Consider the following 56,513-nt stretch of genomic DNA (forward strand, 5'->3'; position numbering starts at 1 on the left):
CGATGATCAGCCAGGCGCCGTCAAGGGTGGACAAGAATGGTTTCCGGAGCGATGGGCGGCAGGGGCGCCATGGCCTGGCTCCGGCATTGTTATAAAAAAGATCGGTTTTTCCATGAATCTGAATCAAATCACGGTCGCCCAGAAGCTGTGGGCCCTGGTGCTGGGACTGCTGGTGAGCATGCTGGTGGTCAACGGCGGCATCCTGGTCTATCTGCACGGGGTCAACGAGAAGATCAACACCGATGTGATGACCGCGCAAAGCGGCGCCACGCTGGCGCGCGAGTGGCGGCATCTGACGCAGATGAGCGTGGAGCGCTCCATCGTCGCGGCCATGTCGCCCGACGAGACGCTGGCCGCGCAGCAGCGCGCGTTGATGAGCAAGGGCATAGAGCGCATCAACGTGCTGCAAAAGCAGGTGGGCGACCTGCAGCTGGGCACGCAGTCCAAGCAGGCGCTGGACGCCGTGGCGGCCGAGCGCCGCGAGACGCTCAAGGCCAACTCGGCGGCCCAGGAGGCGCGCAAGGCCAGCGATTTCGCCACCACGTTCGACATCGTTGAAAAGCAGCTGCGCCCGGCGGCCGAGCGCTACAACAGCGCGCAGGAAGCCTTCGTGCAGCAACTGGAGCGCCAAAGCGAGCTGGCGCGCGAGGAAGGCGTGGCCCATCGGCGCCAGGCGTACTGGATCGGTGCGCTGGCCAGTGCGGTCATCGTGGCCCTGGGCCTGTTCACGGGGGTGGCCATCATGCGGTCGATCACGCGGCCGCTGGACCAGGCCGTGGCCCTGGCCGACGGCATTGCCGCAGGCGACCTCACGGGCTCGGTGCAAAGCAACCGGGGCGATGAGCTGGGCCATCTGCTGGGCGCACTCAACGGCATGGCGCAGCGGCTGCGCGGCGTGGTGGGCGAAGTGCGCTCTGGCGTGGAGTCCGTGTCCACGGCCTCCAACCAGATCGCCAGCGGCAACCAGGACCTGTCCTCGCGCACCGAGCAGACAGCGGCCAACCTGGAGGAGACTGCGGCCAGCATGGAAGAGCTGACGGCCACCGTCACCCAGTCGGCCGACACGGCGCGCCAGGCCAACCAGCTGGCGGCCACGGCCGCACAGGCGGCCGAGCAGGGCGGTGCCGTGGTGGCCCAGGTGGTTACCAGCATGCAGCAGATCACGGACAGCAGCCGCAAGATCGCCGACATCATCGGCGTGATCGACGGCATTGCCTTCCAGACCAATATCCTGGCGCTGAACGCCGCCGTGGAAGCGGCCCGCGCTGGCGAGCAGGGCCGGGGCTTTGCCGTGGTGGCGGGCGAGGTGCGCTCACTGGCCCAGCGCAGCGCCGAGGCGGCCAAGGAAATCAAGCTGCTGATCACCACCAGCGTGGACAACGTGCAGTCGGGCTCCAAGCAGGTGGAGCAGGCGGGGCGTTCCATGGAGGAAATCGTCTCCAGCGTGCGCCGCGTCAGCGACCTCATCGGCGAGATCACGGCCTCGTCCACCGAGCAGCGCGACGGCATCGGCCAGGTCAACCAGGCCGTGACCCAGCTCGACCAGATGACCCAGCAGAACGCGGCCCTGGTCGAGGAATCCAGCGCGGCTGCGCTGGCCATGCAGGACCAGGCGCGGCGCCTGTCCGAGGTGGTGGCGGTGTTCAAGCTGGGGCAGGAGGGCAGCGCACTGGCGCCGGCCAGGGCACACGTGCCGGCCACCGCAGCGGCACGCCGGCCGGCATCTATCGGTGCAACCGGTGCAACTGCTGCGGTGCGCCCTGCGCCTGCGGCACCCGTACGTCCAGCGCCCGCCGTGCGCAATGCACCGGCGCCCCAGAAGATCCAGCAGCCCGTGGCGAAAGCCCCCGCCAGGACAGCAGCCAAGGCCGGGGCGGACGACGACTGGGAGACCTTCTGAGCGGGAGGAGCGGGGATGCAGGCCGGCGTGCAAGTCAGCGCCGGCCTGCAGGCCTTCGTCAGTTGCGCGGCTTGCCGTAGTCGGGCGAGCGCGGGCCTGGCAGCAGTCCGCGCTGCGCCATGGGCGACAGCAGGCGCTGGTTGGCGATGGAGGCGATCTGCACGCTGCGGTCGTTCATGGTGTCCAGGATCTGGTTGAGCAGTGCCGTCACCAGGATGCCGACCAGTCCGCCGCCTGAGCTTTGTCCTTCGGCGCTGGAGGCCGTGGCACTGCCATCCCACAGCTGGGTGCCGGTGCGCAGGTCCACCAGCCTGGCCTCCAGCGTGACCACGGAGGCGCTGCTGATCACCGCATAGCTGGTGCCGTAATTGCGGATGTTCAGGTACAGGGCCGCATCGGCGCCAAAGATTTCACGGAGCTTGGCCACGGGCAGTTCCTGGGCGTCGTCGGCGCTGACGATGCCGTTCTGGCGGAACATTTCCTCGGTGACAGCCACGGGCAGAACGTAGTAGCCGGCCTCGGCCAGCGGCAGCGTGATCTGGGACAGCACGCCCGCCGGTGCATTCACTTCCGGGGACTGGTTCAGCGCAGGCATGACCAGGATGGAGGCAGGCTTGGATGCCCGCAGCGCCGAATAGTCATAGGGCGCGGTGGTGGCGCACCCGGTCAGCGCCACGGTCATGGCAAGAGCCAGGGTCTTGATGTGATCGGTCAGGCGCATGTCAATTCTTGCGGGCCGTGAAGGTTTGCAGCAGCGTGTCCATGAAGGTGGCGGACTCTGGGAAATGCTGTTTTTCCTCGGCCAGTTGCTCCACCGTCTTTTCGTTGTTGCCGGTCCGGGAATAGAGCATGGCCATATGGGCGCGGTAGCCGGGCGGCAGTGCCTTTCCCTCGGCCTGTACCTTCAGGCGGGCTTCTTCCAGCTTGAGCAATTGGTCCTCGGCGCCGGTACTGCCGTCATCCTTGAGGTATTGGTAGACCTGGGGCTGGTAGTCATTCCAGGCATACAGCGGCTGGCGCGGCGCGGCGCAGCCGGCCAACGTGGCGCAGATGGCCAGCGCGGCCAGGGCCGTTGCCGAATGGACGGGGCGCTTCATTGCGCGGGCTTCCATGCGCCGCTGTCAATGCCGGCCGCCAGCTTGTCCACGGCTTCGCGGATGGCCAGATCCAGTACCTTGCCGTTGAGCGTGGAGTCATAGCCGGCCGTGCTGCCGAATCCCACGATTTCGCGGTTCGACAGGCTGTATTCGCCGGCACCCTGCACCGAATAGACGACTTCGGAGGTCTGCACCCGGACGATGTTCAGGCTGACCTTGGCATAGGCCACCTGCTCCTTGCCACGGCCGAGCACGCCGAAGAACTGGCGGTCCCCGACCACCTTGCGGCCGAACTCGCTCACGTCGCCGGTCACGACGTAGGTGGCGCCCTTGATCGCTTGCTCCTGCTTGTTGAAGCCCGCTTCCTGGCGGGTCTCGGACATGTTGTCGCGGTCCAGCACGCTGAATCGGCCGCTTTGCTGCAGGTGGGTTACCAAGATGGTTCTGGCCTGGCCACCGAGGCGATCGACGCCGTCCGAGAAAATGCCGCGCTGAAAGCTGGAGCGGTTGTCGAATTTGCCCACGGAAATGGGGCTGCGCGGGCCTTGATAGGCGCTGGATGCAGAGGCGGGCTTGGCTGTTTCAAGCGTGCGCGATTGCTCGGTGGTGGAGCAGCCGGAAAGGCCGGCGGCCAGGGTAATGGCAATGGCCGTGCAAGGCCACAGGCGAGAGGTCATGAGTATTTCCCCGGTTTTCTTGGAATGAATTTGCAATAATTTGTTGCAAAAACCGGGGATATTAACCGAGGGGCACCGTGAATGGCGCCCCGGGTCTCTAGGACGCGTCCGAATGCACTCCCTCGATCAGGAATTGCACCTTGCGCTCTCCGCGCCATTCATTGATGTCCATGCGAAAGGCAATGCAGGCCGATGGCGGCAGCGGGTCGGTATGGCCGAACCAGATTCCGTCCACGGTTTCGCCCTGATGGCGCAATTGCAGTTTCAGGTGCTTTTCACCGACCAGGCGCTGTGACAGCACTTCCAGCTGTTCGCTGAAGGTGGGCGGGGCAAAGCCCTGGCCCCAGACCGCGAGATTGAGCTGCTCGACCATTTCGGGCTTGCGGAAATCCGGGTCCAGCGGTCCGTCGGTCTCTATGCGGCGCGTCAGCGTGGCCGCGTCCAGCCATTCCTGTGCTACCTGGGCCAGGGCCTTCTCGAACACCGCGAAACCGGCCTCGGCAATGGTGCAGCCGGCCGCCATGGCGTGGCCGCCAAAGCGCAGCAGCAGGCCCGGGTGGCGCTTGGATACCAGGTCCAGCGCGTCGCGCAGGTGAAAGCCGGGAATGGAGCGGCCCGAGCCCTTGAGTTCATGCTCGTGCCCCGGCGCGCCGCTGGCGGCGAAGACGAAGCTGGGCCGGTGCATGCGGTCCTTGATGCGCGAGGCCACGATGCCGACCACGCCCTCGTGGAAGTCGGGGTCGAACACGCTGATGGCGGCCGGCGGCGTCATGCCGTCCTCGCACAGGCCTTCGGCCATGAGCAGGGCCTGCTCGCGCATGCCGCCTTCCAGTTCGCGGCGTTCGCGGTTGATGGCGTCCAGCATCTGCGCCAGGTTGGCGGCGCGGCCCGCATCGTCCGTGGTCAGGCACTCGATGCCGATGGTCATGTCGGACAGCCGGCCTGCGGCATTGATGCGCGGGCCCAGGGCAAAGCCGAAGTCGAACGTGGTGGCCGCAAAGGCCTTGCGGCCAGCGGCTTCGAACAGGGCCAGTAGGCCCGGCTGCATCTGGCCCCGGCGGATCTGCTTCAGGCCCAGGGCGACCAGCCGGCGGTTGTTGGCGTCCAGCCGGACCACGTCGGCCACCGTGCCCAGGGCGACCAGGGGCAGCAGGGCCTCCAGCCGGGGCTGGCTGGCCTTGTCGAAGCGGCCGCGCGCGCGCAGCTCGGCACGCAGGGCCAGCAGCACGTAGAACATCACGCCGACACCGGCCATGGACTTGCTCTCGAAGCTGCAGCCGGGCTGGTTGGGGTTGACGATGGCATCGGCCAGCGGCAGGTGGTTGCCGGGCAGGTGGTGGTCGGTGACTACCACCTGCAGGCCCAGGGCCTTGGCCTCGGCCACGCCTTCGACGCTGGCAATGCCGTTGTCCACGGTGACCATCACCTCGGCGCCGGTTTCCTTGACGCGGCGTGCGATGGGCGGCGTCAGGCCGTAGCCGTCCACCACGCGGTCGGGCACCAGGTAGCTGACCTCGGTCGCGCCCAGCATGCGCAGGCCGCGCCAGCCTACGGCGCAGGCGGTGGCGCCGTCGCAGTCGTAGTCGGCCACGATGCACAGGCGCAGGCCGCGCTCTATGGCATCGGCCAGCAGCCGCACGGCGGCCTCCATGCCCAGCAGGCCCGAGGGGGCCAGCAGGCGCGCAGGCGTGTCGTCCAGTTCGTCGGCGGAACACACGCCGCGTGCGGCGTAGAGCTGGGCCAGCAGAGGGTGGACGCCGGCCTGGCGCAGTGCCGAGGCCTGCTGCGCAGGGATCTCGCGGGGGATGATTTTCATGGGCAATGTGTCAGAGCATGCGGCCCAGGTCGGGCAGGGCGCGGGGGCCGAAAAGGCCCGTCAGCCTGTCCAGCCAGCGCGGCGGGCGGCTGCTCCATGCGATGGCATGGCGTTCGCCGCACAGCGTCAGCGTGAGTGGGTGGCCTGCGCGCACGCGCTCCAGCAGGCGGGCGATGAGCCCGGCGTCCAGCGCCTTCCACGCCTCGCGCCACGCAGCGGGGTTGCCCTGCAGGGCTGCGGAGTGAAGGTCGTCCAGGCATTGCACGGCGGCCTTGGCGCCGGTGGCCGTGCCGGGCTGCAGGCGCCCGGCGCCGTGGACCCAGAAGGCGTTGATGGGCACCTGGCCGCGCGCGGCGCGGGCGTCGTTGAAGACATGGGTGTAGAGCAGCATCTGCACCTCGCTTTGCAGGCGGTGCAGGGCGCGTGCCTGCTGCGCGTCGGGCAGCCAGGGCCGCACGTCGCGGCCGATGACGCGGTCCATGGAGGCCGTGGCCAGGTCATCGAACAGCGCACCGCGCGCCAGCCAGCGCTGCGGCTGCTGGTACTCCAGCACGATGCCGTCGTCAGCGAACCAGGGCGCCAGCAGGGCCAGCAGCTGGCGGGATTCCTCATCGCTGAGGGGTGTGGTGGCGGGATCGCTCTGGTGCACCTGGTCTGCGCCTATGTGCCAGTGGCAGGGCGTGACATAGGCGCAGGCCTGCGCTGTCTCACCGGCCTGCCAGGCGGCCCAGGCAATCAGGCCCGGCGCATCGGGCAGGCCCAGCGAGCGCGCCAGGGCGCGTTCGTGGGGGGGAGAAAAATCCATCTCCGTGCCGGTCTGTGCGGGCGCGGGCTGCATCAACGCCAGCAGGGATTGGAGATGGGGCAACTCCAGTCCGCCCCAGACGGCCGCGACGGCAGCGTCATCCGCTGCATCCGAGGACGGACCGCCGGCATAGGGAATGATCCATTCGGTCGTTTCCTCCAGCGGGGCTTGGGTGGAGGACACCAGGGGCGCGGTCAAAAGCATGGCCGCTATTGTCGGGCATGGGGTGCCGCAGTGCCGGCGCCTTCGTTTTTCCCCTTGGAGCGCGGTTCAGCGCTGGGGCATGTCCCGGGCCGAAGAGACCAGGCTGACCGTGGCGTCCTCGGGGATGGGCGGCATGCCCTGGTTCCAGTCTTCCCAGGCGCTGCGCATGGCGGCCAGACGCTCGGGCGCGCGCACTGCCTGGTTGGCGCGCTCGCGCTCGTCGGCCGCAAGGTCGAACAGGTAGTCGATGCCGTCCACGCGCAGGTACTTCCAGTCGCCATCGCGCAGCGCGCGCTGGCCCCGGTGCTTCATGCGCCAGTGCAGGGTGCGCGGGAATTCGGCATCTTCGGCGCGCAGCACGGGCAGCAGCGAGATGCCGTCCAGCGCATGGCCCTCTGGCGCCTGCACGCCGGCGGCATCCAGCACCGTGGCCGACCAGTCCATGCTCATGCAGTGCTGGGGGCTGCTGCGGCCCGGTGCGATGACGGCCGGCCAGTGCGCAATCCAGGGCACGCGTATGCCGCCCTCGGTCAGGTCCATCTTGCCGCCGACCAGGGGCCAGTTGTCGGAGAAGCGTTCGCCGCCGTTGTCGCTGGTGAAGACGATGAGGGTGTTGTCCAGCTGCCCGTTGGCGCGCAGCGCCTCGACGATCCAGCCTATGCCTTCGTCCATGTGGTGGATCATGCGGCGGTACTGGTGGATGTTGCCGCCGTCCAGGTGGGCAATGCCTGCGCCCAGCGCCTCGGCCGTGCTGCGGTCATCGCGCGTTTCCCAGGGCCAGTGCGGCGCCGTGTAGTGCAGGCTCAGGAAGAAGGGCGCATCGCCTTGGGCCATGCGGTGGACGAAGTCCACGCTGCGCTGCGACAGCAGGTCGGTCAGGTAGCCCTCGTCATGGTGCTCCTCCTCGCCCACCCACAGGTCGTGCTGGCCCGAGCTGCTCAGGTGGGTGAAGTAGTCCACGCCGCCCGACATGGGGCCGAAGTATTCCTCGTAGCCCGAGCGCAGCGGGCCGAAGTGCGGCGGGTAGCCCAGGTGCCATTTGCCGATCAGCGCCGTGCGGTAGCCCGCATCCCTGAGCATGGAGGCGACGGTGGGCATGTCCGGCGGCAGGCCCAGCTTCTCGCCCAGCGGCGTGCCGCGTGTCTTGCTGTTGATGGGCTCCTCGGCCGCACCGCGCAGGCGGTACTGGTAGCGCGCCGTGGCCAGGGCAAAGCGCGTGGGAGAGCACACGGGCGAGTTGGCATAGCCCTGGGTGAGCCTGAGGCCGCCGGCGGCCAGGCGGTCAAGCACCGGGGACACCGCTCCGAAGTCGGCCGCGCGACCGCCGTAGCAGCCGAGGTCGGCATAGCCGAGGTCGTCGGCCACGATGAAGAGGATATTGGGACGGGACATGGACATGCGCTCTGTGCAGGGTCGTGGACGGGAAGCGGCGGCGCTCATTCCATCTTCATTCCGGTGGACTGGATCACGGTCCGGTAGCGGTCGGCTAGCGCCTGTATGCGTTCGGCGGCGGCCGGGCCGGTCAGGCCTTCGTAGTACAGGTCGTTGGCGCGCATGCGCTCGCGCAGGGCCGGATCCTTCATGGCCTTTTCCAGCGCGGACTGGATTCTTGCGACCAGGGGCTCGGGCGTGGCGGCAGGCACCCACAGGGCGAAGAGCACTTCCTGCTCCAGGTCCTTGTGGCCCAGTTCGCCCACGGTGGGCACGCCGGGCACCAGCGGGTTGCGCTGGCGCGTGGTCACGGCCAGCGGCACGACCTTGCCGGCCGCCACCTGGCCCAGCATGGCCGAGGAGCTGATGATGCCGCCGTCCACCTCGCCCGCCAGCACGGCCGTGCTGGCCGGGGCGTTGCCCTTGTAGGGCACGTGGCTGACCTTGGCGCCCGTGGCATGGGTGAGGATGGCCGAGGCCAGGTGGCCCGGCGTGCCGTAGCCGGCCGAGCCCAGCGTCAGGCCGCTTCTCTTGCCCTGGGCGATGAACTGGTCCAGGGTCCTGAGGCCGGTGCGGGGATTCACGGCCACCATCATTCCCTGCGAGGCGATCATCATCACGGGACGCAGGTCCGTGCCCTTGAACGGCATGCTCTTGTAGATGAAGGGATTGACGGTGAAGGTCGTGTCGATGCCGACCAGCAGCGTGTAGCCGTCGCCGGGCGCCTTGGCCGCGTTGTCGGTGCCGATGTTGCCGCCCGCGCCGGGCCGGTTGTCCACGACGAAGGGCTGTTTGAGTTCACGCTGCAGTACCTCGCCCAGGCTGCGCGCCAGGATGTCGGCAGCGCCGGCGGGCGCGAAGGCGACGACGATGCGCACGGGTTTGGCGGGCCAGGCCGCGGCATCGGCGGCCGCATCGGCCCGGGCGCCAGCGCCGGAGCCCAGGCCCAGCAGAAGGGCCAGGCCGGCCCGCAGCAGCGGGCTGCGCAAGGCATGGGTGGCTTGGAACAGGGAAAACATGGTGGTGAACTTTCTGCGCTGCGGGGGCGCCGGGCTTTGCGAGAATCCCCAGGCCGGCTCCGGACGGTGGCTCCCGTTGTCTCCTTTCCGGACGGGGCCACTGTAGAAGTCCCCGCAGCAATTGATCTAATCAACTGTTCCCCGTGAATACCCGTCCCGCTCCCACCTCCATCCAGCAGATGCTGCTGTTTCGCATCAACCGCTACTTCGGTGCAGCGGGCGGCGTGGCCATGCGCATGTGCGAGGCGCATTTCGGCATCACGCGCCGCGAGTGGGGCGTGATGGCCACGGTGGCTGCCAACGAGGGCCTGCTGTCGTCGGAGCTGGCCGAACGCGCGCAGCTGGACCGCGCACGCACCTCGCGCGCCCTCAGCGGGCTGGAGGAAAAGGGCTGGGTGCAGCGCAGCCCCATGCCCGGCGACCGCCGCCGCGTGGCCGTGTCGCTGACCGCCGAGGGGCGGCGCATGTACGGCCTGATCCTGCCGCGCATGGCCCAGATCCATCTGGACCTGGTGTCCGTGCTCAGCGACGAGGAGCTCGCACAATTCGATACCTTGCTGGCCAGGCTGCAGCGCCATGCGCTGACGCTGGAAGCAGAGGGCCGCTACGACGCCCTGCCGCGTGTGGACCGCGGACGGCACCGGCGCTGACACGCCGACGGCAAAGCCTGCCGCCATGCAGGGCCTGTGGGCGATGACACAATGCATGCCCATGCAATTTCCCTACGAACTGGCCGTCGGCTGGCGCTACACCCGGGCGGGGCGTGCCACGCGCCGCAACGGCTTCATCTCGTTCATCTCCGGCGTCTCCATGCTGGGCATCGCCCTCGGTGTGGCGGCGCTGATCATCGTGCTCAGCGTGATGAACGGCTTCCAGAAGGAAGTGCGCGACCGCATGCTCAGCGTGGTCTCGCACATCGAGATCTTCGCGCCCCAGGGTGCGGCGCTGCCCGATCTGGAGCGCACCATGCGCGAGGCGCGCGCCAACCCCGACGTGCTGGGCGCTGCCCCGTTCGTCGCGGCCCAGGCGCTGCTGGCGCGTGGCGAGGACATGAAGGGCACCCTGGTGCGCGGCATCGATCCGGCGCGCGAGGGCGAGGTCACCGATGTGGCCGCCACCAATGCCGAGGTGCTCAAGCGCCTGTTGCCCGGTGAATTCAACGTGGTGCTGGGCGTGGAGCTGGCGCGCTCGCTGGGCGTGCGCCAGGGCGACATGGTCACGCTGATCGCCCCGGGCGGCCAGGTCACGCCGGCCGGCGTGGTGCCGCGCCTCAAGCAGATGCATGTGGTCGGCACCTTCGACTCCGGCCACTACGAATACGACTCGGCCCTGGTGATGATGCATTACGAGGACGCGCAGCGCCTGTTCCGCCTGGAAGGGCCGACTGGCATCCGCCTGAAGCTCAAGGACCTGCACGAGGCGCCGCGCGTGGCCATGGAACTGGCCCACACCATCACCGACCGCCTGCTGATCCGCGACTGGACCCAGCAGAACCGCACCTGGTTCGCGGCCGTGCAGCTGGAAAAACGCATGATGTTCATCATCCTCACGCTCATCGTCGCCGTGGCCGCGTTCAACCTGGTGTCCACGCTGGTGATGACGGTGACCGACAAGCGCGCCGACATCGCCATCCTGCGCACGCTGGGCGCCTCGCCGTCCAGCATCATGGGCATCTTCATGGTGCAGGGCGCCATGGTGGGCGTCATCGGCACCTTCGCGGGCCTGCTGCTGGGCCTGGGCATCGCCTTCAACATCGATGTCATCGTGCCGGCCATCGAGCGCCTGCTGCACGCCAACTTCCTGCCCAAGGACATCTACCTGATCAGCAAGATGCCCAGCGATCCGCAGTACAGCGACATCATGCCCATCGCCGTGATCTCCCTGGTCCTGGCCTTTGTCGCCACCATCTATCCCAGCTGGCGCGCCAGCCGCGTGAACCCCGCCGAGGCGCTGCGCTATGAATGAAGTGAATGTGATGCCCGGTTTCGAAGTGTCCCAGCAGGGCGCCGTGGTCCTGGATGCGCGCGGCCTGACCAAGCGCTTCGCCGAAGGACGGCTCAACGTGCAGGTGCTGGCAGGTGTCGACCTGCAGGTGCGTGCGGGCGAGACGCTGGCCATTGTCGGCGCCTCGGGCTCGGGCAAGAGCACGCTGCTGCACCTGCTGGGCGGGCTGGACGCCCCCACCAGCGGCAGTGTCACCCTCAAGGGCGAGCCCCTGCATGAACTCAGCGCCCAGAAGCAGGGCGCGCTGCGCAACCGGCACCTGGGCTTCATCTACCAGTTCCACCATCTGCTGCCCGAATTCAGCGCCCAGGACAACGTGGCCATGCCGCTGCGCATACGCCGCGACGACAGGGCCGAGTGCATGGAGCGCGCCGCACGCATGCTGGCGGCCGTGGGCCTGGGCGAACGCATGCTGCACCGTCCGGCCGAACTGTCGGGGGGCGAGCGCCAGCGCGTGGCCATTGCCCGTGCCCTGGTCACCCAGCCGGCCTGCGTGCTGGCCGACGAGCCCACCGGCAACCTGGACCGCAGCACGGCCGACACCGTGTTCCGCCTGATGCTGGAGCTGGCGCGCAGCCATGGCACGGCCTTCGTCATGGTCACCCACGATGAGCAGCTGGCGGCGCGCTGCGACCGCATGGTGCGCCTGGTGCAGGGCCAACTGGCCTGACCGGCAGGCCTGAGTCTGGCCTCAGGCCATGCGCAGCAAGGTGCCCGGCAGGCGCTGGGCACCAACGGGCAGCACGGCCGCTGCCGGGGCCGACTTGATCTGCGGCGCAGCGGGAACGATGGATGCCGGCAGCGGCTTGCGCTGCACCTGTTCCCTGGATGCATCCGCGACGGCCGCGCTCTGTGCCGTCAGGTCGGCCGTCACCTCGCGCAGGCGTGCCGACTGGGCCATGGATGCCTGCACCACATCGCCCATGATGGCCGTGACCTGGTGGGAGGAGTCCACGATCTCCTGCATGGTGCCGCCGGCCTGGCGCACCTGATTGGCGCCCAGTGCCACCTGCTCCACCGAGGTGTGGATGAGCTGCTTGATTTCCTTGGCGGCGGCGGCGCTGTTCTGTGCCAGTGCCCGTACCTCGCCCGCCACCACGGCAAAGCCCCGGCCCTGCTCGCCTGCGCGGGCCGCCTCCACGGCAGCGTTGAGCGCGAGGATATTGGTCTGGAAGGCGATGCCGTCCATCACGCCGATGATGTCGCTGATCTTGCGCGAGCTGGCGCTGATGGACTCCATGGTGCCCATCACCTCGTGCACCGTGCGTCCGCCCTGCTCGGCCACCAGGCAGGCCTGGCGTGCCAGTTCGTTGGCCTGGCCTGCGTGCTCGGCGCTTTCGCTCAGGCCCTGCATGGCCTCGCCCAGGGTCTGCGCGGCCGTGAAGCGGCGCGTGATATCGCGGGCGTACTTGACCACCTTGAACGGCCGGCCATCGGCGTCGAGGATGGGGTTGTAGCTGGCCTCGATCCAGACCTGGCGGCCGTGCTTGCCGATGCGCAGGTACTGGCCCGCATCGTGCTGGCCGCTGGCCAGCTTGCGCCAGAACTGCGCATATTCGGGGCTGTGGCGTTCATGGGGCTGGACGAACATGCTGTGGTGCCGCCCGACGACCTCATCCAGCGTGTAGCCCATGGCCTGCAGGAACAGGCGGTTGGCATGCAGGATGTTGCCCTGCAGGTCGAACTCGATGATGGCCTGCACCTTGGAGATGGCGGCCAGCTGGCCTTCGGCGTCGGCGTTGCGGCGCTGCTGCTCGGTGATGTCGGTGGCGTACTTCACCACCTTGAAGGGCCTGCCATGGCGATCGAAGATGGGGTTGTAGCTGGCCTGCAGCCAGACATCGCGCCCGTCCTTGGCAATGCGGCGGTAGCGTCCCGCGTCGTGGATGCCGCTGCCCAGGCGCTGCCAGAACGCGGCGTACTCGGGCGAATCGCTCATCTGGTGGTCCACGAACATGCGGTGGTGCTGGCCGATGACCTCGCCTTCCTCATAGCCCATGGTGTCCAGGAAGTTCTGGTTGGCGGCCAGCACATGGCCTTGCAGATCGAACTCGATCACGGCCTGGGACTTGTGGATGGCTGCCAACTGCCCATCCAGTTCCGCCTGGCGGCGTGCGCCACCCAGGTCCAGGATCCGACTCCATGCTGAGCGCTTCATGGGAAATTCCTCTCTCCAAAGAATGCCTGCCGGTGTTGCGAGAGCTCGACGCGGGGATGTAAATGTTTCTTTATGTATTTATATGGACCGCCAAGTGTTTCGGGTATTGATTTTGTCAAACGGAGCCAGCTCGCAATAAGCCCAGGGTTTGCCCTTGGTTTTCGCATTGCCTGCCTCTGGCGGGCCGGGTGCAGGCCGGTGGCATGATGCGGCCATGCCCGCCTGGATAGACACCCATTGCCACCTTGACGCCCCTGAATTCGATGCCGACCGCGATGCCGTGCGCGCGCAGGCGGCCGAGGCAGGCGTTGCGCATCTGGTGATTCCGGCCGTGGCGCGCGAGCACTGGGACGCGGTGGTGGCGCTGGCGCGGCGCCATGGCGATAGCTATGCGCTGGGCATCCATCCGCTGTACACGCCCAATGCCCGCGAGCAGGACATTGCCGCATTGCGCGAGACGCTGGCGCGGTTGCGCGGCGATGCGCAACTGGTGGCCGTGGGCGAGATCGGCCTGGACTTCTTCGTGCCCGGGCTGGATGCGGACCGGCAGATCTGGTTCTACGAGCAGCAGATCGCGCTGGCGCGCGAGTTCGACCTGCCCGTCATCCTGCATGTGCGCAAATCCAGCGACCGGCTGCTCAAGACCCTGCGCGCGCGGCCTGTGGCGGGCGGCATTGCCCATGCCTTCAACGGCAGCGTGCAGCAGGCCCAGGCCTTCATCGACCTGGGCTTCAAGCTGGGCTTTGGCGGGGCCTTGACCTATGACCGGGCGCTCAAGCTGCGCGAGCTGGCAGCCGCCCTGCCGCTGGATGCGCTGGTGCTGGAAACCGATGCCCCCGACATTCCGCCGCACTGGCTCTACACCACGGCCGGGCAGCGTGCCCAGGGCCAGGCCCAGGGCCGCAACACGCCGGCCGAGCTGGCACGCATTGCGGACGTGATTGCGCAGTTGCGCGGCATCACGCCCCAGGCCCTGGCCGAGGCCACGGGCCGCAACGCGCGTGCCGCGCTGCGAGGCCTGCCCGCCATGGCCTGAACCAGGCTTGAGCGGAACCTGAACCTGAGCGGTCTTGCCGCCCGCTGCCAGCAGCCCGGCGACCGCTGGGCGACAATGCCGGCCATGTCCTTGACCGTTCCCGACCTGCCGCCCCCCGGCGCCCCGCGCTGGCAGGGCCTGGCGCCGGTGGCCGATGCGCGGACCCGGGCCCTGGTGCTGGGCAGCTTTCCGGGCCTGCGATCGCTGCAATTGCAGCAGTACTATGCCCATCCGCAAAACCAGTTCTGGCCCTTGCTCCAGGCCCTGTGGCCCGGGCATCCGCAGCCCGGCCGCGACGACTATGCGGGCCGCTGCGAATGGCTGCTGGCCCGCGGCCTGGGCCTGTGGGACGTGTATGCCAGCTGCGAGCGCGAAGGCAGCCTGGACAGCGCCATCCGCGCGGCCGAGGTGAATGATTTCGTGGCGCTGCGCACGCATTGCCCCCGACTGGCGCTGGCCCTGCACAACGGTGGCGAGAGCTACAAGCACGCCGGCCGCACGCAGGCCCTGGGCCTGGCCGCCGTGAAGCTGCCATCGACCAGCCCGGCCAACGCGAGCTGGAGTTTCGCGCGCAAGGTACAGGCCTGGCGCGAGGCGCTGGCTGCCCATCAATTGCTCTGATTTTTTGACTGTTCCCGACGTGATACGCAAGACCCGCGGCGCCGCCAAGGCAGCCCCATCCTCTTCCTCCAGCGCCACCACCGCCGCAGACGCCGAGCTGCCCGAAGTCAGCGTCTCCGACGATGGCGATGTGCGCCACCTGCACCTGGGCACGCCCTGGATCCAGGGCTCCATGCGCATACGCGAGCCGTTCGAGATCGAGCTCGAATACGTGCAGCGCATGATGGGCTGGCTGCTGTTCATGGAGCCCGCCAGCGTGGCCGGCCGCCATGCCATGCAGCTGGGCCTGGGCGCCGCGGCCATCACCAAGTTCTGCCACAAGAAGCTGCGCATGCGCACCACGGCCATCGAGCTGAACCCGCAGGTGCTGGCCGTGTGCCGCAGCTGGTTCAAGCTGCCGCCCGACAGCGACACGCTGCGCGTGGTGCTGGCCGATGCGGCCCAGGAAATCCGCAAGAGCCAGTGGCTGGGCACGGTCGATGCGCTGGCCGTTGATCTCTACGACCACGATGCGGCCGCGCCCGTGCTGGACAGCGCCGAGTTCTATGCCGACTGCCGCAATCTGCTGACCGAGGACGGCATCATGACCGTCAACCTGTTCGGCCGCACCTCCAGCTACGAGCGCAGCCTGGCGCGCATGGCCGAAGCCTTTGGCGAAGAGGCCATGTGGGCCTTCCGCCCCACGCGCGAGGGCAACACCGTGGTGCTGGCCCAGCGCACGCCGCGCGCGCTCGACCCCGCCGCGCTGCAGGCTGCCAGCGCCCAGGTGCAGGCCCGCTGGGACCTGCCCACGACGCGCTGGCCCAAGATCTTCGTGCGGCCCTGGTAGAACGGCCCTGGTAGAGCGGGGCTGGCCGGGCAGGGCGGCCGGCAGGCTTACCATAGGGCGCAGTTCAGCTTCCGGCCCAACGCCATGTCCGATCCGACCTCCACCACGCAGCCCAAACCCGCCGTTGTTCCAAGCAATCCTTCGGGGCCCCTGGACTGGCGCAGGCTGGTGCAGTGGCTGCTGGCCGATGGCGTGATCACGGCCGAAGAGGCCCAGCGCACCGTGGCGCGCTGCTCGCAGGCCGAGAGCACCCAGCACCCGCTGGTCCGGCTGGCCAACGTGGGCATGGCCCGCGCCGGCGACGGGCGCGCGCTGGACATCGAGGAGCTGACCCAGTACCTGGCAACCCGCAGCGGCATGGCCTACCTGCGCATCGACCCGCTGCGCGTGGATGCGGGCCGCGTCGGCGAAATCATGAGCGCCAGCTATGCCGAGCGCCACAAGGTGCTGCCCGTGCAGGTATCGCCGCAGGAAGTGGTGGTGGCCACGGCCGAGCCCTTCATCGACGACTGGGTGGCCGAGGTCGAGCGCCAGGCGCGCCGCAAGGTGCGTCGCGTGCTGGCCAGTCCGCTGGACCTCAAGCGCTACACGGGCGAATTCTTTGCGCTGGCCAAATCGGTGCGCGCAGCCGAGAAGGCGGGCGGCGCAGCCAGCGCGGCCAGCTTCGAGCAACTGGTGGAGCTGGGCAACAGCAGCAAGCAGCTCGACGCCAATGACCAGGGCGTGGTGCGCGTGGTGGACTGGCTGTGGCAATACGCCTTCGACCAGCGCGCCAGCGACATCCACATGGAGCCCCGGCGCGAGCAGGGCGTGATCCGTTTTCGCATCGACGGCGTGCTCCACCCGGTCTACCAGGTGCCCATGGGCGTGCTCAATGCCATGGTCTCGCGCGTGAAGCTGCTGGGGCGCATGGACGTGGTGGAAAAGCGCCGCCCGCAGGATGGCCGCATCAAGACCCGCAACCCGCGCGGTGACGAGGTGGAAATGCGCCTGTCCACGCTGCCCACGGCCTTTGGCGAGAAGCTGGTGATGCGGATCTTCGATCCCGACAACACGGTCAAGGACCTGGATGCACTGGGCTTCACCAGCCATGACGCCCAGCGCTGGAACGAGCTGGTGCGCCGCCCGCACGGCATCATCCTCGTGACCGGGCCCACGGGCTCGGGCAAGACCACCACGCTGTACTCCACGCTCAAGCGGGTGGCCACGGAGGCGGTCAATGTCAGCACCGTGGAAGACCCGATCGAAATGATCGAGCCCAGCTTCAACCAGACCCAGGTGCAGCCTCAGCTGGACTTCGGCTTCACCGAGGGACTGCGCTCGCTGATGCGCCAGGACCCGGACATCATCATGGTGGGCGAAATCCGCGACCTGGCCACCGCCGAAATGGCCGTGCAGGCCGCGCTGACCGGCCACCTGGTGTTCTCCACGCTGCACACCAACGATGCGCCCAGCGCCGTGAGCCGGCTGATGGAGCTGGGCGTGCCGCCCTACCTGATCAATGCCACGCTGCTCGGTGTGCTGGCCCAGCGCCTGGTGCGCACGCTGTGCCCGCAGTGCAAGCAGCGCGACGAGGAGACCTCGGCCGCCACGCTGGCCGAGGCCGTGCGGCCCTGGAAACTGTCAGGCAGCTACCAGCCCTACAAGCCCGTGGGCTGCGTGGAGTGCCGCATGACGGGCTTTCGCGGGCGCATGGGCCTGTACGAGCTGCTGACCGTGAGCGAGGCGCTCAAGCAGCAGGTCCACACCTCGCCTTCCATGGATGCGCTGCGCCGCCAGGCCGTGCAGGACGGCATGCGCCCGCTGCGCCTGGCAGGTGCCCTGCGCGTGGCCGAAGGCGTGACCACGCTGGACGAGGTCATGGCCAGCACGCCCTTGCTGGGATGACGGGCAGTCGATTGGTGGGTTGGAGCGTGAGTGCCTGCTCTTGCGCAGGCCTTTGACATGGATGGATCGGGTGCCCCCTGCTGGCACCCTTTTTCATTCATGCGGGTAGGACATGAGGGTATGCCCTTTGTAGGTGGAATCCACATCCAGACACAGTTTTTCTGAACGCAAAATCGCCGGGTCGTGATTCCGTAAGGAGACATTCTCGTGAAAATCAAGAGTCAGAAAGACTTTTTTTCGGGCGTGATGTTTTTGGTTATCGGCCTCGCTTTTGCGATCGGCGCTACCAACTACACCGTCGGCACCGGTGCCCGCATGGGCCCGGGCTATTTCCCGCTGATCCTGGGTGTGCTGATGTCCATTCTGGGCACGGCCATCTGCTTCACCGGCCTGACCAAGGGTCCTTCGGGCGGTGACAAGATCGGCAAGTGGGCGTGGAAGCAAGTGTTCTTCGTCCTGGCTGCGAACTTCGCGTTCGGCGTACTGCTGGTCGGCGTTCCCAATCTGGGCATTCCCCAGTTCGGTCTGATCGTCGCCATCTACGCGCTGGTGTTCATCGCCAGCCTGGGCGGTCATAGCTTCAAGTTCAAGGAAGTGGCAATTCTGTCCACCGTCCTTGCTGTGGGCAGCTATGTGGCCTTCGTGTGGGCACTGAATCTTCAGTTCCCCGTCTGGCCCAGCTTCATCACCGGTTAAGCAGGAGCATCGTCCGTGGAACTTTTTCAGAACCTGGCGACCGGCTTCGGCGTCGCCTTCACTTTCCAGAACCTGATCTACTGCTTCGTCGGCTGTCTGCTCGGTACGCTCATTGGCGTGCTTCCAGGCATCGGCCCCGTGGCAACGATCGCCATGCTGCTGCCAGCAACCTACGCCCTGCCTCCGGTGGCGGCGCTGATCATGCTGGCCGGCATCTACTACGGTGCGCAGTACGGTGGCTCGACCACCGCCATTTTGGTGAACCTGCCTGGTGAATCCTCGTCCGTGGTGACCGTGATCGACGGCTACCAGATGGCAAGAAAGGGGCGAGCGGGACCCGCTCTCGCTGCCGCAGGCATAGGCTCGTTCTTCGCAGGTTGCGTGGGCACCGTGATCCTGGCCGCCTTCGCGCCTCCGCTGACGGAAGTCGCCTTCAAGTTCGGCCCTGCCGAGTACTTCTCCCTGATGACCCTGGGCCTGATCGGCGCCGTGGTGCTGGCTTCGGGCTCGCTGCTCAAGGCCATTGCCATGATCGTGCTGGGCCTGCTGCTGGGCATGGTCGGCACCGACGTGAACTCCGGCGTTGCCCGCTACAGCTTCGACATTCCCGAGCTGACCGACGGTATCGACTTCGTCGTGATCGCCATGGGTGTGTTCGGCTACGGCGAAATCATTGCCAACCTGTCCAAGCCTGAAGACGAGCGCGAAGTGTTCGCCGCCAAGGTGACGGGCCTGATGCCCACGAAGGAAGACTTCAAGCACATGATTCCGGCCATGCTGCGCGGCACGGCCCTGGGTTCTGCCCTGGGTATCCTGCCCGGTGGCGGTGCCATGCTGTCGGCCTTTGCTGCCTACACGATCGAGAAGAAGACCAAGCTCAAGCCGGGCGAAGTCCCCTTCGGTCAAGGCAACATCCGCGGCGTGTGCGCTCCCGAGTCGGCCAACAACGCCGGTTCGCAGACCTCCTTCATCCCGCTGCTGACGCTGGGCATTCCGCCCAACGCCGTGATGGCGCTGATGGTGGGCGCGATGACCATCCACAACATCCAGCCGGGCCCGCAGGTGATGACCAGCAACCCCGAGCTGTTCTGGGGCCTGATCGCCTCGATGTGGATCGGCAACCTGATGCTGATCGTGCTGAACCTGCCGCTGATCGGCATCTGGATCAAGCTGCTGACCGTGCCTTACCGCTGGCTGTTCCCGTCCATCGTGCTGTTCTGCGCGATCGGCGTGTACGGTACCAACAACAACACCTGGGACGTGTGGATGGTGGGTATCTTCGGCTTCGTGGGCTATGTGTTCCACAAGCTGGGCACCGAACCGGCTCCCTTGCTGCTGGGCTTCATCCTGGGCCCGATGATGGAAGAGAATCTGCGCCGGGCGCTGCTGCTGTCGCGTGGCGACTGGAGCGTGTTCGTGACCCGTCCGATCTCGGCCGGCCTGCTGCTCGCCGCCGTGGTGCTGCTGGTGGTGGTGCTGATGCCTGCAGTGAAGAACAAGCGCGAAGAAGCATTCGTAGAGGATTGATCGCCTCAGCGTTGCAACCATGTTGCTTGACGGCCCTTCGGGGCCGTTTTTTTTGGTCAACAAGCGACGCCGGTGGAAAGCTGTTGATCCCGGATGCCTGGGAGCCGACGCGCCCGTGACTGCACAATAGCGCGCAGTCTTTCGAGGTCACGATGTCCCCACTACTGTCATCCCAGCACCCGCAGCGCGTGCTGCTGCACAACGAGATCCACGCCCGCCCCGCCGAGGAGATGCAGGCGCCGCTGGCCATCACCCACGTGGTGATGCTCACCGATGCGGCCCAGCGCGAGGCCAGCCGCGCCCATGTGGCCACCCTGCTGCGCAACCACCACCTGCCGCCGCCCGATGCGGCGACCACCCATGTGCTGATCGACCTGGGCGCCTTTCACCTGCGCTGGGAACTGCACACGGAGTTCGTCTGCTGGACCTTCAGCAAGCCCATGTCGCAGGCCGGCATGGACGATGTGCGCGAGCCCGAAGCCGCCATCGACTACGTGCCGCGCGACTGGCTGGCGGCCTTGCCCGGCCAGTGCCTGAGCGGCCTGCACCTGTGGGCCTTGCAGGAGCAGGCAATCAATGAGCCGCATCTGGTGCGCCACCTGCTGCAGGAAGACACGCTGGTGGGTGCGCGCGTGGCCGGCGATGCGGGCAAGGTCTACACGGACTTCGCCATCCATGCCGATGGCTTCTCGCGCATGCTGCTGCTGGCCGGCGAGTCATTGTCGCCACGCCGCCTGGGGCGGCTGGTGCAGCGGCTGCTGGAGATCGAGACCTACCGCATGGCGGCCCTGCTGGGCCTGCCGGCAGCCCGCCAGGCCGCTGCCGTACTGGCCACGGCCGAGCGGGATCTGGCGGCCCTGGCCCATTCCATCCGTCTTGCCGACCGCGATGCCGAGCCGGCACTGCTGGATCGGCTGACACGCCTGGCCGGGCAGGTGGAGAGCGAGTACGCCACCACGCATTCGCGCTTTTCCGCCAGCGCGGCCTATTTCGAACTGGTGGACAAGCGCATTCAGGACATCCAGGAATCGCGCATCGACGGCATACAGACCATCCGCGAGTTCATGGACCGGCGCCTGACGCCGGCGCGCAGCACCTGCGAATGGGCAGCGCGGCGGCAGAACGCGCTGTCCGAGCGCGTCTCGCGCGTCAGCAGCCTGCTGCGCACGCGGGTGGAGATCGAGCAGCAGCAAAGCAGCCAGCAGTTGCTGGGCGCCATGAACCAGCGCCAGGACATGCAGTTGAAGTTGCAGTCCACGGTGGAAGGCCTGTCCGTGGCCGCCATCACCTACTACTTCACGGGCCTGATCAGCTACCTGGCCAAGGGCGCCAAGACGCTGGGCTGGCCCTGGTCGCCGGAGAGCACGGCCGCCGTCGCCATTCCCGTGGTGGCACTGGGCGTATGGTGGTCGCTGCGCAGGCTGCACCACAGATTGTTCCGTGGCCAGCACGGGTCCGGCACGCACTGAAGGGAGCTCCCGCAGCCCCGCCCATGCGCCTGTGTTCCCCTGCACCGGCGTTTTCGCGTTTTCACACGTTTGGCGTGAAAGCATCGAAGCCTCGCGCACAATGTGCGCTGCCGTTCTGCAAGGATCGAGCAAGGCTTTTTTTGTTCAGGAGTGAGACATGGATCTGGGAATCGCGGGCAAGTGGGCCCTGGTATGTGGCGCCAGCAAGGGCCTGGGCTTTGGCTGTGCCAAGGCGCTGGCGCAAGAGGGCGTGAACCTGGTGATCAATGCGCGCAATCCCGAGGCCCTGCAGGAGGCTGCGTCCAGCCTCGCCGCCCTGGCGCCGCAGGTGAAGGTGCTGGCCGTGGCGGCCGACATCACCACCGAGGAAGGCCGTGCCGCAGTGCTGTCGGCAGCCGGTGGCCCGGGCGTGGATTTCGACATCGTCGTCACCAATGCCGGCGGCCCGCCGCCCGGTGATTTCCGCGACTGGGACCGCGCGGCCTGGCTCAAGGCCGTGGACGCCAACATGCTCACGCCCATCGAGCTGATCAAGGCCACGGTGGACGGCATGGCGGCGCGCGGATTCGGCCGCATCGTCAACATCACCTCCAGCGCCGTGAAGGCGCCCATCGACATCCTGGGCCTGTCCAATGGCGCGCGCAGCGGCCTCACGGGCTTTGTGGCGGGCCTGGCGCGCAGCGGCATCGCGGCCAAGGGCGTGACCATCAACAACCTGCTGCCCGGCAAGTTCGACACCGATCGCCTGCGCACCACCTTCACGGCCGCCGCCAACAAGAGCGGCAAGAGCCTGGACGATGTGCGCCTGGTGCAGCAATCCCAGGTGCCGGCCCGCCGCTTCGGCACGCCCGATGAATTCGGCGCCATCTGCGCCTTCCTGTGCAGCGCGCACGCAGGCTACATGACGGGTCAGAACATCCTGCCCGACGGTGGCCTGTACGCAGGAACCTTCTGATGCGCCGGTGCACTGCCTCCATGAACGGGTCCAGGGCCGGCAAGGCCCGGGAAATGGTCCCTTGCATGGTTGCGCAGTGCCGAGCGGTCCATGGGCAGGAGCAGCCTTGAAAGTCCCGTTCCTGCATCGTGGCCAGCGGCCCTGCCGCAGCCTGCCCATTCCAAACGCCATGCAGGGAGCCCGGAGATGACGGGCCAGCCCCATCAGACGGACTGGGCGGCGGCCGACCCCGTCCGCGCGCCAGGCCCGGCAGCGGCCGCAAGCCCTGCGGGCATGCGCCATACCCTGGCGCTGATGCTGGTGCTGCTGACGGTGGCCCTGGCGGCCGCCATGGTCTGGCTGCTCAGCGGCATGCGGACCACGGCGCAGGAGGAGGCTTCGCTGCGCCTGGTGCGCTTTGTGCTGGGCACCGAGGCGGCCATCAGCCGCAGCCTGGAATCCCTGGATGCCCTGGCGCTGGGCGTGGATGAACTGCTGGGTTCGCGCAACCCCGCATCGGCATCGCAGCCGCAACTGCAGGAAATGCTGCACACCATGGTGCGGCAGAACACGCTGGCGCAGCGCGCCTCGGTGCACGATATCCAGGGCCGGGAACTGGCCGCTTCGGGCGATGGCCCGGTCATCGACCTGCCTGCGCAGGCCTGGGAGCGCCTGGCGGGCCAAAGCCGCTCCGAATTGCTGGCAAGTCCACCCTCCGTCGCGCCGCAGGTGCCGGGTGGCGAGCGCATGCTGTACCTTGTGCGACCCCTGAGCCGGGCGGAGCAGGGCGGCTATGTGCTGATGCAGGTGCCGGCTGCGGCGCTGGGCGCCGTGCTGGCCCAGGGCGGCGTGCTGGACGGCCTGGAGGTCACGCTGGAGCAGGGCAGCGGCGAGCTGCTGCTGTCCATGCCCCAGTATGGCGATGTCGCCGCTGTGCGGCTGCTGCCGACGACGTCGCAGTTGCCGTCCAGCGGCGTCATGCACATGGCCGCACGCCTGAGCCGCGTGCCCGCCCTGGTGGCTGCGCATCCGCTGCCCAAGGGACATCTGTGGGTCACGGCCAGCCTGCCCATGTCCTCCGTGCTGGCCGGCTGGCGCGTGGCTGCCTGGCTGATGGTGCTGGCCGTAATGATCTTCGGCGTGCTGCTGGCCGTGCTGGGCTGGACCGTGCACCGCTACATGGACCGCCTGCATGCCGCGCGGCGCCAGGCCCAGCGGTCCGAGCAGTGGCTGGACCAGGCGCTGGACAGCATGGTTAGCGGCTTTCTGCTGCTGGATTCGCAGCAGCGCGTGCTGCGCTGGAACCGCTGCTACGAGGAAATGTTCCCCTGGCACGCGGACCAGCTGGAGCCTGGGCGGCCCCTGCAATCGCTGCTCGATTCCTGCCCCAGCGCCGTGGGTCTGGCGGCGGCGCCGGCGCAGGCCGACGAGGCCAAGGACCTGCACCGCCAACTGGTGCTGCGGCCTGGCGTGCCCTTTGAGCAGCAACTGCCCAGCGGCCGCTTTGTCCAGATGACGGCACGGCTGGCCGCCGAGGACGGCGTGGTCATCACCTACAACGATGTCACCGATATCCGGCTGGCCACCGCCGAGATCGAGAGCCTGGCCTTCTACGATCCGCTGACCAGCCTGCCCAATCGCCGCCTGCTGCTGGACCGCCTGGCCCAGGCCACGGTGCTGGCCGCACGCGAAGGCTGGACCGGGGCGCTGCTGTTCCTGGACCTGGACCAGTTCAAGATGCTCAATGACACGCTGGGCCACGAAGTGGGCGACCAGCTGCTGCAGCAGGTGGCGCACCGCCTGCGCAGCGCCGTGCGATCTTCGGACACGGTGGCGCGCCTTGGGGGGGATGAGTTCGTGGTCATGCTCTGCGAGCTGTCGCACGAGCCTGCCGAGGCGGCCACGCTGGCCCAGCGCATTGGCGAGAAGATCCTGGCGCGGCTCAACCAGTCCTATGTGCTGGGCGCCCACCTGCACCGCAGCGCCTGCAGCATTGGCGCCACGCTGTTCGGCCGCCAGCCGCAGTCGGCGGCCGAGCTGCTCAAGCAGGCCGACATCGCCATGTACCAGATCAAGGCGCGCAACGGCAGCGGCCTGTGCTTCTTCGATCCGCAGATGCAGGTGGAAATCCACCAGCGCGTGCGCATGGAAGGCGACCTGCGCCAGGCCCTGGCGCAGTCCCAGTTCGAGCTGCACTACCAGCCCCAGTTCACGCTGGCCGGCGAGGTCATAGGCGCCGAAGCCCTGCTGCGCTGGCGCCACCCCGAACGCGGCCTGGTGCCGCCCGGCATGTTCATTGCCGTGGCCGAGGAAAGCGAGATCATCGTGCCGCTGGGCATGTGGGTGATCCGCACGGCCTGCGAGCAACTGGCGATCTGGCAAAAGGATGCGCGGCTGCGCCATCTGCAGGTGGCCGTGAATGTCAGTGCCCGCCAGTTCCGGCACCAGGACTTTGCCTCCCAGGTCATCGAGCAGGTGCGCAATGCCGGCATTGCGCCCCATCTGCTCAAGCTGGAGCTGACCGAGTCGCTGGTGATCGAGAACGTGCAGGAGTCCATCGACAAGATGAAGCAGCTGCGCAGCCATGGCGTGTGCTTTTCCATGGACGACTTCGGCACCGGTCACTCCTCGCTGACCTATCTCACCCAGCTGCCGCTGAACCAGCTCAAGATCGACCAGTCCTTCGTGCGCCACCTGGGCTTGCGCCATACCGATGACGTGATCGTGCAGACCATCATCGGCATGGCGCGCAACCTGAACCTGGATGTGATCGCCGAAGGCGTGGAGACCCTGGAGCAGCGCGCCCTGCTCGCGCACTACGGCTGCGAATACTTCCAGGGCTACCTGTTCAGCCCGCCCGTGCCCATACGCGCGTTCGAGCAGTTGCTGGCCAAGGTGCCCGTGCGCACCGTGGCGCATGGCCTGCCAAAGGCTATGCCCGGCGCGAAGACACCATGATGCCGCCCACGATGAGCGCGAAGGCCAGCCCGTGGTACAGCTGCGGCGTCTGGCCCAGCAGCGGAATGGACAGCAAGGCGGTGAACAGGGGCATCAGATTGCCGAAGAAGCCCGCCACCGCAGGGCTGCTGCGCTGCACGCCCAGGCCCCAGAAGCGATAGGCCAGGATGGCTGGCCCGATGGCGATGAACAGCAGGGCGCCCAGCAGCGGCCACCCTGCCTGAAGGTGAAAATGTCCCGATGCGGCCTCCAGTCCCGTGAACAGGCCGGACCACATCAGGCCGAAGACCATCTGTGCCAGCAGAAAGCCCGACCAGTCCGCGCGCAGCTGTCCTGACACGCTGGTCCTGGACAGCAGCCACGTATAGAAGGCCCACAGGATCGTGGCCAGCACCATGAACAGGTCGCCCGGCACCAGCTGCAGCTGGCGCAGTACCTGCGGATCGCCGCGCGACAGCACCACGGCCACGCCCAGCACCGACAGCGCGGCCCCCAGCAACTGGCGGCGGCTCACGGCAATGCCCCAGCAGATGCGGCCCACGGCCAGCATCCACACCGGCATGCTGGAGCCGACCAGGGTGGCATTCAGCGGCGTCGATGTTTTCAGCGCCAGGTACAGCAGGGCGTTGTAGCAGCCGATGCCCAGCAATCCCAGCAGCGCGAACTGGCGCCACTGCGGCCAGACGGCGCTGTCCCGGCGCAGCACCCATCCCGCCAGCGGCAGCAGCAGCATGAAGGCAATGGCCCAGCGCAGGAAATTCAGCGCGAAGGGCGAGATCAGGTCATGGACCATGCGGCCCACGATGGCATTGCCGGCCCACAGCAGCGGCGGCAGCGTCAGGATGGCGGCGGTGGAAGGCTTCAGCGGCTGGCTCATCGGGATCATCCGGCTTTCGGGCTCGCCACTATAGGCGTTGCGCGCTCTTTGCGCCGACCATGCGTTGCCGTGTTCCGCGAGGCGGGCCGAAACATGGCACGATGCCGCTCTTGTCGCTTTTTGCAGGAGTGCTCCCATGGGTATTGCAGTGCAGATCCGCCACAACGGCGGCCCCGAAGTCCTGGAGCTGGTGCAGGTCGCCGTGGGCGAGCCCGGGCCAGGCGAGGTACGCATACGCCACCATGCGGTGGGCCTGAACTTCATCGATGTGTACCAGCGCTCGGGCCTGTACTCGCTGCCCATGCCCTTGAGCCTGGGCATGGAAGGCGCAGGCGTGGTCGAGGCCGTGGGGGCCGGCGTGGAGCACCTGGGCGTGGGCGATCGCGTGGCCTATGCCAGCAATCCTCCGGGCAGCTACAGCGAAGTGCGCGTCATGCCCGCCATGTGCGTGTGCCGCCTGCCCGAGGCCATTGCGTTCGAGACGGCTGCCGCCATGATGCTCAAGGGCCTGACCGCCCAGTACCTGCTCAAGAAATGCATTCCGGTCGAGGGCCTGGAACCGGGTGATGCCGTGCTGTTCCATGCGGCGGCCGGTGGCGTGGGCCTGATCGCCTGCCAATGGGCCAGGGCCCTGGGCCTGCAGCTCATCGCCACCGCAGGTTCGGACGAGAAGTGCGCGCTGGCCCTGGCCAACGGTGCAGCCCATGCCATCAACTACCGCAGCGAGAACTTCGCCGAGCGCGTGCAGGAGATCACGGGCGGCCAGGGTGTGAAGGTGGTCTACGACAGCGTGGGCAAGGACACCTGGGAAGGCTCGCTGGCCTGCCTGCGGCGCTTCGGCCTGTTGGTGAGCTTCGGCAACGCCTCGGGCCCCGTGGCGCCTTTCGCTCCTGCCGTGCTGGCGGCCAAGTCGCTGTATGTGACGCGCCAGACCCTGTTCTCCCACATCACCAGCCGCGAGGCCACCCAGGCGATGGCCGACGATTTGTTCGCCGTGGTGGAAAGCGGTGCCGTGAAGATCCATATCGACCAGCGCTATCCGCTGGCCGAGGTGCGCCAGGCACACCTGAACCTGGAGGCGCGCAAGACCACGGGCTCGACCATCCTGCTGCCATGAGTGTGTCAAAGCACCTTGCCGACCCGGCCGTGAAGGCCTGGCTGGACCGCCTGCGCGCCGACACGCGCCAGCCCGCGCTGCAGCCGCGCCGGCCATTGCTGGTGGTGGGGCAGGAGACAGGTTCGCTGGAAGACGGCCTGGCCGCGCTGCTGCCGGACGATGTGATGCGTGCCCACGGCGTGGCACTGTGCCTGCAGGCCGGCCAATGGCATCTGCAAGGCCAGGGCGATGCCACGGTCCTGCTCAACGCCCTGGCCCGGGTGCTGCGTGCCACGGGCCACAGCGGCCCCTGGCGCGACGAGCAACTGGCCGTGTGCAACGTCCAGGGCCAGCGCATTGCCACCGTGGAGCGCGGCGCCGTGCGCCCGCTGGGCATTGCCACCCAGGCCGTGCACCTGGTGGGCGAGACGGCCGATGGCCGCATCTGGGTGCAGCAGCGCGCCGACAACAAGCCCACCAACCCCGGCATGTGGGACACGCTGATGGGCGGCATGGTGGCCGCGTGCGATACCGTGGCCGAGGCCGTGGAGCGTGAAACCTGGGAAGAGGCCGGCCTGCGCGTGGCCGAGCTGCAGGGCCTGCGCCATGGCGGCCATGTGCTGTTCGAGCGCCCCAGCGACGAGGCCGAGGGCCGGGGCTTCATGCGCGAGCGCATCGACTGGTTCGGCGCCACCGTGCCGCCGGCGCTGGAGCCCGGCAACCAGGATGGCGAGGTCCAGGCCTTTGCGCTGATCGAGCGCGACCAGCTCGTCGAATGGCTGCTGCAGGGCCGCTTCACGCCCGAGGCCGCCCAGGTGCTGGCGGCCTGGCTGGGCTGGTGAAACGCTTCAGCGCGCCGTCTTGTTCAGTGCCGATTCCTTGAGCCGGCTGGGCGCCAGGGCGCCGGCCGATTCGAGGATGGGGTAGGCCACCGAGCACAGCAGCGAGTTGATGCGCTTGAGGTCGCTGATCAGGTCGATGTGCAGCGAGCTGGTCTCTATGCTGGAGACGGTGTTGTCGGACAGGCGCGCCAGGTGGGTGGCCGAGTAGGCCAGCTCCAGGTCGCGGAAACGCGCCTTTTCCTCCAGCAGCTTCTGCGCCTCGCGCACATTGCCGTTGAGAAACACGCTCATCGCCAGGCGCAGGTTGTCCAGCAGGTGGTGCAGCAGCTCGCGGATCTCCTGCGTGCCGGCCTCGGAAAACTGGCGGCCCTTCTTGATCTTCTTGTCCTCGATGTCCAGCAGCACGCGCTCGATGATGTCGCCGATCTGCTCCATGTTGATGGTGAAGCTGATGATTTCCGTCCAGCGCTGGCCCTCGCGCTCATCCAGTTCGGCGCGCGAGATCTTGGTCATGTAGTACTTGATGGCCGAGTACAGGTCGTCCACCGTGCCTTCAAGCTCGCGCAGTTCCTGGGACAGCTTGAGGTCGTCGGTCTCCAGCACCCGCTGCATGCCGATCAGCATGGACTCGACCATGTCGGCCTGGTGCAGGGCCTCGCGCGCGGCGCAGGAAATGGCCAGCGACGGCGTGCTCAGCGCCGAGGGGTCGAGGTGGCGGGGCCTCAGCAGGCTGGTGGAACTGGCCTCGGGCTTGGGCAGCAGGGCCGTCACCCAGCGCGCCACGGTCTGCGTCAGGCCGATGAAGCACAGGCTGTTGAAGATGTTGAAGGCCAGGTGGAACAGCACGATGTTCTGGCCCTTGCCGTCGATCATCGGCATCACGTAGGTGGCCCACAGCCCCAGGAAGGGCGCGACGATGGCCACCCCCATGATCTTGAACAGCATGTTGCCGATGGTGACCTGGCGCACTTCGGTGCTGGACTTGGCCGTGGTCAGCACGGCCACCAGGCCGCTGCCGATATTGGCGCCCAGCGTCAGGCCCAGCGCCACTTCCATGGGAATCGCACCCGAGCTGGCCATGGCCGCGATCAGCAGCACGATGGCCAGGCTGGAATAGGCCATCACGGCCAGCAGCGCACCCAGCAGCAACTCCATGAAGATATCGCTGGTGACCGAGCCCAGCAGGGTGCGCACGGCGGGGGCTTCCAGCAGCGGCTCGGTGGCCTCGACCACCAGGCGCAGCGCCAGCAGCATCACGCCCAGGCCGATCAGCACGCGGCCTATGCGCCCGGCCGTGGTGTCCTGGCGGGTGATGAACAGCACCACGCCCACGAAGATGAACAGCGGCGACAGCCAGGACAGGTCGGTGGAGAACAGCACGGCCATCAGCGCCGTGCCCACGTCGGCGCCACGCATCACGGCCAGCGCGGCCGGCAGCGAGATCAGGCCCTGGCCCACGAAGGCCGAGGTCATCAGCGAGGTGGCCGTGCTCGACTGCACCAGCGCAGTCACACCCAAACCCGACAGCGCAGCCGAGAAACGGTTGCTCATGCTGTGGGCGAGCAGGTCGCGCAGGTTGGCGCCGAACACCCGCAGCACGCCGGTGCGGACCATGTGCGTGCCCCAGACCAGCAGGGCGATGGCGGCCAGTAGATTGAGTAAGTGCTTCATGTGCTGTGAGCGGAGAAGCGGACCAATATAACCCCGGTCCCGGCTTGCGCGCAGGAGAGTCGGCCGCATGAGCGCACAGTTTGGTGCGAAATAAAGAAAATTGTAGAAATAAAACGAATCAAAAAGAATTTCGGTTGACCAAAAACGCACTCAGGAAAACCCGAGGAGAAAGCCCGTCGGCACGCAGTTGCCGGCAGCCTCCATGAAAAAGCCCCTCGCAGGAGGGGCTGGGCTGGCTGTCGTGGCGTGCGCCGCGGCGGGGATCAGGTTCTTTTGGCCCGCCGTGCGCGCAGCACCTCGTCCAGGATCAGCAGGCCCGCGCCCACGCTGATGGCGATGTCGGCGGCATTGAAGGCCGGAAAGTGCGAACGGCCCCAGTAGAAGTCCAGGAAGTCCACCACGTAGCCGTGCTGCAGGCGGTCCACCACGTTGCCGATGGCGCCGCCCAGGATGCTGGCCAGCGAGAAGCAAAACAGCTTCTGCCCCGGATGCTTGCGCAACTGCCAGACGATGAGCAGCGTGGCCGCCACGCCGATGCCCACGAACAGCCAGCGCTGCCAGCCGCCCGCTCCGGCCAGGAACGAGAAGGCGGCGCCCGTGTTGTGGGCCCGCACGATGTTGAAGAAGCCCGTGATCGGCGTCCAGTCGCCCAGCTGGTAGGCACCAAGGATCCACTGCTTGGTGAGCTGGTCGATGGCGATGATCGCCAGCGACCAGGCCAGCCAGGGCCAGATGCGGCTGTTGCGGGATTCGGGGACCGCAGCAAAGGTAGGGGTCATGGCAGCGCCTCAGGGGTTGATTACGCCTTGTGGCGCTCTTCGCCAGCACCGTGCAGGTTGCTGTCGCAACGGCCGCACAGGCTGGGGTGCTCGGGGTTGATGCCCACGTCGGCACGGTAGTGCCAGCAGCGGTCGCACTTGGCATGGCTGCTGGGTGTGACGGCGGCCTGCAGGGCCTCGCCTGCCAGGGCCTCGGCCGCCGAGGTGATGAAGACGAACTTCAGGTCGTCGCCCAGGCTTTGCAGCAGGGCCAGGTCTTCGGGCTGGGCCGAGACACTGACTTCGGCCTGCAGCGAGGAGCCGACCCGGCCTTCGGTGCGCACGGCCTCGATGTCCTTGTTCACCACGTCGCGGATCTCGCGCAGGCGCGCCCACTTGGCCAGCAGGGCCTCGTCACCGGCCGGCAGGTCGGTGTAGGTCTCCAGGAAGATGGACTCGCTGTCGCCGAAGACCTTCCAGGCCTCTTCGGCCGTGAAGGACAGGAAGGGCGCCATCCAGCGCAGCATGGCATGCGTGATCTGGTGCAGGGCGGTCTGGGCGCTGCGGCGGGCCAGGCTCTTGGGCGCGCTGGTGTACAGGCGGTCCTTGAGCACGTCCAGGTAGAAGCCGCCCAGGTCTTCCGAGCAGAACAGCTGCAGCTTGGCCACCACGGGGTGGAATTCATAGACCTTGTAGTGCGCCAGCAGCTCGGCCTGGAACTGGGCCGCGCGGGCCAGGGCCCAGCGGTCGATCTCCAGCAGCTCTTCGGTGGGAACCGAGTCCTGCGCAGCATCGAAGTCGCTGACGTTGGCCAGCAGGAAGCGCAGCGTGTTGCGGATGCGGCGGTAGGCATCCACCACGCGGGCCAGGATCTTGTCGTCGATGCCCAGGTCGCCCGAGTAGTCGGTCGAGGCCACCCACAGGCGGATGATCTCGGCGCCCATCTTGTTGCTCACGTCCTGCGGGGCGACGGTGTTGCCCAGCGACTTGGACATCTTCTTGCCCTGGCCGTCCACGGTGAATCCGTGCGTCAGCAGGCCGCGGTAGGGCGCGCGACCGAAGATGGCCGAAGCCAGCAGCAGCGACGAATGGAACCAGCCGCGGTGCTGGTCATGGCCTTCCAGGTAGAGGTCGGCCTCGGGGCCCTGGTCGTGGTGCATGTCGGCGTGCGTGCCGCGCATCACGTGCCAGAAGGTGGAGCCGGAGTCGAACCAGACTTCGAGGATGTCGGTGCTCTTGGTGTAGTGCACGGACTCCTCGGCGCCCAGGATGTCCTCGGCCGTCACGCGGCTCCAGGCCTCGATGCCGCCCTGCTCGACCATGGCGGCCGCCTGGTCGATGATCTCCATGGTGCGCGGGTGCAGCTCGCCGCTGTCCTTGTGCAGGAAGAAGGGCAGGGGTACGCCCCAGCTGCGCTGGCGCGAGATGCACCAGTCGGGACGGCCGGCGATCATGTCACGCAGGCGGGTCTTGCCGTTCTCCGGGTAGAACTGGGTGTGCTCGATGGCTTCCAGCGCGATCTGGCGCAGCGTCTGCGCGGGCTTATCGCCGGGCTTGGTGAACACGCCCTCGCCCTCGTCCATGCGGATGAACCACTGGGCTGCGGCGCGGTAGATCACGGGCGTCTTGTGGCGCCAGCAGTGCGGGTAGCTGTGGGTGATGGTCTTGGTGTCCATCAGGCGGCCGGCCAGCTTGAGCGCGTCGATGATGGCGGGCGTGGCCTTCCAGATGTGCTGGCCGCCGAACAGCGGCAGCTCGGGTGCGTAGACGCCGTTGCCCTGCACGGGGCTCAGGATGTCTTCGCGCGTCATGCCGTTGTTCATGCAGCTGTTGAAGTCGTCCACGCCATAGGCGGGGGCCGAGTGCACGATGCCGGTGCCGTCATCGGCCGTGGCGTAGTCGGCCAGGAACACGGGCGAGACGCGGTCGAAGCCCTTGTCCATATCGGCCAGCGGGTGCTTGAACTGCAGGTGGTCCAGCTTCCTGCCCACGGCGGTGGCGACGACCTGGCCTTCGAGCTTCCAGCGTGCCAGGCACTTCTCGACCAGGGCCGAGGCCACGATCAGCAGGCCGCGCTCGGTGTCCACCAGGCTGTATTCCAGCTCGGGGTTGACGTTGAGCGCCTGGTTGGCGGGGATGGTCCAGGCCGTCGTCGTCCAGATGACGATGAAGGCTGGCTTGGCCAGCGAGGGCAGGCCGAAGGCGGCCGCCAGCCTGTCGGGCTCGGCCGTGGGGAACATCACGTCCAGCGTCTGGCTTTGCTTGTCGGCGTATTCGATCTCGAACTCGGCCAGCGAGGAGCCGCAGTCAAAGCACCAGTACACGGGCTTGAGGCCGCGGTAGACGAAGCCGCGCTCCATGACGCGCTTGAGGGCGCGCAGCTCGGCGGCCTCGTTGGCGTAGTTCATGGTCTTGTAGGGATGGTCCCAGTCGCCGAGCACGCCCAGGCGCTTGAAGTCCACCATCTGCTGGGCGATCTGCTCGGTGGCGAAGGCGCGGCTCTTGGCCTGCATCTCGTCGCGCGGCAGGTTGCGGCCATGCAGCTTTTCGATGGCGTTCTCGATGGGCAGGCCGTGGCAGTCCCAGCCCGGCACGTACAGCGCGTCGAAGCCTTCGAGCTGGCGGCTCTTGACGATCATGTCCTTGAGCGCCTTGTTCACCGCATGGCCGATGTGGATCTTGCCGTTGGCGTAGGGCGGGCCGTCGTGCAGGATGAACTTGGGCGCGCCGTGGCGCGCGTCGCGCAGCTTCTTGTAGAGCCCCTTGTCCTCCCATTCCTGGACCCAGCCCGGCTCGCGCTTGGGCAGGTCACCGCGCATGGGGAAGGGCGTGTCGGGCATGTTCAGCGTGGCGCGATAGCCCGCATTGGCGTTGGGAGAGACTTTCGAATCAGACATGGAGAACCTTGAAAGCAGGCCGGAGCCCGGACCGTCTGGTCCAGGCACGGAAAAAGGGGAGGGAAGCCTGGTGCGCACCCGCGCCCGGGCAGGTGACGGAGAGCGTCAAATTCGGTCGCGCGTGGTCTGGCGACGGGTCTCGGTGTAGATGGGCGTGTGGATGGTGGCGAAGAACGCGCGCGCGTCATCGCAGTCCTTGGCGATGCCGGCGGTGAGGGCGTCGAGACTGTCGTACTTCAGCTCGTCGTGCAGTTTGTGCAGAAGTTCCACGCGGATGATTTTACCGTAGGCCTCTTCGCCTCCCGGCGCGCCGGGCCAATCGAGGCAGTGGGTTTCCAGCAGGACGCGCCCGCCGTTGACATCCGTCGGGTCCAGGGAAGGGCGCACGCCGAGGTTGGCCACGCCGCGCAGCGGTCGTTCATTCAGACCATGGACCAGCACGGCGAAGATGCCGCTGGCCGCAGGCTTCCAATGGTTGAAGCGCAGGTTCAGCGTGCGAAAGCCGTCGCCCGCGCCCTGGCGGCTCTCGGCCAGGCTGCGGCCCAGCTTGCGGCCGTGCACCACATGGCCGGAGATGGTGTAGGGATGGCCCAGCAGCCGCGCTGCGTCCTGCATGCGCCCCTCGGCCAGGGCTGCGCGCACATGGGTGCTGGACACGCGCAGGCCGTGCACCTCGTAGCTGTTCATGCGGGCCACGTCAAAGCCCTGGCGCTGGCCCGCCGCATCCAGCATGGCGTAGTCGCCCGCACGCTGGGTGCCGAAGCGGAAGTCGTCGCCAACCAGCACGTATTTCGCGCCTAGGCCCGCCACCAGCACTTCGTCGATGAAGGCCTGCGGCGACTGGCTGGCCAGCGCCTGGTTGAAGGGCAGCACCACGGTCTGGTCCACCCCGCAGCGCTCCAGCTCCGACAGCTTGTCGCGCAGCGTGCCTATGCGCGCCGGAGCGATTTCAGGCCGTCCCAGGGTCTGGGCGAAGTAGTCGCGCGGATGGGGCTCGAAGGTCAGCACGCAGGTGGGCACACCACGCTGTGCAGCTTCGGCCGACAGCAGGGCCAGCATGGCCTGGTGGCCGCGGTGGACACCATCGAAATTGCCGATGGTCACGGCGCAGGCCGATTCCCGCCCTGGATGGTTGAAGCCTCGAAAAATCTTCATGGGACGCTTTGTTTTCAATAGCGGCTGGCACGCGCGCAGCCAGCGCAGGCTGTCAATCCGACATGGAAACAGAGTATATTGCCTCGATAAGGCCTGCCTTGCAGGCCCTGTGCACTGGCTGCATTCCCGTTCACTTTGGTGTCAGAGGAGGCGTGTCGTGAAGGTCTTGAAGCTGTCGGCCCAAGGGCTGCCCCAATCCTGGATCACGCTGGAGCAGGCGGCGCTGCATTACGCGGCGGACGATGTGCGCTGGGAGTCCGGCGGAGAGGTCGCCTGTTTCCGCGGTGGTCACAATGCCGTCACGGGCTGCCAGTCGGTCATCCACATCAACAGCATCATCGGCACGCGCGGGGCGCCTGCCATCAATCCGCACAGCCTGCAGCCGGGCCTGACCAATGGCAAGCTGTTCGCACGCGACCGCTGCATCTGCGCCTATTGCGGCCGCGTGTTCCATGAAAACGACCTCACGCGCGAGCACATCGTGCCCATCTCCGCAGGGGGAGGCCACCAGTGGATGAACCTGGTGACGGCCTGCCGCTCCTGCAATCACCGCAAGGGTGCCCGCACACCTGAGCAGGCGCGCATGCCGCTGCTCTACACGCCCTATATACCCAGCCTCTGGGAAGACTTCATCCTGCGCAACCGGCGGATCCTGGCCGATCAGATGGAGTTCCTGCTGCTGCACGTGCCCCGGAGTTCGCGCTGGGCACGGGACGGCCTCGCCGAGGGCGGTGGTGCGCCCACGCACGAGGTGGCGTGGGCTTGATGGCCGGTCAGGCAGCGGTCTTGGTTGCCGTCACGACAAAGCCCTGAACCGGCTCGCCACCTTCCTGGCGCAGCACCAGTTCTTCCGTCGACACACTGAAACCGGCTTGCTTGCACATCGCTTCGATATGGCTGCGCTTGTGGGCGTAGCGCTGGCTGGGTTGCAGCACCAGATCGGGACCGTCTTCTGGGGCGGTTTCGCAGGAGAAGATGAACTCGCCACCCGTCTTGAGAATGCGTGCGGCATTGGGAATGACTGGTTGAGAGTCGCCAATGTAGACCAGTACATCCAGGCAGGTAATCACATCGTATTCCTGGTCTGGTGTATTGCTCAACGCGTCCAGCAGGTTGACATGGTGAAAACGGTCATAGATGCCATGCTTGGCTGCTTGCTCGATCATCTTGAGAGAGCTGTCGACACCAATCAGGTAACCCTGCATGGTGCCAAGGCAAAGCCCGAGCAGGCCGGTGCCACAGCCCAAGTCGAGCACATTGACGTCTTTTTCCGGATGACGTGCGATCAATTGCTGCGCCACCAGTTTGGGTAGTTGGTAGCCCAATCCCTGGACCAGATGCTGGTCAAACCTATCTGCCATGTTGTCGAACAGGGCCCGGTGCATTTCCTCTGGCAGATGTGCAGGAGTCGTTCCCTTCGCCAATGCTGCGTAATACGCCAGCGTTTCATCTTCTGGGAATTTCTCTTCCAGGATACGGATGTCATCCAGGGCTTCAGCGGCTTGACCGTGCGTGACGGTGTGCTTTACCCGTTCCATTCTGTATGGCGGTTGCAGGGGATGCTCCTGCACCAAGGCATCCAACAGCTGCGCGGCTTGTGCATGCTCTCCCAGGTTGCCCAGGTCGCGGGCCAGATGCAGGCGCAGTGTGGCATCGCCCGGATGCATTTCAAGGCCTCGGTGCAAATGCTTGACGGCCATCTGCAGATTCCCGGCACGGTGCGCAATATCGATCACGCCAGCAAGCACCTGGGAATTGTTGGGCTCAATGCGGGAAACTTTTTCTGCCAATTCAATCGCTGAATCGAACTGACCATGCCTTGCGCGAAAGAGCGCTGTCTCCAGCAAGCCCGGGCCCCACATGGGAGCCAGTTCAAGGCATCGTGCGAAGGCTTGCTCGGCCTTGGCGTGGTTCCCTGCCTTTTCAGCCATCAGTCCGCCCAGCATGAAGACGCGAGCGTCACTAGGCACTTGGCGATGAGCCTTGTTCAGAGTCTGGGCGGCTTTTTGCAGGTCGCCTTTCGCGATCTGCTGGCGAGCCATTTCCAGGTGCTTGCGGTTGATGTCGGCGGGGATGGAAGTAGCGCTCATGGACAGGTGTGTGTTTATGGCCAAGGAGAGGCGGGCGTTGATTGCGGCATGTGCCGGCAGGCCACGCCAGTGGCGAACTTTTCATTATCGTGGATTCTTCGCTCGGCGATGTTTCAAGCCGATGCCTGCAAGGTCTTGGCCTGCGGTGCGGGCAAGGGGCGCGGTGGCAGCGTGAGCGTGAAGCGGGTGCCGCCCTGGTCTGATGGCGCTGCCTGTATGTCGCCGCCGTGCAGGCGCGCAATGCGCCGTGCGACCCACAGGCCCAGGCCGAAGCCGCGGGCCTGGTCGGAGCGGTGGCCGCGCTCGAAGCGCTCGAAGATGCGTTGCGCCAGCTCGGGTGCAAGACCCGGGCCCTGGTCGCTGACAGTGAGTTCCAGCCGGCCGTGTTCGTCGGTGCGCGCCCGCACGGCGATTTCTCCGGCCTTGGCGTATTTCACCGCGTTGTCCACGAGGTTGGACAGGGCGATGCGGGTGAGCGTGGAGTCGCACTCCCATGTGGCGGGCGCATTGGCGCTGTCCAGGTTCAGGTGGTGGCGGCGTGACCAGTGCACAAGCTGTGCGGCATCATCGACCAGTTCCATTACGGGAGCGCGGTGCAATTGCAGCCGGAAGGCGGGAGCATCCAGGCGGTCGCTGATCAGGCAGTTGTCCACCAGGGCCGTCAGGCGCCTGCAGGCGCGACGGATCTGTGCGGCGCGCTCCAGCTGGGAGTCGATGTCGGGCGAGGGAAAGGACAGCTGCTCGGTGGCCGCGCTGTCCACCACGGCCAGCGGCGTGCGGAATTCATGGTTGACCATGTTGAAGAACTGGCGCTGCTCCAGCCGCAGCGTGCGTTCGCTGTGCAGTGCCGCCTGCAGTGCGTTCTGGGCGCGCAGCAGCTCGGCCGTGCGCAGGCGTACACGCTCTTCCAGCGCATGCTCGGACTTGGCAAGGGATTCGAGCAGCTGTGCCTGGCGTGCCATGGAGTCCCGGAATTTCTGGATCAGACCGGCGCCCACGGCCACGGTGATCACGATGTTGACCAGCAAGGTGTTGAGCTGCCAGAACACGCTGGTTTCTATGGTCGGCAGGCTGGTCAGGCCGACATAGGCCGCTGTCACATACAGGCCCATCAGACCATACATGGTGCTGGGAACCACCATCAGCACATGGACCAGATTGGCACGCTCGCGCAGCAGATTGCTCCATGCCACCACGGCGAACAGTGCGCTGATGGCCCAGGGCGCGCCAACCCCTATCCAGGCCCAGTCCTGGTAGCGGCCCAGCGGTATGCTGGGCAGGCACAGCAGCGGGATTATTCCCAGGGCAAGCAAGGCCCGATCCATGCGCCGCCAGCGTGTGTCGCGTGTCAGCAGCTCGCGCATCTGCCAGGCCAGGGCGGCGGGCAGCATCAAGGTACCCAGGCTGACGCACAGATGGCCCCAGTGCGCGAGGTGGTCGGGCAGCCAGATCTGCAGGTACCCCCGGTCGCTTGCGCCGTGGATCAGCACGGCCATGGCGGCCACGGCCATGGCGGCCAGATTGCGCAACCGCAAGGCCAGGGCTGCCCCGATGATCAGCAGGGCCAGCATGAGATTGATGCCCTGGTGGATGCCCGATGCCCATTCCACGGCCGAGAACTGCGTCATCAGACCGCTGCTGCGCCAGAGTGTGGCGTCCAGCTGCATGGGGCTTGAGGTCTGCACGCGCAGGATGAAGGGCTGGCCCGAGTACAGCGGAAACACCAGTTGCCGAACATGCACGCGCGGTTCGTCGGTGGCCGTATCACCGCTGCTGCGCATGCGCCATGCGCCGTCCACGTGCTGGTAGAGCGCAACGCGGTCGAGATAACTGGGCAGGATTTCCAGCCACAGCGGATCGTGCTCGGGGTCTGCCTTGCCGGCGGCGATGTGAGGCGCCTGCACCTTGAGCCAATACACATCGCGCGTATAGCCCTTGTTCAGCGGTGTATCGAGCAGGGTGAAGGCCGTATCGGGCAGGGCTGCCACCTGATCGATGGTGAAGCTGCCTTGTGCATCGACGAGCGCCAGCATGGGCAGGTCCGTGCCCAGCTGCAGGCGCTTTGCCGGCAGGGACTGCCAGGCTGGGCTGAGAATGAAGCAGACCACCAGCACCAGCGAAAACACCAGCCAGCCCGGCAGTGCCAGCCGGTTCAGGATACGCAGCAGGTTCAGGATACGCATGGCGAGGCGGGCTGTGTTGCAGCTGTGGCAAGGCCGCTGTCTTCGGGAATGCTGCTGGGCAGCGTCAGCGTGAAGCAGGTGCCGCCGCCCGCAGCTGGCGTGACCTGCACATCGCCGCCATGCATCTGGGCCACGCGCCGGGCCACCCACAGCCCCAGGCCGAAGCCTCGGGTCTGGTCCGAACGCTCTCCGCGCTCGTGCAGCTCGAAGATGCGCTGCGCCAACTCGGGCGCCAGGCCAGGGCCCTCGTCGCTGACGGTGAGTTCCAGCCTGCCCTGTGCGTCCAGGCGGGCGCATACGGCGATTTCTCCGGCTTGGGCGTATTTCACGGCGTTGTCCACGAGGTTGGACAAGGCGATCCGTACCAGGGTGGGATCGCACTCCCAGGAGGCGGGGACGCCCGCAGTCTCCAGCTTCAGATGGTGGCGGCGCGACCAGTGCACGAGCTGCACGGCATCGTCGATCAGGTCCATCACGGGCACCCGGTCGAGCTGCAGCCGGAACGCAGGCGCGTCCAGTCGGTCGCTGACCAGGCAGTTGTCCACCAGGGCCGTGAGGCGCCTGCAGGCGCGGCGGATCTGGGCTGCGCGTTCCAGCTGGGAATCGATATCGGTGGACGGAAAAGTCAGTTGCTCGGTGGCCGCGCTGTCCACCACGGCCAGCGGCGTGCGGAATTCATGGTTGACCATGTTGAAGAACTGGCGCTGCTCCAGCCGCAGGGTGCGCTCGCCATGCAAGGCGGCCTGCAGCGCATTTTGCGCATGCAGCAGCTCCGCCGTGCGCATGCGCACCCGTCCTTCCAGCGCATGTTCCGACCGGGCCAGCGACTCCACCAGCTGTGCCTGCCTGCCCATGGAATTCTGGAATTTCTCGACCAGGCTGGCGCCCACGGCAATGATGATGAGGATGTACAGCAGCAGCGATTCCAGCTGCCAGTACATGCCTGCCTCGATGTCGGAAGACACCAGTCCCGTATAGGCCGCAGCCACGTGGATGCCCATGACCGTGTGCAGCGTGTAGGGAATCAGCACCAGCAGGTTGACGATGCTGGGACCCTGGCGGAACAGGTTCTGCCAGGCCACCAGCGCACTCAGCAGACTGGCCATCCAGGGCACGCTGACCCCCAGCCAGGCCCATTGCGTGTAGTGCCCCGTCGGTATGCTGAGTACGGCCAGCAGCGGTGCCACGGTCAGCAGCACCAGCATGCGATCGATGCGGCGCCAGGCCGTGCCGCGCGTCAAGGTCTCGCGTGCCTGCCAGGCAAAGGCGGCAGGCAGCAGGAAGACGCCCACGCTCACCCAGACATCCGCATGCGGCGCCCAGGGCTCGGGCAGCCACAGCTGGGCATAGCCGCGCACATTGGCGTTGTGGGTCAGCACCACGAAGGCCAGCAAGGTCATGGCCATCAGGCTGCGCATGCGCAGGGCCAGGGCCGCGCCCGCGATCAGCAGGGTCAGCACCAGATTCACACCCTGGTGCACGCCCGATGCCCACTCGACGCTGGACAACCAGGCCATCAGCCCCGTGCTGCGCCAGACCGTGGCGTACAGCTGCATGGCGCTGCTGGTCTCGATGCGCAGTACAAAGGGCTGGCCAGCGCGCAGTGGAAACACCAGCTGGCGCACATGGATGCGCTGAGCCATGGGCACGGTGTCACCGCTTTCCCTCGCCTGCCACAGGCCGTGCGCCTGCTGGTAGAGCGTGACCTTGTCCAGATAGGTGGGCGTGATCTCCAGCCACAGCGCATCGTTGTCGGCCAGCCCGCTTGTGGGCGCAAGGGCAGGCGCGGCAACCCTCACCCAGTAAGCATGGCGGGTATAGCCCTCGTTCAGAGGCGTGCGCCGGGTTTCGAAGGCATCATCGGGCAGGGCCGCGACCTGTTCAATGGTCATGCTGCGGCCCGCATCGGCAAGCACCTGCATGGGCAGGTCCTTGCCAAGACGCAGTCCCTTGTCAGGGGGAGGCATGGACGCCGGGCTCAGCACGAAAAATGCAAGTAACCCGAGCGAAACCATGATCCATGCAATAAATGTAAATTTTTGTGTGTTTCTCTGAACTGTGAGCATTCGAGAGTGTTCGTGCATGGCGGCGGACGTTCGCCCCAATGAAAATCCGCGCACCAATAGGCAAACATCATGCAGCAGACACTAGAGCCATCGATCGAGTTCACCGTCGCCGTCGTAGAGGACGACGAGGATATTCGTATCAATGTGTGTCGATTTTTAACAAAGTCTGGCTTGCATGCCTGGGGCACGGATTCTGCAGAAGACTTCTACATAAAGCTACTGCGTGAGAAGGCAGATCTGGTCGTCGTCGACCTGGGCCTGCCCGGCGAGGACGGCCTGAGCCTGGTCAAGCGCCTGGCCGAGCAGGAGATTCCCGTCGTGGTGCTCACTGCACGCGGCGATCTGGACAGCCGCATTGCCGGCCTCAATGCCGGCGCCCTGCAGTACTTCGTCAAGCCCACCGACATGAACGAGCTGGTGGCCGGCATCCGCTCCCAGCTGCGCCGCAACACGGGCCAGCCGGCCCGGGCGGCGGCACCTTTCCTGACCTGGCGCCTTGACCCCCTTTCGGCCTGCATGGTCGCGCCCAACCACCAGATCATTGCCCTGACCAGTCGCGAGCTGGAATTGCTCGGCTGCCTGATGGCAACCCCCGGAACCATGGTGGCCAAGCAGACCTTGATCGAGACCATGGGATACGCCGATGTGGATGACGGCTTCCACCGCATCGAATCGCAGCTGACGCGGCTGCGCCGCAAGACCCTGGATATCTCCGGGCTGGCCCTGCCGGTGAGGGCAGTGTTCGGCCGAGGGCTGGTGTTCGTGCCTTAAGCACCCGCCACTTTTCTTTCCCTTTTCCCCACCTTTTGAACGCGGCTTTCAGAGCCCGCGCAGGGGATTCGTTTGCTCTTTTTTTGAGCGCGGGAAAGCTGCGGGGCTGTCGCCAGTGGCGCTACAGAGTTTTTTCAACGGTGCGAAAGCATCAAAAAAGAGAGGAGCGGTATGACAAGACAGACTATCCGTGCCGAGCGGAGTGCTTTCAAACAGAAGGCCGGAACCCAAACAAGGCGCCTGGCACTGGGAGCTGCGCTGCTTGCAAGCACCGTGGCCCAGGCATCGTTCATCAATGGCGATTTCGAGACGGGAAATCTGAATGGCTGGACGGAAGAGGCCTGGACCAACAATGGCACGGCGGCGACCTTGACGTCCAACCCCGTCAAACTGGCTGACCTGCAGCGTGCGGCTCCGGCGGGAAAGCTGCCGTTGAACTCGGTCGTCACAGCGCCCGAGGCGACGGTCAAGGATCGCCTGTGGGTTTCGGGCAGCTCCGATCTGTTGCTGCCCATGCGCGGCAGCAACACGGCCCGCATCAATCTGACCGAGACGCATATCCCTCGCAATGTGTCGCCAGAGCCCTCGTTTACCCAGCAGCCGAAGACAGCCAGTGCTATTTCGCAGGAAGTGACGCTGACGGCCGACGACATCGACAAGGACGGAAAAATCCATATCCGTTTCATCGCTGCGCCGGTGCTGGATGATCCAGGCAGCGGTCACACGCCTGCTCAGCGTCCGTACTATGCCATTGCATTGGTCAAGACTTTCGATGCACAAACTGCTTCGGTGGTGGACAAGGAACTTTTCTTTAAATATCACTATGCGGGCCAACCGGGTGTGGCTTGGAAATCGTTCCAGGATGCGAATGGGCACTCGGAGTTGTTCACCGACCCTCAGGCCTATGACGTGGCGCCTGGCAATGAAGTGCTGCGTGTAGGCGATAAGGTTCGATTGGAAGCGATTGCCGCGGGCTGTAGCCAGAGCGGACACTCGGGCCACCTGTATGTGGACAACTTCACCACCGCCCTGCCCAAGGGGGTATGGATCACGGCGTCGGGACCGGTGAGTGCCCCCAAGAACGATGGCACTGAGATCACCTACACGTACAGCTATACCAACAATGCCAGTACGCCGGTGACCAATGTCGAGGTGACGCCGGCCATGCCGCAAGACAGCACGGGTGTTTCCACCAGCTTTGTCTCTTTGGTCGATGCGAAAAACTATTGCACCGCACCTGTGGGTGGCGTGGGCTCCACGGGGCCTGCAAAGTGCAGCATCCCCAGCCTTGCACCAGGTGAGACCCTGACGTTCAAGATGACGGTCAAGGTTCCGCTGGGCACGCCGGGCGACCAGATCAACAACGGCAACTACACCATTGGTGGCGATGGCGTGGCCACACTCATGGGAGCCATGGTGCAGACCAACCTGCTGGACACTGCGTCCTCCAGCGACATGACCACAAACCCGAGCGGACTGCCGCCCAAGGGCACGGTGGGCGTGCCTTATCCGCCGACAGCTTCGTTCTCCTGCACCAACCAGGGTGCTGCAACTGCGAACAATGCGATCTGCGGCGTGACCGGCCTGCCCCCGGGAGTTACCGTGGGTCAGTGCAAGGTGAATGGTGTGGACTGGGCCCAGGGCGATGCCGTCGCTGCAGGCGAGACGGTGGTCTGCCCGGTCTCCGGCACGCCGACGGCTCCAGGCACTTCCAACGTACAGGTCACGACGGGTGCGGACAACGACGTGACTCCTGCCAACAACCAGGTGGCGGCGTCTCCTGTGGTGATTGCGTCCCCTGCGGGCCCGGCCTCCATCCCCACGCTCTCCGAGTGGGGCCTGATCCTGATGTCCGGCCTGATGGGCATCATGGGCTGGGGCATGGCGCGCCGCCGCCGCGCCAACCCGCTGTGACCGGCAGTCGGTCGTGACACAGGGCGCCCTTCGGGGCGCCTTTTTTTTCATCTGGGCGCGGCCGCAGCCAATTGACTTGCTCAATGTGTGATCGAATAAGGGTTTGCACCTAGCGATATCCCCATGATCGTCCGTGATCGCCCCGCCGGCCTTAGGCTGTTTCTGATTTTGCGGGGCTCGGTGCTCCAGCGTATCCAGGTCACGCTGCTCGTGAACATCGTGTTCGCCGCCATCATCACTCTGGTGCATGGCAACCTGTTCGACGTCAAGATCACGGTGACGCCCATCCCTTTCACGCTGATCGGCCTGCCGCTGGCCATCTTCCTGGGCTTTCGCAACAACACCGCCTATGACCGCTACTGGGAAGGCCGCAAGCTCTGGGGCGAGATGGTGATCTGCGCGCGCACGCTGGCGCGCCAGTGCCAGAGCCTGATCGTCATCGACGGGGATCCGGACCCGGCCCGGCGCAGCAGCGATGCGCGCGTGCGCATGGTGCACCGGGCGATCGCCTTCGCGCATCTGCTGCGGACGCAGTTGCGAGGGCTGCACGAGGATGTGGCCGCAGGCCGCTGGCTGGTGGACAAGGAATGGCGCCAGCTCCAGGGCCTGCCGCTGGAGCAGCGCTGCGACGCACTGATGATGTCCATGGGCCGCGATCTGGCGCAGTGCGTGCGCCGTGGCGAGATGGACCCCTGCCTGGCCGCGTCCATGGACAAGACCTTCACGCGCATGACGGCGGCAGCCGCCTCGTGCGAGCGCATTCGCAACACGCCCATGCCGTTCTCCTATGCGCTGCTGCTGCACCGCACGGCCTATATGTACTGCTTTCTGCTGCCGTTCGGCCTGGTGGACACGACCGGTTTCATGACGCCCTTTGTCGTGGCCATCGTGGCCTACACCTTCTATGGGCTCGACGCCCTGGGCGATGAACTCGAAGAGCCCTTTGGCCTGGAGAGCAACGACCTGCCGCTGGACACCATCTGTCGCTCCATCGAGATCAGTCTGGGCTGCACGCTGGGCGAGACGGATCTGCCGGCACCGCTCAGGCCGGAGGGCTACCGGCTGACCTGAGGCGGCGGGCAGACATGGGCAAAGGCCCATGAAAAAAGCCCCGCAGTTTTCTGCGGGGCCTGGTGTGGTGCGGCGCGGTGAGGTCAGGCCTCAGGCAAACACGCCGGCCGTGTCCTGCATCTTCGCGGAGACGATGCCCAGGTGATGCAGGGTGTCACCGCCCGTCATCTCCATCTGCGTCAGGCGCTTGAAGTAGTGGCTGCCCGCGTACTCGTCGGTCACGCCGATGCCGCCGTGCAGCTGGACCGACTGCTGGCCGACAAAACGCAGCGACTGGCCCAGCTGGACCTTGGCGCGCGCGATGGCCACGTGGCGCTCGGCATCGGCCGCGCTCATCTTGAGGCTGGCGTAATAGCTCATGGAGCGGGCCAGCTCCAGCTGCATCTTCATGTCGGCCACGCGGTGGCGCAGGGCCTGGAAGCTGGCGATCACCGTGTTGAACTGCTTGCGCTGGTTCATGTACTCGGTGGTCAGCTTCAGCGTCTGCTCCATGGCGCCCACGCCTTCGGCGCACAGCGCGGCGTTGGCGGCGTCCTGGGCCAGCGTGAGGGCGGCTAGGCCATCGGCCGTCACCAGCGTGGCGGGGGCTGCCTGGCAGCGCAGTTCGGCCGCGCGGCTGCCGTCCTGGGTGCGGTAGCCCTGGGTGCTGACGCCGCTGGCGCCGCGCTCCACCAGGAAGAGGGCGATCTTGCCGTCCAACTGGGCCGGCACCAGAAAGGCGTCGGCTGCGTCGCCTGCGGGCACCACGCTCTTGGTGGCGTCCACCGTGTAGCCGCTGCCGCTCTTGCTGGCCTTGGCTGCGCAGACATCGAGGCGGTAGCGGGCCTGGCGCTCCTGGTGTGCCAGCACGACCAGGGCCTCGCCGCTGGCCACGCGCGGCAGCCACTGGCCGGCCACGGAGGCGTCGGCGTGCTTGCCGAGCACGCCGGCGGCCACAAAGGCCTGCGCCAGCGGCTCCATCACCAGGCCGCGGCCCAACTCCTCCATCACCACCATCACGTCGGTGGAGCCCAGGCCCAGGCCGCCGTGCTCCTCGGGCACGGTCAAGGCCGTCAGGCCCAGTTCGGCGAGCTCGCCCCAGACCTCGCGCGAAAAACCGCCCGCCTCGACGATGGAGCGGCGGCGCTCGAAGGTATAGCCCTTGTCCACCCAGCGGCGCACGGCGTCGCGCAGTTGCTGCTGGTCATCCGAAAAATCAAAGTCCATTTTCTGTCTCCCGAAGCTGATCGAAGCGCGTCCGGCGCACTTCCGGGTTCAGCGAAACTCCAGCCAAAATCAGCCCAGCACCGTCTGAGCGACGATGTTTCTTTGCACCTCGTTGGAGCCGCCGTAGATCGTCGTCTTGCGCATGTTGAAGTACGTCGATGCCAGCGGCGCGTTGTCCACCACGCCGCCGGGGAAGTCGCCCTGCCAGCCGGCTTCCATGGCCTCTTCGATGAAGGGCAGGCTGAAGGGGCCGGCGGCCTGCATCATCAACTCGGAGTAGCGCTGCTGGATCTCGCTGCCCTTGATCTTGAGCAGCCCGGCGATGTCCAGCGGGTTCTTGCCCGATTTCTCGGCCGACAGCACGCGCAGCACCAGCATTTCCAGCGCCACCACATCGACTTCGAGCTTGGCGATCTCATCGCGGAAACGCTGGTCCTCGTAGACGCCTTCGGCCTTGGCGATGCGCTTGAGGCGCTCCAGCTCGCGCTTGGCGCGGTTCACGTCGGCGATATTGGTGCGCTCATGGCTCAACAGGTGCTTGGCGTAGGTCCAGCCCTTGTTCTCCTCGCCGATCAGGTTCTCGGCCGGCACTTCCACGTTGTCGAAGAAGACCTCGTTGACCTCGCACTCGCCATCGAGCAGCTTGATGGGGCGCACGGTCACGCCGGGGCTCTTCATGTCCACCAGCAGGAAGCTGATGCCGGTCTGGGGCTTGCCCTCGTTGCTGGTGCGCACCAGGCAGAAGATCCACTCGCCGTACTGGCCCAGCGTGGTCCAGGTCTTCTGGCCGTTGACGATGTACTTGTCGCCCACGCGCTCGGCACGGGTCTTGAGGCTGGCCAGGTCCGATCCCGAGCCCGGCTCCGAGTAGCCCTGGCTCCACCAGACCTCGCCGCTGGCAATGCCGGGCAGAAAGCGCTGCTGCTGCTCGGGCGAGCCGTAGGCCATGATCACGGGCGCCACCATCACGGGGCCGAAGGGAATGATGCGCGGGGCGCAGGCCAGGGCGCATTCCTCCTCGAACAGATGCTTTTGCACGGCACTCCAGCCGGGGCCGCCGAACTGCTTGGGCCAGCCGTAGCCCAGCCAGCCTTTCTTGCCAAGAATCTTGGCCCAGTTCTGCAGGTCGTCGCGCGTCAGGCGCAGCGAATGGCGCACCTTGTGCGCGATGTCCTGGGGCAGGTTGGCCCGCACCCAGACGCGGACTTCCTCGCGAAAGGACTGTTCTTCAGGGGTAAATGCCAGGTCCATGGACTGTGTCTCCTTCAATCCCGGCTTTTGTAGCACGCACGTTCTTTTTTGGACTGTCCAGGGCGTGACAACCTATGGCAATCCCTGATGCATCAAGCCCCGGGCGGCGGGGCCGTCCGGGGCTTGATGTTGGGGCCGCCTGAGCGCAGGCGATCAGCTGGATTGGCCGGGCTCCTCCAGCCCCAACTGTGCATAGACATGCGCAAGACGTGCCTGCAATTGCTGTACCTGGGCTTCGAGATCGACCACGCGCTGGGCCAGGGCATCGCCGCGTGCGCCTGCTGCAGCGGCGGGCTGGGCCATGGCGTTCACGTCCACGGGGCCGCACAGCAGATGGGCCCAGCGCTGCTCGCGTGCGCCAGGCGCGCGTGGCAGCAGCACGACCAGCGGGCCTCCTTTTTCCTCGCTGCGTTCGCGCAGCTCTTCCAGGAAGGCTTCGACCGATGAGATGTCGGCGAAGCGGTGCCAGCGCTCGGAGTTGATGCGCAGCTCGCCCGCCGTCTGCGGGCCGCGCAGCATCAGCAGGGACAGCAGCACGGCGCTCTGGTCGGGCACCCCCACGCCGCGCGGGAAGTTGTGCTCCCAGCGCGTGGCGCGCGCGCTGCTGATCTGTACGGACATGGTGCGCAGGCGCAGGCTGTCCAGCGCTTCCTGGGCCTCGCCTTCGCTGACTTCCATCACCGGATCACGGCTGCTTTTCTGGTTGCAGCCCGTGACCAGCGCGTTGAGCGTGAGCGGGTAGCTGTCGGGCACGGTGCGCGCCTTCTCCATCAGGGTGGCCAGCACGCGGGCTTCGACAGCGGTCAGGGGGGTGGAGCGGGGATCGAATGGCATGGGTGTCTGGACGGAAGAGGTGACAAGGCCCGGCAGGGCCATGGGCCTTGCCGGGGCTGGCGCAGGCCGCGCGGCCTGCGGTGCGACAATCGCCGCCCATGAAAAATATCGTGATCCTGATCTCGGGCGGCGGCTCGAACATGGCTGCCATTGTGCGTGCTTCGCAGCAACAGGACTGGGCGCGGCGTTACGGCGCCCGCGTGGCCGCCGTGGTCAGCAACAAGGCCGAGGCTTCGGGCCTTGTTTTTGCGCGCGAGCAAGGCATTGCCACCGAGGTGCTGGACCACCGCCCGTTTCCCAGCCGCGAGGCCTTCGATGCCGAGCTGGCCCAGGTGATCGACCGCCACGCGCCTTCGCTGATCGTGCTGGCCGGCTTCATGCGCATCCTCACGCCGGGCTTCGTGGCGCATTACGAGGGACGCATGATCAACATCCACCCCTCGCTGCTGCCCGCCTTCACGGGTCTGCACACGCACCAGCGGGCGATCGATGCAGGCTGCCGCTTTGCCGGCTGCACCGTGCACCGCGTTACGGCCGAGCTGGATGTGGGCCCCATCCTGGAGCAGGCCGTGGTGCCCGTGCTGCCCGGTGACACGGCCCAGGCGCTGGCCGCGCGCGTGCTGGTGCAGGAGCACCTCATCTACCCGCGCGCCGTGGCGCAGTTGATGCGGGGCTAGGGTCTGCTCACAGGCCTTCGCTCTGAAAGGCCTGCTGCTCCGGCTCGGGGCAGCGTGCAAAGCGGGGCTGCTTCACGCCGTCGATGACCACGGTTTCATTGAACATGGCGGCAGGCCGCACCCACAGGCCGCGCTCGCCATAGAGCGCGCGATACAGCGTCATGGACTCGCGCGTCTCGCTGTGGCGGACGGTGGCAAGCACTTCGTAGAGGGCGCCCTTGTAGTGGCGGTACAGGCCCGGGGGAGTGGGGATCAGGGGAGGCAGGTCGTCGTCGGTCATGGGGCGCCATGGTAGCTGCGCCAGCCCGGCGTTGCTGCGGGTTCCGACCTGTGGCCCTCTCGGATTTGCAAGGCGGTGGGACAATTGCGCCCATGCATCCCAAACAGCTTCTCGACGCCTGCGCCGAACTGGTCAAGCGCACCCTGACTTTCGAACACCCGGCCGACGCCGTGGTGTCACGCTTTTTCCGTGAAAACCGCAACCTGGGCCCGCGCGAGCGTGCCGCGCTGGCCGAAACCGCCTACACCGTGCTGCGCAAGAAGCTGCTTTTTGAGAGCCTGGCACGTTCTGGCAGCGGCTCGCGCGAGCGCAGGCTGGCCATCCTGGGTTTTGCCCATAGCCAGGAAGCCCTGGCCCGCGTGGCCGGCAAGTCCGAGCAGGGCGTCAAGGAGGCGCTCGGCTTTGCGCGCGCAGCGCTGTCCCCCCAGGAACTGCAATGGCTGGACGCCTGCGATGCCGTGCGCCCCGATGAGCTGATGGAGCCGCACCGCCACAACCTGCCCGAGTGGCTGGTCGCGCCGCTCAAGCAGCAGCTGGGTGAAGATTTCTGGGCCTTTGCCCAGAGCATGGAGCAGGCCGCACCGCTGGATCTGCGCGTCAATGCGCTGAACGCCAAGCGCGCCGATGTGCAAAAGGAACTGGCCGATGCCGGCATCGCCGCCGAAGCCACGCCGTACTCGCCCTGGGGCCTGCGCGTGCAGGGCAAGCCTGCGCTGGCCCGGCTGGACGCCTTCACGCGCGGCGCCATCGAGGTGCAGGATGAAGGCTCCCAGCTGCTGGCGCTGATGCTGGACGCCAAGCGTGGCGAAATGGTGGTCGATTTCTGCGCCGGCGCAGGCGGCAAGACCCTGGCCATTGGCGCGTCCATGCGCAGCACGGGGCGCCTGTACGCCTTCGATGTGTCCGGCCACCGGCTCGAAGCCCTGAAGCCGCGCCTGGCGCGCTCGGGTCTGTCGAACGTGCACCCTGCGGCCATCGCCCATGAGCGCGACGACCGCGTCAAGCGTCTGGCCGGCAAGATCGACCGCGTGCTGGTCGATGCGCCCTGCTCGGGCCTGGGCACGCTGCGCCGCAATCCCGACCTCAAGTGGCGCCAGTCGGCCAAGGCCATCGAGGAGCTTACGCAAAAGCAGGCGGCCATCCTGGCCAGTGCAGCGCGTCTGGTCAAGCCGGGTGGGCGCTTGGTCTATGCCACCTGTTCGGTCCTGCCCCAGGAAAACGAAGCCATCGCCGAGGCCTTTGCAGCGGAGCACTCTGACTTCGTGGCCATGGATGCCGGCGAACTGCTGGCCCAGCTCAAGGTGGAGCAGGGCGATGCGCTGTGCAGCGGCGGCGAGACCGGCACGCAGTACCTGCGCCTGTGGCCGCAGCGCCATGAGACGGACGGATTTTTCGCCGCCGTTTGGACCCGGAAGCCGTAACTTGCAGACGCAATAAGCTGTAAATCGCAGGAGATTGCCGAATGCCTTTGTAGGCGCATCGCCTAAAATTGAGGCATCGGTGCCACTGGGCGCCGCCTTGCCAAAGGCTTCGGTTATGTCGCTGGATTTCGGATCGGTTTGGAACCTCGCCGTGGATTGGATGGCCCATGGCCTGTGGCAGCTGTCGTGGTGGCAGCTGCTGCTGTACGCCCTGGTCACCACCCACATCACCATTGCGGGCGTCACCATCTTCCTGCACCGCTGCCAGGCCCACCGCTCGCTGGACCTGGGGCCGGTTCCTTCGCACTTCTTCCGTTTCTGGCTGTGGCTGGGCACGGGCATGGTCACCAGGGAGTGGGTGGCCATCCACCGCAAGCACCACGCCAAGTGCGAAACCGAGGACGACCCCCACAGCCCGCAAACACGTGGCCTGGACACCGTGATGCGCCAGGGTGCGGAGCTGTACCGCGAAGAGGCGGCGAACGCCGAGACACTCAGGAAGTTCGGCCACGGCACGCCCGACGACTGGATCGAGCGCCATCTCTACAGCCGGCATTCGATCTGGGGCCCTTCGCTGATGCTGATCATCAACGTGCTGCTGTTCGGCGCTATCGGACTGACGATCTGGGCCGTGCAGATGGCCTGGATTCCGTTCTGGGCTGCCGGCGTGGTCAACGGCCTGGGCCATTTCTGGGGCTACCGCAACTTCGAGGCCCAGGATGCCAGCACCAACCTCGTGCCCTGGGGCCTGATCATTGGCGGCGAGGAACTGCACAACAACCACCATACCTACCCGACCTCGGCCAAGTTCTCGGTCAAGCGCTATGAGTTCGACGTGGGCTGGGTCTACATCAGCGCCATGCAGAAGCTGGGCTGGGCCAAGGTCAAGAAGACGGCGCCGCGGCTGGTCATGGGCGCCGTCAAGCCCGTGGCCGACGAAAAGACGCTGGAGGCCGTGATCGCCAACCGCTACGAGGTCATGGCCCGCTATGCGCGCGGCGTGCGCGCCGCCGTGCAGATCGAGCTCGATGCGCTCAAGCAGCGCAAGGCCCGGCAGGCCGACCTGTCCCTGCTCAAGACGGCGCGCCGCTGGCTGCACCGCGATGCCGACAAGGTGCCCGCCCAGGCGCAAGGGCAACTGGCCCAGGCGCGCGCAGCCCACCCCGTGCTCGACCAGATGCTGGTCATGCGCGAGGAGCTGCGCCAGCTGTGGCTGAACACCTCGCTGTCGCGCGAGCAACTGACGGCCCATCTGCAGGCCTGGTGCCATCGCGCCGAGGCCAGCGGCATTGCTGCGCTCAAGGAGTTTTCCGTCAAGCTGCGCGCTGCCCACGCCTGAGGCCGCGAAGCCAGCCGGCAACCGACCATGCCCGGGGCCGCATCCCCTCTTCGGAGGCGATGCGGCTTTTTGCTGTGGGGCTCTGCCGCAGTTCCAGGCTTGTCATGGCCTGGGACAAGGAGCGGACCCGTATCTGCAGATCGGCGCCCGCGCGCCAGCCCTGGCCCGGCTGCAGCCTGAGGGCCGGCGCGGGCACCCCGTCCGCCCAGGCCTGTTGCGGGGCGGTGATTTCCAGCGGGCCGTGGCGGCAGAACAGTTCACTGCCCTCCAGCACATGCAGGTGAAGATCGTTGCCGGGGGCAAGATGGCGCAGTTCGAAGGAGTGGGTGTCGGCGTTGTGCATGGTCTGTGTCCTGTGATTCCAGGCCCTCAAGCGTAGGCATGCGGCCTTCATCGGCACAGGCACAGCCTGCGGCTTGTTGCATCGCAGCAGTGCAGGTGGCGGTGGATCTGTTCTGCTTTGTGGTCGATGGATCTGTATCTGTTGCGTAACAGCGCCTTGCGGCAAGATCGCGGGCAAGTCCTCTCGTCCCCGATTCGTTCTCGACCTGTTCCATGACCCTTGCTAGCGCCTCTCCGACCCTGTACCGCCGCCTGGCGGCCGACTACAGCCTGGCCATGGAACTGGGCACGCTCAAGGCGGGCGAGCGCATGCCTTCCGTGCGCGAGCTGATGCGCCGCCATGAGGTCAGCCTGTCCACGGCGCTGCAGACGCTGCGGCATCTGGAGGACCTGGGCCAGCTCGAAGCCCGCCCGCGCGTGGGCTACTTCGTGCGCGATGCCCGGCCTGCAGGCCTGGCCCCGGCCAGCGAGCCTGACCTGAGCCAGCCGGTGCAACCGCTGCCGCAGCCGCACTTCGCAGGCATCAATGAACACATTTCCCTGATGCTGGAGCGCGGCCGCCAGGCCGACGTGCGCGTGGACCTGGGCGGTGCCACGCCGCCGCCCGAACTGTTCGATCGCGGCTACCTGAACCAGACCGCCGCCCGGCTGCTGCGCGAGCAGCCTGACGTGTTGGTGCTGGGGCGCTCCATGATGGGCAGCCACCCTGATTTCCAGCGCGCCATGGCGCGGCGCGCGCTGGCGGCGGGCATCCATGTGGCACCGGCCGATGTGCTGGCGACCACGGGCAATTCCGAGGCCGTGAGCCTGGCGCTGGCCGCTGTGGCCTCGCCGGGGGATGTGGTGGCCGTGGAGTCGCCGACCTACTACGGCCTGCTGCAGGTGGTGGAGTCCTTGCAGATGCAGGCGCTGGAGATTCCCTGCAGCCCGCGCACCGGCCTGTCCATCGAGGCGCTGGAGCTGGCCCTGCAGACCCAGCCGCGCCTGAAGGCCGTGGTGGTCGTGCCCGAGCTGCAGATGCCGCTGGGTACGCGCATTCCCGATGAGCACAAGGCCAGGCTGGTCGATCTGTGCGGCGCCCACGGCGTGGCATTGATCGAGGACGACTCCTATGGACTGTTCGTGGAAAGCAGCCAGCCCGTGCGCCCCATCAAGGCCTGGGATCGCCTGCCGGGCCATGTCATCTATTGCGAGGCCTTCAACAAGAGCATGGCGCCGGGCCTGCGCCAGGGCTGGATGAACGCTGGCCAGTGGCATGGGCGGGTGCAGATGCTCAAGTTCGCGCGCAGCCGGGGCACCCAGACCCTGGCCCAGTTGCTGGCGGCCGCCTGCGTGGGCTCGCCCGCACATTTGCGCAATCTGCAGCGCCTCAAGCAGCAGTTGCGGCGCCAGCGTGAAGGCATGGCGCAGCTGGTGGCGCGGTTTTTCCCGCTGGGCACGCGGCTGAGCCTGCCGCCCGGCGGGCTCAGCCTGTGGCTGGAGTTTCCGGCTGGCGTGTCCACGTCCGCGCTGTTCACGCAGGCGCTGGCGCGCGGCATCCGCACGGCGCCGGGCAGCATGTTCTCGAACTCGGGCCGCTACGAGCACTGCATGCGCCTGGGCTGCACCCTGCCGGTGGATGCCGTGATCGAGCAGGCCTGCCGCGAGCTGGGTGCCATGGCCTGTGCGCAGCTGGGTCAGCCGGCGCGCAGTGGGTGACAGGCGAAAAACAGACGAAAAACAGACGAAAAAGGACGCAAAGCGGGCACAAAGCCAACACAAAGCGGACGCAAAAAAACCGCCGGGCTTGCGCCGGGCGGTTTTTTGTCGGTACCGGGAACAGGCTGAATTACTTCAGCTTGATTTCCTTGTACGTGACGTGCTTGCGAGCCTTGGGATCAAACTTCATGATCGCCATCTTCTCGGGCATTGTCTTCTTGTTCTTGGTCGTGGTGTAGAAGTGGCCGGTTCCTGCAGTGGATTCCAGCTTGATCTTTTCGCGTCCGCCTTTAGCAGCCATGGTGTTTCTCCTTGAGGGATTTAGGCTTGGCCACGGGCACGCAGGTCTGCGAGCACGGAGTCGATACCGTTCTTGTCGATCAGGCGCAGAGCAGCGCTGGAAACGCGCAGGCGCACCCAACGGTTTTCGCTCTCAACCCAGAAACGGCGGTATTGCAGGTTGGGCAGGAAACGACGCTTGGTCTTGTTGTTGGCGTGGGAAACGTTGTTTCCCACCATGGGCTTCTTGCCCGTTACTTCACATACGCGTGCCATGAGGACACTCCGATAGTTGTACAGCCGCCGACGCTGATGCCCTGCATTTGCTGCATGGCTTGCCGGCAACCTCACCTCGCCATAAAGGGTGGCGGTAACCCCATGCTGAAAGTGTCCTGGCCATGCAAGCAAGGCACGCTTCAAATTCAGCAAAGCCACGGATTATAGCGTCTCCATGAGAAAAGCCCCTGGGCCAGCCAAACACGGCTGCAGCCAGGGGCTTTTGCCGCCCTGCGGGAGAGCAGGGCGGGCAGGGTGGCGTCCTGCTTATTCCTGTTCGAGGAAGCGCTGGGCGTCCAGCGCGGCCATGCAGCCCGTGCCGGCGCTGGTGATGGCCTGGCGGTAGACATGGTCCTGCACGTCGCCGGCCGCGAACACGCCGGGCACGCTGGTCTGCGTGGCAAAGCCCTTGAGGCCGCCCTGGGTGATGATGTAGCCGGTCTCGTCCATCTCCAGGTGGCCCTTGAAGATCTCGGTGTTGGGCGCATGGCCGATGGCGATGAAGCAGCCCTGCAGCTGGATGTCCTCGGCATGGCCGTCCTGGGTGCTCTTGATGCGGATGCCGGTCACGCCGGACTGGTCGCCCAGCACCTCTTCGAGCACGAAGTGGGTCTTGAGCTCGATCTTGCCGGCCCGGACCTTGTCCATGAGCTTGTCCACGAGGATGGGCTCGGCCTTGAACTTGTCGCGGCGGTGCACCAGGGTGACCTTGCTGGCGATGTTGGACAGGTACAGGGCTTCCTCGACGGCCGTGTTGCCGCCGCCGACCACGCACACGGGCTGCTCACGGTAGAAGAAACCGTCGCAGGTGGCGCAGCCGGAGACGCCGCGGCCCATGAAGGCCTCTTCGGAGGGCAGGCCCAGGTACTTGGCCGAGGCGCCGGTGGCGATGATCAGGCTGTCGCAGGTATAGGTGCCGGAGTCGCCGGTCAGCGTGAAGGGGCGCTTGGAGAAATCGACGCTGTGGATGTGGTCGAACACCACCTGGGTCTTGAAGCGCTCTGCGTGCTCCAGAAAACGCTGCATCAGCTCGGGGCCCTGCACGCCGTTCACGTCTGCAGGCCAGTTGTCCACCTCGGTCGTCGTCATCAGCTGGCCGCCCTGGGCCATGCCGGTCACCAGCAGCGGGTTGAGGTTGGCGCGCGCGGCATAGATGGCGGCCGTGTAGCCGGCAGGGCCGGAGCCGAGGATCAGGACTTTGGCGTGTTGGGTAGAAGACATGGATGCAGTTCTTGAAAAAGGCGCACGCCGGCAGTCGGCATGCAGAAAAAAAGATACATCGGGAACAGCTGTGGAGTATCGCTCCGCAGTCAGGTTCCCGTTGCCATATGGATCAATGGCCCGGATTGTCAAAAATGATCGACGTGGCGCCGTCATGCGGCGGTGTCATGCTCTGTTGCAAGTGCTTGCATTACGCTTGCGGGTCGCCCTGGCTGTTTTTGCGGCCAGTCCGAGGGGGCTGGGGTAAGCTCCCGCCTGCGTATGACTTACTCATTGAACGCTCTGAACGCTTCCACATCCGCCAAGGGCAAATCCAGGTCTGCGGCGCGCCCCGGCATGGTGGCGCGCTTCGGCCACGAAATGCTGCTGCTGGCGGGGCTGCTGGCCCTGGTGTTCTGGCTTGCCTCCATGCTCAGCTACTCGCCCCAGGATCCAGCGTGGTCCACCTCCGGGGCGGGACACGCGCGCCTGGTCGCCAACTGGATGGGCCGCGTCGGAGCCTGGCTGGCCGACGCCTGCTATTTCGGTTTCGGCATGTCGGTCTGGTGGCTGGTGCTGGCCTCGCTGCAGACCTGGCTGTCTTCCTTTGCGCGCTGGCTGCGCGGCGGCGTGCCGCGCGACGGTGTGCCACTGCCGCCCCTGTGGCGCCGGCGCCTGCGCTTTTGGGGCGGGCTGCTGCTGCTGCTGGGTGCGAGCTGCGCACTGGAGTGGACGCGCCTGTACCGCTTCGAGAGCGTGCTGCCCGGCCCGGCCGGCGGCGTCTTCGGCTACATGCTGGGGTACCACAGCCTGCAGTGGCTGGGCTTCATGGGCTCGGGCCTGATCGGCATCTGCGTGGCCGTGATCGGCCTGGCCATGGTGTTCCGCTTTTCCTGGGGCCATCTGGCCGAATCCATGGGCGCACGCCTGGACGGCTGGGTGCTCTTTCTTTTTGCGCGCCGTGAAAAGGCCCGGGACGAAGCCGCAGGCCGCCGCGCTGCGCGCGAGCGCGAGGAAGTGGTGCAGGAAGAGCGCACGGAAAGCGCCGTGCAGCACCCGCAGCCCGTGCAGATCATCGAACCCGTGCTCCAGGAGGCTGCGCTACCCAGCGTGCGCGTGGTCAAGGAGCGCCAGAAGCCCCTGTTCTCCGAACTGCCCGACAGCAAGCTGCCCCAGGTGGATCTGCTTGATGCGGCGCAGCAGCGCCAGGAAAGCGTGTCGCCCGAGACGCTGGAGATGACCAGTCGGCTG

48 protein-coding genes (1 of these 48 cut by a window edge) are annotated in these 56,513 nt (G+C 66.6%); 24 read left to right on the forward strand and 24 right to left on the reverse strand.

The features are described 5' to 3' along the window. The first annotated feature begins 112 nt into the window (after positions 1-112). Positions 113-1,900: a methyl-accepting chemotaxis protein gene (locus INR38_RS02565; protein ID WP_207442118.1), complete on the forward strand. Its 1,788-nt coding sequence runs from the start codon at positions 113-115 to the stop codon at positions 1,898-1,900. A gap of 58 nt (positions 1,901-1,958) precedes the next feature. On the opposite strand, the gene INR38_RS02570 is transcribed toward INR38_RS02565, so the two are convergent. From INR38_RS02570 to INR38_RS02600, 7 genes are all read right to left on the reverse strand, one after another. After that, positions 1,959-2,621, reverse strand: coding sequence for a DUF799 domain-containing protein (locus INR38_RS02570; RefSeq protein WP_013800877.1), 663 nt, complete (start codon positions 2,619-2,621; stop codon positions 1,959-1,961). A 1-nt stretch (position 2,622) separates the two neighbouring features. Beyond that, positions 2,623-2,997, reverse strand: a complete 375-nt coding sequence (locus INR38_RS02575) for a DUF4810 domain-containing protein (RefSeq protein WP_012207206.1) — start codon at positions 2,995-2,997, stop codon at positions 2,623-2,625. Beyond that, positions 2,994-3,674, reverse strand: coding sequence for a CsgG/HfaB family protein (locus INR38_RS02580; RefSeq protein ID WP_013800879.1), 681 nt, complete (start codon positions 3,672-3,674; stop codon positions 2,994-2,996). The genes INR38_RS02575 and INR38_RS02580 overlap by 4 nt, the downstream gene beginning before the upstream one ends. 97 nt (positions 3,675-3,771) lie before the next feature. After that, positions 3,772-5,490 (reverse strand): single-stranded-DNA-specific exonuclease RecJ, encoded by a 1,719-nt coding sequence (gene recJ / locus INR38_RS02585; protein ID WP_043825009.1) that lies wholly within the window; start codon positions 5,488-5,490, stop codon positions 3,772-3,774. A 10-nt stretch (positions 5,491-5,500) separates the two neighbouring features. Next, entirely contained in the window at positions 5,501-6,499 is a 999-nt protein-coding gene (locus INR38_RS02590) for a phosphoglycerate mutase (RefSeq protein WP_207442114.1), read from the reverse strand. A 66-nt stretch (positions 6,500-6,565) separates the two neighbouring features. Continuing rightward, positions 6,566-7,891, reverse strand: coding sequence for a sulfatase-like hydrolase/transferase (locus tag INR38_RS02595; protein WP_207442112.1), 1,326 nt, complete (start codon positions 7,889-7,891; stop codon positions 6,566-6,568). Between the two features lie 44 nt (positions 7,892-7,935). Then, on the reverse strand, positions 7,936-8,949 hold the full coding sequence (locus tag INR38_RS02600) for a tripartite tricarboxylate transporter substrate binding protein (protein ID WP_207442111.1): 1,014 nt from the start codon (positions 8,947-8,949) through the stop codon (positions 7,936-7,938). Between the two features lie 179 nt (positions 8,950-9,128). Between INR38_RS02600 and INR38_RS02605 the strand changes: the two genes are divergently transcribed. The 3 genes from INR38_RS02605 (at position 9,129) to lolD (ending at position 11,623) form a co-directional block, all read left to right on the forward strand. Beyond that, entirely contained in the window at positions 9,129-9,599 is a 471-nt protein-coding gene (locus INR38_RS02605; RefSeq protein ID WP_034396824.1) for a MarR family transcriptional regulator, read from the forward strand. Positions 9,600-9,660: 61 nt separating this feature from the next. Further along, entirely contained in the window at positions 9,661-10,914 is a 1,254-nt protein-coding gene (locus INR38_RS02610; protein WP_043796595.1) for a lipoprotein-releasing ABC transporter permease subunit, read from the forward strand. Next, positions 10,907-11,623, forward strand: a complete 717-nt coding sequence (gene lolD / locus INR38_RS02615; protein WP_013800885.1) for a lipoprotein-releasing ABC transporter ATP-binding protein LolD — start codon at positions 10,907-10,909, stop codon at positions 11,621-11,623. Before INR38_RS02610 ends, lolD begins: the two co-directional genes overlap by 8 nt. 21 nt (positions 11,624-11,644) lie before the next feature. Here the strand turns inward: lolD and INR38_RS02620 are convergent, their stop codons facing one another. Beyond that, the gene (locus INR38_RS02620; RefSeq protein WP_207442110.1) at positions 11,645-13,111 is read right to left on the reverse strand and encodes a methyl-accepting chemotaxis protein; all 1,467 of its coding nucleotides are present in this window, start codon (positions 13,109-13,111) and stop codon (positions 11,645-11,647) included. A 214-nt stretch (positions 13,112-13,325) separates the two neighbouring features. Between INR38_RS02620 and INR38_RS02625 the strand changes: the two genes are divergently transcribed. The 9 genes from INR38_RS02625 (at position 13,326) to INR38_RS02665 (ending at position 25,068) form a co-directional block, all read left to right on the forward strand. Then, the gene (locus INR38_RS02625; RefSeq protein ID WP_207442109.1) at positions 13,326-14,147 is read left to right on the forward strand and encodes a TatD family hydrolase; all 822 of its coding nucleotides are present in this window, start codon (positions 13,326-13,328) and stop codon (positions 14,145-14,147) included. Between the two features lie 75 nt (positions 14,148-14,222). Then, positions 14,223-14,768: a DNA-deoxyinosine glycosylase gene (locus INR38_RS02630; protein WP_013800888.1), complete on the forward strand. Its 546-nt coding sequence runs from the start codon at positions 14,223-14,225 to the stop codon at positions 14,766-14,768. A gap of 19 nt (positions 14,769-14,787) precedes the next feature. Further along, on the forward strand, positions 14,788-15,597 hold the full coding sequence (locus tag INR38_RS02635) for a spermidine synthase (protein WP_043782785.1): 810 nt from the start codon (positions 14,788-14,790) through the stop codon (positions 15,595-15,597). A gap of 84 nt (positions 15,598-15,681) precedes the next feature. Beyond that, a complete protein-coding gene (locus INR38_RS02640) occupies positions 15,682-17,484 on the forward strand; it encodes a GspE/PulE family protein (protein WP_012207193.1) in 1,803 nt (600 codons plus the stop codon). 207 nt (positions 17,485-17,691) lie between these two features. Beyond that, positions 17,692-18,180 carry a tripartite tricarboxylate transporter TctB family protein gene (locus INR38_RS02645; RefSeq protein ID WP_013800891.1) on the forward strand — a complete coding sequence of 163 codons (489 nt, stop codon included), beginning with the start codon at positions 17,692-17,694 and terminating at the stop codon, positions 18,178-18,180. 15 nt (positions 18,181-18,195) lie between these two features. After that, positions 18,196-19,707 (forward strand): tripartite tricarboxylate transporter permease, encoded by a 1,512-nt coding sequence (locus INR38_RS02650; RefSeq protein WP_012207191.1) that lies wholly within the window; start codon positions 18,196-18,198, stop codon positions 19,705-19,707. A gap of 152 nt (positions 19,708-19,859) precedes the next feature. Next, positions 19,860-21,176: a DUF3422 domain-containing protein gene (locus INR38_RS02655; RefSeq protein WP_097201498.1), complete on the forward strand. Its 1,317-nt coding sequence runs from the start codon at positions 19,860-19,862 to the stop codon at positions 21,174-21,176. 157 nt (positions 21,177-21,333) lie between these two features. Next, the gene (locus tag INR38_RS02660) at positions 21,334-22,131 is read left to right on the forward strand and encodes an SDR family oxidoreductase (RefSeq protein ID WP_199960315.1); all 798 of its coding nucleotides are present in this window, start codon (positions 21,334-21,336) and stop codon (positions 22,129-22,131) included. A gap of 186 nt (positions 22,132-22,317) precedes the next feature. Beyond that, the gene (locus INR38_RS02665) at positions 22,318-25,068 is read left to right on the forward strand and encodes an EAL domain-containing protein (RefSeq protein ID WP_207442108.1); all 2,751 of its coding nucleotides are present in this window, start codon (positions 22,318-22,320) and stop codon (positions 25,066-25,068) included. Here INR38_RS02665 and INR38_RS02670 read toward each other — a convergent pair. Further along, entirely contained in the window at positions 25,043-25,945 is a 903-nt protein-coding gene (locus tag INR38_RS02670; protein WP_207442107.1) for a DMT family transporter, read from the reverse strand. The genes INR38_RS02665 and INR38_RS02670 overlap by 26 nt on opposite strands. Before the next feature lie 136 nt (positions 25,946-26,081). Here INR38_RS02670 and INR38_RS02675 point away from each other — a divergent pair, with 136 nt between their 5' ends. Both INR38_RS02675 and INR38_RS02680 read left to right on the forward strand, forming a co-directional pair. Beyond that, positions 26,082-27,062, forward strand: a complete 981-nt coding sequence (locus INR38_RS02675) for a quinone oxidoreductase (protein ID WP_207442106.1) — start codon at positions 26,082-26,084, stop codon at positions 27,060-27,062. Continuing rightward, positions 27,059-27,883, forward strand: coding sequence for an NUDIX domain-containing protein (locus tag INR38_RS02680; protein WP_123690533.1), 825 nt, complete (start codon positions 27,059-27,061; stop codon positions 27,881-27,883). Before INR38_RS02675 ends, INR38_RS02680 begins: the two co-directional genes overlap by 4 nt. Positions 27,884-27,889: 6 nt before the next feature. Here INR38_RS02680 and INR38_RS02685 read toward each other — a convergent pair whose 3' ends face one another. The 4 genes from INR38_RS02685 to INR38_RS02700 form a co-directional block, all read right to left on the reverse strand. Beyond that, positions 27,890-29,554, reverse strand: a complete 1,665-nt coding sequence (locus INR38_RS02685; protein ID WP_013800898.1) for a Na/Pi cotransporter family protein — start codon at positions 29,552-29,554, stop codon at positions 27,890-27,892. Positions 29,555-29,817: 263 nt separating this feature from the next. Beyond that, entirely contained in the window at positions 29,818-30,333 is a 516-nt protein-coding gene (gene lspA, locus INR38_RS02690; RefSeq protein ID WP_013800899.1) for a signal peptidase II, read from the reverse strand. A 20-nt stretch (positions 30,334-30,353) separates the two neighbouring features. Further along, entirely contained in the window at positions 30,354-33,209 is a 2,856-nt protein-coding gene (gene ileS / locus INR38_RS02695) for an isoleucine--tRNA ligase (protein ID WP_207442104.1), read from the reverse strand. A 105-nt stretch (positions 33,210-33,314) separates the two neighbouring features. Next, a complete protein-coding gene (locus tag INR38_RS02700; RefSeq protein WP_197944122.1) occupies positions 33,315-34,364 on the reverse strand; it encodes a bifunctional riboflavin kinase/FAD synthetase in 1,050 nt (349 codons plus the stop codon). A gap of 157 nt (positions 34,365-34,521) precedes the next feature. Between INR38_RS02700 and INR38_RS02705 the strand changes: the two genes are divergently transcribed. Then, positions 34,522-35,130: an HNH endonuclease gene (locus INR38_RS02705; RefSeq protein WP_180318914.1), complete on the forward strand. Its 609-nt coding sequence runs from the start codon at positions 34,522-34,524 to the stop codon at positions 35,128-35,130. A gap of 7 nt (positions 35,131-35,137) precedes the next feature. Here INR38_RS02705 and INR38_RS02710 read toward each other — a convergent pair whose 3' ends face one another. The 3 genes from INR38_RS02710 to INR38_RS02720 all read right to left on the reverse strand — a co-directional run bounded on the left by INR38_RS02710 (position 35,138) and on the right by INR38_RS02720 (position 40,604). After that, positions 35,138-36,454, reverse strand: coding sequence for a methyltransferase domain-containing protein (locus INR38_RS02710; RefSeq protein ID WP_207442100.1), 1,317 nt, complete (start codon positions 36,452-36,454; stop codon positions 35,138-35,140). Positions 36,455-36,567: 113 nt separating this feature from the next. Further along, positions 36,568-38,637 (reverse strand): ATP-binding protein, encoded by a 2,070-nt coding sequence (locus INR38_RS02715; protein ID WP_207442099.1) that lies wholly within the window; start codon positions 38,635-38,637, stop codon positions 36,568-36,570. Continuing rightward, positions 38,625-40,604, reverse strand: a complete 1,980-nt coding sequence (locus INR38_RS02720) for an ATP-binding protein (RefSeq protein WP_207442096.1) — start codon at positions 40,602-40,604, stop codon at positions 38,625-38,627. The genes INR38_RS02715 and INR38_RS02720 overlap by 13 nt, the downstream gene beginning before the upstream one ends. A gap of 168 nt (positions 40,605-40,772) precedes the next feature. Between INR38_RS02720 and INR38_RS02725 the strand changes: the two genes are divergently transcribed. The 3 genes from INR38_RS02725 (at position 40,773) to INR38_RS02735 (ending at position 44,459) form a co-directional block, all read left to right on the forward strand. Further along, on the forward strand, positions 40,773-41,474 hold the full coding sequence (locus INR38_RS02725) for a response regulator transcription factor (protein WP_013800907.1): 702 nt from the start codon (positions 40,773-40,775) through the stop codon (positions 41,472-41,474). A gap of 171 nt (positions 41,475-41,645) precedes the next feature. Then, positions 41,646-43,388: an IPTL-CTERM sorting domain-containing protein gene (locus tag INR38_RS02730; RefSeq protein WP_207442095.1), complete on the forward strand. Its 1,743-nt coding sequence runs from the start codon at positions 41,646-41,648 to the stop codon at positions 43,386-43,388. A 123-nt stretch (positions 43,389-43,511) separates the two neighbouring features. Then, positions 43,512-44,459 (forward strand): bestrophin family protein, encoded by a 948-nt coding sequence (locus INR38_RS02735; RefSeq protein ID WP_207442093.1) that lies wholly within the window; start codon positions 43,512-43,514, stop codon positions 44,457-44,459. A 90-nt stretch (positions 44,460-44,549) separates the two neighbouring features. Here the strand turns inward: INR38_RS02735 and INR38_RS02740 are convergent, their stop codons facing one another. The 3 genes from INR38_RS02740 to INR38_RS02750 all read right to left on the reverse strand — a co-directional run bounded on the left by INR38_RS02740 (position 44,550) and on the right by INR38_RS02750 (position 47,750). Continuing rightward, positions 44,550-45,665 (reverse strand): acyl-CoA dehydrogenase family protein, encoded by a 1,116-nt coding sequence (locus INR38_RS02740; protein ID WP_207442092.1) that lies wholly within the window; start codon positions 45,663-45,665, stop codon positions 44,550-44,552. Between the two features lie 69 nt (positions 45,666-45,734). After that, positions 45,735-46,916 carry an acyl-CoA dehydrogenase family protein gene (locus tag INR38_RS02745; protein WP_207442089.1) on the reverse strand — a complete coding sequence of 394 codons (1,182 nt, stop codon included), beginning with the start codon at positions 46,914-46,916 and terminating at the stop codon, positions 45,735-45,737. A 153-nt stretch (positions 46,917-47,069) separates the two neighbouring features. After that, positions 47,070-47,750, reverse strand: coding sequence for a YceH family protein (locus INR38_RS02750; RefSeq protein ID WP_097205011.1), 681 nt, complete (start codon positions 47,748-47,750; stop codon positions 47,070-47,072). 98 nt (positions 47,751-47,848) lie between these two features. Between INR38_RS02750 and purN the strand changes: the two genes are divergently transcribed. Further along, a complete protein-coding gene (gene purN / locus INR38_RS02755) occupies positions 47,849-48,427 on the forward strand; it encodes a phosphoribosylglycinamide formyltransferase (protein WP_012207170.1) in 579 nt (192 codons plus the stop codon). A gap of 7 nt (positions 48,428-48,434) precedes the next feature. On the opposite strand, the gene INR38_RS02760 is transcribed toward purN, so the two are convergent. Beyond that, complete coding sequence (locus INR38_RS02760; RefSeq protein ID WP_192366225.1) at positions 48,435-48,707, reverse strand: DUF1653 domain-containing protein; 273 nt, start codon at positions 48,705-48,707, stop codon at positions 48,435-48,437. 92 nt (positions 48,708-48,799) lie between these two features. On the opposite strand from INR38_RS02760, the gene INR38_RS02765 reads away from it, so the two are divergent. Together INR38_RS02765 and INR38_RS02770 are read left to right on the forward strand one after the other, a co-directional pair. Further along, a complete protein-coding gene (locus tag INR38_RS02765; RefSeq protein ID WP_043825048.1) occupies positions 48,800-50,128 on the forward strand; it encodes an RsmB/NOP family class I SAM-dependent RNA methyltransferase in 1,329 nt (442 codons plus the stop codon). A gap of 115 nt (positions 50,129-50,243) precedes the next feature. Then, the gene (locus tag INR38_RS02770; RefSeq protein ID WP_043825050.1) at positions 50,244-51,467 is read left to right on the forward strand and encodes a fatty acid desaturase; all 1,224 of its coding nucleotides are present in this window, start codon (positions 50,244-50,246) and stop codon (positions 51,465-51,467) included. On the opposite strand, the gene INR38_RS02775 is transcribed toward INR38_RS02770, so the two are convergent. Next, positions 51,442-51,810 carry a hypothetical protein gene (locus INR38_RS02775; RefSeq protein WP_207442084.1) on the reverse strand — a complete coding sequence of 123 codons (369 nt, stop codon included), beginning with the start codon at positions 51,808-51,810 and terminating at the stop codon, positions 51,442-51,444. The two genes, INR38_RS02770 and INR38_RS02775, sit on opposite strands and share 26 nt — an antisense overlap. 212 nt (positions 51,811-52,022) lie before the next feature. On the opposite strand from INR38_RS02775, the gene INR38_RS02780 reads away from it, so the two are divergent. Beyond that, positions 52,023-53,507, forward strand: a complete 1,485-nt coding sequence (locus INR38_RS02780; protein ID WP_207442082.1) for a PLP-dependent aminotransferase family protein — start codon at positions 52,023-52,025, stop codon at positions 53,505-53,507. Positions 53,508-53,637: 130 nt separating this feature from the next. Here the strand turns inward: INR38_RS02780 and rpmG are convergent, their stop codons facing one another. The 3 genes from rpmG to trxB form a co-directional block, all read right to left on the reverse strand. Beyond that, positions 53,638-53,808 carry a 50S ribosomal protein L33 gene (gene rpmG / locus INR38_RS02785; RefSeq protein WP_012207164.1) on the reverse strand — a complete coding sequence of 57 codons (171 nt, stop codon included), beginning with the start codon at positions 53,806-53,808 and terminating at the stop codon, positions 53,638-53,640. A 20-nt stretch (positions 53,809-53,828) separates the two neighbouring features. Then, positions 53,829-54,062: a 50S ribosomal protein L28 gene (rpmB, locus tag INR38_RS02790; protein WP_012207163.1), complete on the reverse strand. Its 234-nt coding sequence runs from the start codon at positions 54,060-54,062 to the stop codon at positions 53,829-53,831. Between the two features lie 267 nt (positions 54,063-54,329). Further along, entirely contained in the window at positions 54,330-55,283 is a 954-nt protein-coding gene (gene trxB, locus INR38_RS02795; protein WP_034396780.1) for a thioredoxin-disulfide reductase, read from the reverse strand. Positions 55,284-55,544: 261 nt separating this feature from the next. On the opposite strand from trxB, the gene INR38_RS02800 reads away from it, so the two are divergent. Continuing rightward, positions 55,545-56,513, forward strand: the 5' portion of a protein-coding gene (locus INR38_RS02800; protein WP_100566215.1) for a DNA translocase FtsK. It continues 1,395 nt past the right edge of the window; the window shows 969 of its 2,364 coding nt (coding positions 1-969); the start codon lies at positions 55,545-55,547; the stop codon falls past the right edge of the window.

Origin of the sequence: Delftia sp. SD018 (genome assembly GCF_017355445.1) — a bacterium.
GTDB classification, from domain to species: Bacteria; Pseudomonadota; Gammaproteobacteria; order Burkholderiales; family Burkholderiaceae_C; genus Comamonas; species Comamonas acidovorans.

What these genes read in the sequence shown, in the direction of transcription:
- INR38_RS02565 (WP_207442118.1), top strand. Translation starts at nt 113, where the DNA reads ATGAATCTGAATCAAATCACGGTCGCCCAGAAGCTGTGGGCCCTGGTG.
- INR38_RS02570 (WP_013800877.1), bottom strand. Translation starts at nt 2,621, where the DNA reads ATGCGCCTGACCGATCACATCAAGACCCTGGCTCTTGCCATGACCGTG.
- INR38_RS02575 (WP_012207206.1), bottom strand. Translation starts at nt 2,997, where the DNA reads ATGAAGCGCCCCGTCCATTCGGCAACGGCCCTGGCCGCGCTGGCCATC.
- INR38_RS02580 (WP_013800879.1), bottom strand. Translation starts at nt 3,674, where the DNA reads ATGACCTCTCGCCTGTGGCCTTGCACGGCCATTGCCATTACCCTGGCC.
- recJ (WP_043825009.1), bottom strand. Translation starts at nt 5,490, where the DNA reads ATGAAAATCATCCCCCGCGAGATCCCTGCGCAGCAGGCCTCGGCACTG.
- INR38_RS02590 (WP_207442114.1), bottom strand. Translation starts at nt 6,499, where the DNA reads ATGCTTTTGACCGCGCCCCTGGTGTCCTCCACCCAAGCCCCGCTGGAG.
- INR38_RS02595 (WP_207442112.1), bottom strand. Translation starts at nt 7,891, where the DNA reads ATGTCCCGTCCCAATATCCTCTTCATCGTGGCCGACGACCTCGGCTAT.
- INR38_RS02600 (WP_207442111.1), bottom strand. Translation starts at nt 8,949, where the DNA reads ATGTTTTCCCTGTTCCAAGCCACCCATGCCTTGCGCAGCCCGCTGCTG.
- INR38_RS02605 (WP_034396824.1), top strand. Translation starts at nt 9,129, where the DNA reads ATGCTGCTGTTTCGCATCAACCGCTACTTCGGTGCAGCGGGCGGCGTG.
- INR38_RS02610 (WP_043796595.1), top strand. Translation starts at nt 9,661, where the DNA reads ATGCAATTTCCCTACGAACTGGCCGTCGGCTGGCGCTACACCCGGGCG.
- lolD (WP_013800885.1), top strand. Translation starts at nt 10,907, where the DNA reads ATGAATGAAGTGAATGTGATGCCCGGTTTCGAAGTGTCCCAGCAGGGC.
- INR38_RS02620 (WP_207442110.1), bottom strand. Translation starts at nt 13,111, where the DNA reads ATGAAGCGCTCAGCATGGAGTCGGATCCTGGACCTGGGTGGCGCACGC.
- INR38_RS02625 (WP_207442109.1), top strand. Translation starts at nt 13,326, where the DNA reads ATGCCCGCCTGGATAGACACCCATTGCCACCTTGACGCCCCTGAATTC.
- INR38_RS02630 (WP_013800888.1), top strand. Translation starts at nt 14,223, where the DNA reads ATGCCGGCCATGTCCTTGACCGTTCCCGACCTGCCGCCCCCCGGCGCC.
- INR38_RS02640 (WP_012207193.1), top strand. Translation starts at nt 15,682, where the DNA reads ATGTCCGATCCGACCTCCACCACGCAGCCCAAACCCGCCGTTGTTCCA.
- INR38_RS02655 (WP_097201498.1), top strand. Translation starts at nt 19,860, where the DNA reads ATGTCCCCACTACTGTCATCCCAGCACCCGCAGCGCGTGCTGCTGCAC.
- INR38_RS02660 (WP_199960315.1), top strand. Translation starts at nt 21,334, where the DNA reads ATGGATCTGGGAATCGCGGGCAAGTGGGCCCTGGTATGTGGCGCCAGC.
- INR38_RS02665 (WP_207442108.1), top strand. Translation starts at nt 22,318, where the DNA reads ATGACGGGCCAGCCCCATCAGACGGACTGGGCGGCGGCCGACCCCGTC.
- INR38_RS02670 (WP_207442107.1), bottom strand. Translation starts at nt 25,945, where the DNA reads ATGAGCCAGCCGCTGAAGCCTTCCACCGCCGCCATCCTGACGCTGCCG.
- INR38_RS02675 (WP_207442106.1), top strand. Translation starts at nt 26,082, where the DNA reads ATGGGTATTGCAGTGCAGATCCGCCACAACGGCGGCCCCGAAGTCCTG.
- INR38_RS02680 (WP_123690533.1), top strand. Translation starts at nt 27,059, where the DNA reads ATGAGTGTGTCAAAGCACCTTGCCGACCCGGCCGTGAAGGCCTGGCTG.
- INR38_RS02685 (WP_013800898.1), bottom strand. Translation starts at nt 29,554, where the DNA reads ATGAAGCACTTACTCAATCTACTGGCCGCCATCGCCCTGCTGGTCTGG.
- lspA (WP_013800899.1), bottom strand. Translation starts at nt 30,333, where the DNA reads ATGACCCCTACCTTTGCTGCGGTCCCCGAATCCCGCAACAGCCGCATC.
- ileS (WP_207442104.1), bottom strand. Translation starts at nt 33,209, where the DNA reads ATGTCTGATTCGAAAGTCTCTCCCAACGCCAATGCGGGCTATCGCGCC.
- INR38_RS02700 (WP_197944122.1), bottom strand. Translation starts at nt 34,364, where the DNA reads ATGAAGATTTTTCGAGGCTTCAACCATCCAGGGCGGGAATCGGCCTGC.
- INR38_RS02710 (WP_207442100.1), bottom strand. Translation starts at nt 36,454, where the DNA reads ATGAGCGCTACTTCCATCCCCGCCGACATCAACCGCAAGCACCTGGAA.
- INR38_RS02715 (WP_207442099.1), bottom strand. Translation starts at nt 38,637, where the DNA reads ATGCGTATCCTGAACCTGCTGCGTATCCTGAACCGGCTGGCACTGCCG.
- INR38_RS02720 (WP_207442096.1), bottom strand. Translation starts at nt 40,604, where the DNA reads ATGCCTCCCCCTGACAAGGGACTGCGTCTTGGCAAGGACCTGCCCATG.
- INR38_RS02725 (WP_013800907.1), top strand. Translation starts at nt 40,773, where the DNA reads ATGCAGCAGACACTAGAGCCATCGATCGAGTTCACCGTCGCCGTCGTA.
- INR38_RS02730 (WP_207442095.1), top strand. Translation starts at nt 41,646, where the DNA reads ATGACAAGACAGACTATCCGTGCCGAGCGGAGTGCTTTCAAACAGAAG.
- INR38_RS02735 (WP_207442093.1), top strand. Translation starts at nt 43,512, where the DNA reads ATGATCGTCCGTGATCGCCCCGCCGGCCTTAGGCTGTTTCTGATTTTG.
- INR38_RS02740 (WP_207442092.1), bottom strand. Translation starts at nt 45,665, where the DNA reads ATGGACTTTGATTTTTCGGATGACCAGCAGCAACTGCGCGACGCCGTG.
- INR38_RS02745 (WP_207442089.1), bottom strand. Translation starts at nt 46,916, where the DNA reads ATGGACCTGGCATTTACCCCTGAAGAACAGTCCTTTCGCGAGGAAGTC.
- INR38_RS02750 (WP_097205011.1), bottom strand. Translation starts at nt 47,750, where the DNA reads ATGCCATTCGATCCCCGCTCCACCCCCCTGACCGCTGTCGAAGCCCGC.
- purN (WP_012207170.1), top strand. Translation starts at nt 47,849, where the DNA reads ATGAAAAATATCGTGATCCTGATCTCGGGCGGCGGCTCGAACATGGCT.
- INR38_RS02760 (WP_192366225.1), bottom strand. Translation starts at nt 48,707, where the DNA reads ATGACCGACGACGACCTGCCTCCCCTGATCCCCACTCCCCCGGGCCTG.
- INR38_RS02765 (WP_043825048.1), top strand. Translation starts at nt 48,800, where the DNA reads ATGCATCCCAAACAGCTTCTCGACGCCTGCGCCGAACTGGTCAAGCGC.
- INR38_RS02770 (WP_043825050.1), top strand. Translation starts at nt 50,244, where the DNA reads ATGTCGCTGGATTTCGGATCGGTTTGGAACCTCGCCGTGGATTGGATG.
- INR38_RS02775 (WP_207442084.1), bottom strand. Translation starts at nt 51,810, where the DNA reads ATGCACAACGCCGACACCCACTCCTTCGAACTGCGCCATCTTGCCCCC.
- INR38_RS02780 (WP_207442082.1), top strand. Translation starts at nt 52,023, where the DNA reads ATGACCCTTGCTAGCGCCTCTCCGACCCTGTACCGCCGCCTGGCGGCC.
- rpmG (WP_012207164.1), bottom strand. Translation starts at nt 53,808, where the DNA reads ATGGCTGCTAAAGGCGGACGCGAAAAGATCAAGCTGGAATCCACTGCA.
- rpmB (WP_012207163.1), bottom strand. Translation starts at nt 54,062, where the DNA reads ATGGCACGCGTATGTGAAGTAACGGGCAAGAAGCCCATGGTGGGAAAC.
- trxB (WP_034396780.1), bottom strand. Translation starts at nt 55,283, where the DNA reads ATGTCTTCTACCCAACACGCCAAAGTCCTGATCCTCGGCTCCGGCCCT.